Source organism: Bacillus sp. TH19 (assembly GCF_016651075.1).
GTDB classification, from domain to species: Bacteria; Bacillota; Bacilli; order Bacillales; family Bacillaceae_G; genus Bacillus_A; species Bacillus_A mycoides.
Map to the genome: position 1 here is coordinate 1,561,061 of NZ_JAEKEO010000007.1, position 57,671 is coordinate 1,618,731.

The following is a 57,671-nucleotide window of genomic DNA, read 5'->3' on the forward strand; positions in this document are numbered from 1 at the left end:
AATGATATGTGTCGTCAAGAACAAGACGCTAAAACACCTGAACACGAATCTGTACGGTATGGTATAGTACAGTAGCTCACGAATCTATACGGTCTGTTGTGAGAGTGGTGATGGCACACCGCAATCTTGCACGTCAGCGATACCAGAAATGGACTTCGCCTTAGGTAGCAAGAATCCCACTGATGTTAGTCAGCTTGCCCCATTAGGGTGGGAATGTCAAATTCTTTAGTATCGTATGAAAAAAAGAGAAAAAAGGTGAAAGAAAAGCCTATCAACTGATAGGCTTGTACTCTTTAATAACACGTAATGTTTGTAATGTCATATCTTCAGGACCTTGTACAGGTAACCCAGCTTCTAAATTTTTAAGAATATACTCTAAGTTATCTTGTGTAATAATTTCCCCCGGAGTAAAGATTGGAATCCCTGGCGGATAAACCATAACAAAATCAGCTATAATACGACCTGCTGCGTTTTCAAATGGAATGACTTCTGTTTCTGAATAAAAAGCATCTCTAGGAGAAAGTGCTAGCACAGGTATTTCTGGTATTTCTACTTGTACTTGAACACCTTTGTCTGCTCTATTTCTATATGTTGCTGCTAAATCTTGTAATGCTGTAATAAGTGTATCTGTTTCACTTTCTGTATCTCCAAATGTGATAAGACAAAGTATGTTATATAAATCAGAGAGTTCTACTTCAATGTTGTAATGTTCTCTAAGCCATACTTCAGCCTGATGGCCTGTAATACCTAAATCTTTTACAGATACAATTATCTTTGTAGGATCATAGTTAAAAGTAGCATCTGTTCCTAGCATTTCTTTTCCGGGACAATAAAGATGCTCAATAGCATTAATAGCATCACGAACATGCTCAGCTAATTGTATTGTTTGTTCTATGAGAGCTGTTCCTTCTGTAGCAAGACGTTTTCTAGCAACATCAAGGGATGCTAACAAAATGTAAGAAGTTGATGTAGTCGTAAGCATGCTAATAATGGATTGGACATGCTTTACGTTCACAAGACCTTCTTTTACATTAAGAATAGAGCTTTGGGTTAAAGACCCACCTAATTTGTGAACACTTGTTGCTGCCATATCTGCACCTGCTTGCATAGCTGATATTGGTAGTTCATCATGAAAATGGATATGAACACCGTGAGCCTCATCAACAAGTACAGGAATATCGTAAGAATGAGCTAATTCTACAATCTGCTCTAAATCTGCAGCAAACCCAAAATATGTTGGATTTATAACAAGTAAGCCTTTCGCATCTGAGTGCTCTTCAAGAGCCTTTTTGACAGATTGAATTGTGATCCCATGTGAAATACCGAGCTTCGGATCAATCTCAGGATGCATGAAAATTGGTTTTGCACCTGAGAAAATAATAGCTGACATTACTGATTTATGCACATTCCGTGGCACGAGGATTTTATCCCCAGGACCGCACACGCTCATCACCATTGTCATAATTGCACCACTTGTACCTTGAATAGAAAAGAACGTATGATCTGCACCGAAAGCAGCGGCTGCTAAATCCTGTGCTTCTTTAATCATACCTTTTGGATGATGTAAATCATCGAGCGGCGCAATATTAATTAAATCAATTGCTAATGCATTATGCCCAATAAATTCGCGAAATGTAGGATCCATGCCCTGTCCTTTTTTATGACCAGGAATATGGAATTGAACTGGATTTCGCTTACTGTGCTCAACTAAAGCGGTAAACAATGGTGTTTCGTATTGGGACAATCTATACACCCCTTCTTCTTCGTAATATTTATTAGAGTTTGTTTTATATGATTTCATCTCATTCTAAAAGGAAATTAAGATGACAAACTTTTAGAACTTGACTTGTTTTTCTGCCATTCGCAAAAGCCTTTTTTGGGATGGTAGTCTCACTTTATTTTCTATAAAACAAAAGCATTATATCACCAATAATTATAGATGTATAGAAAAATCGCATTTTCAAGGTGAGTATGTTTAATAGTTATATTTTAAATACTGCAAAGAGGAAGACAATTCCATTGAAATGGATAAATGGTGTATAATGCAGAGTGGCTATAGTGAAGAATAAAAGGTTGTCTTAAAGGTAGCATAATGGAAAAAGAAAGAATACTGAATGAGGTGCAAAAATGGAATATCAATATCCACTTGATTACAATTGGTCAAATGAAGAAATGGTAGCAGTTGTAAAGTTTTATGAAGCGATTGAAAAGGTATATGAAAAAGGAGTTTTGAGAGAAGATTTGATGGAATTATATCGTCGTTTTAAAGAGATTGTGCCATCGAAGGCAGCGGAGAAAAAAATTGATAAAGAATTTCAAGAAGTAAGTGGATATTCTATATATCGTACGATTCAAAGAGCAAAAGAAGTAGCGGAAAAAAAGATTGTAAAAATGTAAAAATATTTTGAAAATTAAAATGCAAAGTGCTATAATGTGATAACAACTAAAAACGGACAATATAAATTGTCCGTTTTCTACTATCGATTACAAAGTGCATATAAAGGAAGGAGTGGTTGCATCGTAGATTCAATCTTAGCAAGGAATTGTTCGTTGGTCATTGCTGAAAACTCCTCTGGTGATATATGAATACCGACTAATAACTCTGCTTTTTTCACAGTAGCTAAACGTTCAATCATCTTTTGTAAGTCTTCCGTTTCAAGCGTTTTATGTAGTTTTACACCTGGTTTAGTATGGTCAATGGACCAAACGAAGTCATTTGGAATATTTGTTTTTAAATCATTTAAATGTTCTAAGAAGGCGTGAGCCGTCTCCACTTTTTGTGGACACTCATAGATTAAACCAAAGTATATGAAGGCGTGAGTACCCCATAAACCAATTTGAAAGTGTGGTAACATTTTATATCCACGTTTATTTGTTGAAAAAGCAACCCAAGTATCGTTTGGTGGATTGACTTTGCGGCGTGCATGTTTTGCTACATGGTAGAAAAAGTTTTCATCAGTTTGTTGTGATAAATATTCTGCAAATTGTTCCCCTAAAGCTTCTAGCTTAGGATGAATATTCGTTTTAATTGCGCTCATTCGTTCTTCAAGACCATCAACAGTAAAGACTTCAAAATCAGTTGATGTGAATGTTTGTAGTGTCATGATTGTTCCTCCAACTCCTATTTTGTTTTAATTTTAGCATAGCTTGTACTATTCATAAAAAAAACATCACAAAAAAATTTAAATAAAAAAATATAATTTTGTTGCATAGATGATTTATCCAACATAGTATAGTATAAAACAAAAAATCAGAAAATTGAATCAATTCTAGTCCGAGGGCAGACGAATATTGGGAGGAGGCAAAAAAATGAGACAGGTGATTAATGCGTTAAAGAGAACAGATGCTGAAAAGAGAATTCCGGTGCTACGTTTGGAGCTAGATTATGAATTAGCAACTTTATATGATGCGATGATGGATAACGACAAACAGAAAAAAGAAGAGTGCGTACAAAAATTAGAAGTGTTAAGACTTGAAATGATCCGTTTAGAAGCGTAATAATAGTATATGTATAAATAATTAGTTGGTGCGAACCTTATAAAGGGTTCGTTTTTTCTGTGAACAGTATAGATCGGAGTGTTTAAACATGCAAGAAGTATGGAAAGACATCGATACACACGCGAAACAGTGGATTCGAGAAGCCGGAGAACAATTAATGGCGTCACTGAAAAAAACACTTATTATAGAAACAAAGTCAAATGCAGCTGATCTAGTAACAAATATGGACCGAGAAACGGAGCAGTTTTTAATTGGGAAAATTAAAGAAACATTCCCACATCATAATATTTTAGGAGAAGAAGGCTATGGAGATGAGATTACCTCTTCTAATGGGGTTGTTTGGTTAATTGATCCAATTGATGGCACGATGAACTTTGTTCATCAAAAAAGAAATTTCGCAATCTCAATCGGGATTTATGAGAACGGTATCGGAAAGATTGGTCTTATTTATGATCCAGTTCATGACGAACTATATCATGCGGTAAAGGGAGAAGGGGCTTTTTGCAATGATTTAGCTATTCCCATGTTGGAAAAAGGAACGGTAGAGCATGGAGTTATAGCTTTGAATGCGATATGGCTTACTGATAATCCATTGCTTAATATGGAAAAAATGATGATGCTCGTTAAGAAGGCAAGAGGTACGAGGTCATATGGTTGTGCAGCGTTAGAAATGGTATATGTTGCCACGGGAAGATTAGACGCATATGTAACACCGCGCTTATCGCCATGGGACTTTGGCGGGGGACAGATTATTGTAGAGGAAGTTGGCGGTAAAGTGACAACGTTCTTGGGAACGCCTCTTTCTATTGTAGAGAAAAGCAGTGTGTTAGTTGCAAAACCAGGAGTATACGAAGAATTATTACCATTTGTATCGCAATAATGAAAAAAAAGTAAGAGGCATAAAGAAGCTTCTTACTTTTTAATGTTATTGCGATTTACGCATTTTTCTTTTTGTTACAAAACCGTATCCAACTGTAACAAATGTGCCGATAATGCAAATAATAATGCCGATGGGACTATTTTCAGCAATCATAATTCCGATACCAATTAAGAAGATAACACCGATAATTGCTGTTAATAAAAAGCGATATTGAATGTGTTCCATTTCTTCACCCTCCAATCTTATTTTACTTTCACAAAAGTAAGAATACAACTATATTTTCATTCTTGATTTTATTTTGATTGCCATTGTATCCCCTTCGCTCTTATAATAGAGAAGGATTAAAAAGACATTAGGAGTTGGACATGTTGAAAAAACGACAAGATTTACGAAATATAGCAATTATTGCCCACGTTGACCATGGTAAAACAACACTTGTTGACCAGTTATTACGTCAAGCGGGGACGTTCCGTGCGAATGAACATATTGAAGAACGCGCAATGGACTCAAATGATCTAGAAAGAGAACGTGGTATTACAATTTTAGCGAAGAATACTGCGATTCACTATGAAGATAAAAGAATTAACATTTTAGATACACCTGGTCACGCTGACTTCGGTGGAGAAGTAGAACGTATCATGAAAATGGTTGATGGTGTTCTACTTGTAGTTGATGCATATGAAGGTTGTATGCCACAAACACGATTTGTTTTAAAGAAAGCTCTTGAGCAAAACTTAACTCCAATCGTTGTTGTAAACAAAATTGACCGTGACTTCGCTCGCCCTGATGAAGTAGTTGATGAAGTAGTTGACTTATTCATCGAACTTGGTGCAAACGAAGATCAATTAGAGTTCCCAGTTGTATTTGCATCAGCAATGAACGGAACAGCAAGCTTAGATTCAAATCCAGCAAATCAAGAAGAGAATATGAAATCATTGTTTGACACAATCATTGAACATATTCCAGCACCAATTGATAACAGCGAAGAGCCACTTCAATTCCAAGTAGCACTTCTTGATTACAATGACTATGTTGGTCGTATTGGGGTTGGACGCGTATTCCGCGGTACAATGAAAGTAGGACAACAAGTTGCATTAATGAAAGTTGACGGAAGTGTAAAACAATTCCGTGTAACTAAATTATTTGGTTACATTGGATTAAAACGTCAAGAAATTGAAGAAGCAAAAGCTGGAGATTTAGTAGCTGTTTCAGGTATGGAAGATATTAACGTAGGTGAAACGGTATGTCCGGTTGAGCATGAAGAGGCTTTACCATTATTACGTATTGATGAGCCAACATTACAAATGACATTCCTTGTAAATAACAGCCCATTTGCAGGTCGTGAAGGTAAATTCATTACTTCTCGTAAAATTGAAGAGCGTCTTCGTTCACAATTAGAGACAGATGTAAGTTTACGTGTAGATAATACAGATTCTCCTGATGCATGGATCGTATCTGGACGCGGAGAGTTACATTTATCTATCTTAATTGAAAACATGCGTCGTGAAGGTTATGAACTACAAGTATCTAAGCCTGAAGTAATTATTAAAGATGTCGATGGCGTAAGAAGTGAGCCTGTAGAGCGCGTACAAATCGATGTTCCTGAAGAATACACTGGTTCTATTATGGAATCAATGGGCGCACGTAAAGGTGAAATGTTAGATATGGTGAATAACGGAAACGGTCAAGTTCGCCTTACTTTCATGGTTCCAGCACGTGGGTTAATTGGTTACACAACAGAATTCCTAACATTAACTCGTGGTTATGGTATTTTAAACCATACATTTGATTGCTACCAACCAGTACATGCTGGACAAGTGGGTGGACGTCGTCAAGGTGTTCTAGTTTCACTTGAAGCAGGAAAAGCATCACAATACGGTATTATGCAAGTTGAAGACCGTGGTGTAATCTTCGTTGAACCAGGTACAGAAGTATATGCTGGTATGATCGTTGGAGAACATACACGTGAGAATGATTTAACAGTTAACGTTGTAAAAATGAAACAACAAACGAACATTCGTTCTGCAACGAAAGATCAAACTTCAACAATGAAAAAACCACGCTTAATGACTTTAGAAGAGTCATTAGAGTACTTAAACGATGATGAGTTCTGTGAAGTAACTCCAGAATCAATTCGTCTACGTAAAAAGATTCTTGATAAGAGTGAGCGCGAAAGAGCTGCTAAGAAAAAGAAATCTGTAGAAGCGTAAAAATAAAAAAACAACTACCTTTATAAAAGGTAGTTGTTTTTTTTATTTTGTTTATTTTTAGAATATTTATTCTTTTTTGTGGACAGTATTTTTTTTGCGAGTTACTCTTGTATTAAGTACATAAAGAAAATTTGTTTTTATGAGAAGGGAGGAAAGATAGTGTTAGAAAGAATGTCATTTTTCGCGAAATTGTGCAAAGTTGATGAAAATCCAGAACTAGGGATGTGGTTACTTTATGGAACAATTATTATATTGAGTGCACTTGTATATAATTTAGGATTTGCAAGGAAGCTATCAGTGCTAAAAAATATAGTAATATACATATCTTTAGCAATTGGATGCACGGTATTAACTTTCTTTGCAGTTTTTTTACCAGTTGGAGAGGGGCTCGTTGTAGCGGCGATTGTACTTGGAATTTATAGATTACGTTTACGTCAAGCGAAACAACAAAAGGCAGGGTGAAAAGGGGGAGTTTCATGCGCTCGGTACAAGATGCACTATATAATTGGTTAACAATTAAAACGGTTGCGGAAGCGCGTCCAGATGATAGCGCTGCACAAGAAACGTATGTATTATTTCGAAATATGATATATGAAGAGCATAAATTACGAAATGTAGAAGTGGAAAAGAACGAGGAAATGTATTTAATTACATATGAAATTGATGGAGAAATAAGGTGTGCAAGATTTCCAGTAGAAGCCATTGATTGTTTTTTGGATCAGATGAATCGTGAACCAGAAAAATACAAATAAGTCCTTATCTATATGATTAAGGACTTATTTACGGTTTACCAATCGTCTTCTACTTTTTTATCACGATATAATCGGAAATTACCACTTGCATGGCGTTCCATAGTACGCTCTGCAATGCGTTCCGTACATTCCATGCACATATATGTATGAATAGGGCGATTACGCAGTTTTTTTGCCATAGGATTTTCGTCATCTAACATATCTTTTTTATCACAAATCATACATCTGACTCTCATTTCGTCACCTCAATACGAATTCTATCAGTATAAGTATATCATGGAAGCATAATGTTTTTGAATAATAGCGGGAAAAAATAATATTTTCGCAATTCGAAAAATAGGTTATGATAAGGATATATAAATAATATTTGGAGGTGGAAATATGGCGAATGTAGTTGAGCCTACATTGACAGGTGATTTAGTACAATCTTTGCGTAAAGAGTGTATCGTTATGATAGCAACAACAGATTTCGAAAAACAAATTCCTAACGTAAGTGCTATTTCTTGGGTATATGCAGTGAGTGAAACTAGTATTCGATTTGCGGTAGATCAACGCTCACGTATTGTGGGGAATATACGGCATAGTGCAGGGGTTGTATTGACTATAATGGCGAATGAATCCGTATTTTCCATAAGTGGTGAAAGTAAAATTTTAACAGATAGAATGGAAGGGATTCCTCTAAAATTAACGGTAGTAGAAGTGAATGTACAAGAAGTTCGTGATGTTATGTTTTATGGTGCGAAACTTGCTACTGAACCAACATATGAAAAAACATATGATCTTCGAGCAGCTAAAAAGCTTGATAACCAAGTATTAGTAGGAATGAAAGAATTATAAAGAAGATGAATAGGAACATCGTTCATAAACTTTTACAAGTGAGTATTGTGATTTAATGTGAAAAATTATAATAAAAAGTAATATATTGAATAGAAATGAATAAAAAATAAAGAAAAGGTTTAATTTCTATGAGTTTCGATTCTACCTCGTTTTTACGGTACATATAATTATAACAATGGTTCGTCCATATTTTATGGATGAAACCCTTGTTCTACAAATTTAAAAGTGGAGTCAGGGGGTAACAGGTTGGATAAAATTTATGTGTTAGATACGAATGTACTTTTGCAGGATCCTTTATCTATTTTTTCATTTGCAACAAATGAAGTAGTGATTCCAGCAGTTGTATTAGAAGAGGTTGATTCGAAAAAACGTTATATGGATGAAGTAGGACGAAATGCTCGCTATGTATCTAAGTTAATCGACAAATTTCGCGAAATAGGAAAGCTGCATGAAAGTATTCCGTTAGAAAACGGCGGTACATTTCGTATTGAATTAAATCATCGCTCGTTTGTTCAACTGCAAGATATTTTTGTAGAAAAAACAAATGATAATCGAATTTTAGCGGTAGCGAAAAACCTCTCTTTAGAAGAACAAGAAAAAGAGGACGGGAAATCAGTTATTTTAGTAAGTAAAGATGTACTCGTAAGGGTAAAAGCTGATGCAATCGGACTGCGGGCCGAAGATTATTTAAGTGACCGAGTAATCGAAGTGGAAAATATATATTCAGGATTTTTAGAAGGGTATATATCAAAAGAACAGTTAGATTATTTTTATGAAAAAGGTGAACTGCCTTTATCTGAAATCGCAAATCATCCTTTTTATCCAAATCAGTTTGTTGTAATGAAAGATGCACTAGGGGGTTCTAGTTCTGCACTTGGGATTGTGGATCATTTAGGTAAGAAGGTAAAAAAACTTATTTTTCACAATGAACAAGTGTGGGGGATACGCCCACGAAACGTGCAGCAAATTATGGGATTAGAATTGCTACTTCGGGAAGATATTCCACTTGTAACGTTAACAGGGAAAGCCGGTACAGGAAAAACGTTACTCGCATTAGCTTCGGGACTAATGCAAACGGAAGATTTAGGATTATATAAAAAACTACTTGTCGCGAGACCAATTGTACCGGTAGGGAAAGATATAGGCTATTTACCAGGAGAGAAAGAGGAAAAATTAAGACCGTGGATGCAGCCGATTTTTGATAATCTAGAGTATTTATTCAATACGAAAAAGCCTGGGGAGCTAGATGCTATTTTAGCTGGAATGGGTTCGATTGAAGTAGAAGCGCTTACCTATATACGCGGGAGAAGTATTCCAGACCAATTCATTATAATTGACGAGGCACAAAATTTAACGAAGCATGAAGTAAAGACGATATTAACAAGGGTAGGCGAAAAAAGTAAGATTGTATTAATGGGGGATCCTCAGCAAATTGATCACCCGTATTTAGATGAATATAATAACGGTTTAACATATGTTGTAGAGAAGTTTAAAGAACAACGTATTAGTGGTCATGTAAAGTTTGTTAAAGGAGAGCGTTCTAATTTAGCACAACTAGCAGCGGATTTATTATAAAAAGGAGTGAGCTTAAGCTCACTCCTTTTTTTCCTTTTAATTATACAATTTAAATGATTGTAAATTTACGGATGTTACGAATCGGATTTTGTCTATTAGATCCATCATGGAAATATAGATGAACAGGCCCGTCTTCTCGTAATGGTTTACCTTCTTTTGAAAAACCGAGAATAGCTTTATGGGCTGTTTCTAACGGAAGTGTAATTGTATTGTCTGTGGTTGCAATTTCGACATGAGTAGCATCTTCTAAAATTTCAGCATTTTTTAGAAATGGATGAAGTGGTATGCCAAATGTCCCGTTAATAAGCTGTTCTTTTTTATATTTCTTTACACTTTGTTGTATTGGCGGGAAGGCAGCACCATCACGGATTTCGCGATCCCAATGCTCTGAAGTATGTTTTAAGTATGTTTCTAATTCGGATGAGTCTTCTCTAGTTTCATCAAAGTAAGTTGTCAAATCTATTTTTCGATCATCGAAAATCCATACAGTTGGATCGATAGTGATTGGAAAACGAACTTTTCCATTAATAAATAAAATTTCGCTCATTGTTGTTCCCCCATTTGTGTTATACTCCCACTTTTCAGTATAATAGTATTAGGCACTGTTGTCACAAAAAATGTTTCTATTGCAATTTATTAAAACTATCGCTAATATTAATAGATATGAGAGAGTAGGACGGAAACGGAGGGAATCAATTTGGCGTCTGAGACAGTATCAAATCATCAGGAAAAGGCACTAGCCCTTCTACAAGCGGATGCAGAGAAGATTTTAAGACTTATTAAGGTACAAATGGACAATCTTACAATGCCGCAATGTCCATTATATGAAGAAGTTTTAGACACACAAATGTTTGGACTATCCCGCGAGGTCGATTTTGCGGTTCGCCTTGGTCTTATTGGAGAAGAACAAGGGAAAGCAATGTTAGGAGAGCTCGAACGTGAGTTGTCTGCACTTCATGAAGCATTTACAAACAAACAACAATAACGGGTTCAAATAAGGGGGCTCAAACTGAAATAGTTTGGGCCTTTTATTTGTATAATAAAGAAGGAAGAACCTATATACATATGGAATACAACAATAATTAAATTGAAACAGAAAGAGGAAATGAAATGAAAAAAGTATGGAAATCGATGGATTATTCCTTATTACTTCCTCTTATTATCTTATGTGTGCTGGGAGTTATAATGGTATATAGTTCTAGTTCCATTGTTGCGATTTCGAAGCATGGGAAACCAGCGGATTTCTTTTTTAATAGGCAAGTATTAATTCTAGCTGTTGGAGCGATAATGTTAGCGATTATCATTGCTATTCCTTATAAACTTTGGAGGAAGCGAATAGTTTTAATAGCAATGGGAATAGGTAGTATTGGTTTATTAGCAGCAGCCTTGTTTTTCGGTAAGGAAATAAACGGTGCAAAAGGGTGGATATTAGGTATACAGCCCGCTGAATTTGTTAAAATATCGATTATTATTATATTAGCTCGTTTTTTTGCGAGAAGACAAGAGACAGATACTCCTGTTTTTAAAGGATCGGGACTTACGCTTGGTTTTGTTGGATTGGCAATGTTTTTAATTTTAAAGCAAAATGACTTAGGTACCGATTTATTAATTGCGGGAACGGTTGGAATTATGTTTCTTTGCTCGGGGGTACGGATTAATTTATGGATAAAACGAATCGTTTTAACTTCTATAGTGTGGATTCCGGCACTATATTTTCTCGGGAATTATGGATTAAGCAAGTATCAAAAGGCACGTTTTTCCGTTTTTCTTGATCCATTTAATGATCCTCAAAATGATGGGTTCCAATTAATAAATTCTTTTATTGGAATTGCTTCAGGAGGGCTAAATGGTCGAGGGTTAGGGAACAGTGTGCAAAAATATGGATACTTACCAGAACCGCAAACAGATTTTATTATGGCAATTATATCTGAAGAACTTGGATTTATAGGCGTAGCTGTCATTTTAATCTGTTTACTACTTATTATTATTCGGGCATTTAGGGTTGCACAAAAGTGCAGAGATCCGTTTGGAAGTTTAATAGCAATTGGAATTGCAAGTTTGTTTGGAGTTCAAACTTTTATAAATGTTGGTGGTATGTCTGGGTTAATACCGCTTACAGGGGTACCATTACCGTTTATAAGTTATGGTGGTAGTTCTTTATTGGCTAATTTACTTGCAATGGGTATACTGTTAAATATTGCTAGTTATGTAAAACGACAAGAGAAACAACAAAACAAATTGACTAACGAAATAGAACAAGGTGGACCGCATCTTGTTGTTGTAAAATAAAAAACACATTGAGCTCTAGAGTTCAATGTGTTTTTTATTTTGTTAGATTTTAAATGTGATACAATATTGATTGTTATAAAACGAAAAGTATATTACATTTAAGTGAATGTGATATACAATATTGTTGTTAGAAAAGGAAGAGGTATGCTATACTATTTTTGTGAAACAAATCAATCAGAAAACTTATCATTTGTTGAAAAATAAGGTATGATGGATAAAAATAAAGTGAAGCTTTCTAAGTATAATATAATGTAGAAAGTGAAGAACTTCACGCTCTTTAGAGTGTGTATGTATTTTATCTCTAGAGTGGTAGGAAAATAGAGGGGGAAAATCATGACAAAGCTGCAACGTATTCAAAAAGTATTGGTAGCTAACCGTGGAGAGATAGCAATTCGTGTGTTCCGAGCATGTTCAGAACTTGGATTAAACACAGTTGCGATCTATTCTAAAGAGGATAGCGGTTCTTATCATCGCTATAAAGCCGATGAGTCCTATTTAGTTGGGGAAGGGAAAAAGCCAATTGATGCTTATCTAGATATTGAAGGCATTATTGAGATTGCGAAAAGTAATCATGTAGATGCAATCCACCCTGGATATGGTTTCTTGTCAGAAAATATTCAATTTGCAAAACGTTGTGAAGAAGAAGGGATTATCTTTATCGGTCCAAAAAGTAAGCATTTAGACATGTTTGGAGATAAAGTTAAAGCAAGAACACAAGCGCAGCTAGCACAAATTCCAATTATTCCTGGTAGTGATGGTCCAGTAAATTCAATAGAAGAAGTTGAAGAATTTGCTGAAAAGTATGATTACCCGATTATTATTAAAGCATCCCTTGGTGGCGGCGGTCGCGGTATGCGTATTGTACGTGCTAGTGAAGAGTTAAGAGAATCGTATAATCGCGCGAAATCAGAAGCAAAAGCAGCCTTTGGTAATGATGAAGTGTACGTTGAAAAATTCGTTGAAAAACCTAAACATATAGAAGTACAAATTTTAGCAGATGAAGAAGGTAATGTTGTTCATTTGTATGAGCGTGATTGCTCTGTACAACGACGCCATCAAAAAGTAGTTGAAATTGCACCGAGCGTGTCGCTTTCAGATGATTTGCGTCAGCGTATTTGTGATGCTGCAGTAAAGTTAACGAAAAATGTAAATTATTTAAATGCTGGAACGGTAGAATTCCTTGTAAAAGGTGATGAGTTTTACTTCATTGAAGTAAACCCACGTGTTCAAGTTGAACATACGATTACAGAGATGATTACAGGAGTGGATATAGTTCAATCGCAAATTTTAATAGCTGATGGACATGCATTACATAGCAAAATGGTAGGTGTTCCTAAGCAAGAGGAAGTGGTTGTGCATGGATTTGCAATCCAATCTCGTGTAACGACAGAAGACCCACTTAATAACTTTATGCCTGATACAGGAAAGATTATGGCGTACCGATCAGGCGGTGGTTTTGGTGTTCGTCTTGATACAGGTAATAGTTTCCAAGGTGCAGTTATTACACCGTACTACGATTCTTTACTTGTAAAAGTTACTACTTGGGCACTTACTTTTGAACAAGCCGCTGCAAAAATGGAACGTAACTTAAAAGAATTCCGTATTCGTGGTATTAAAACAAATATTCCATTCCTAGAGAATGTAGTAAAACATAAAAACTTCTTATCAGGAGAATATGACACTTCATTTATTGACGCGTCACCTGAACTATTCTTGTTCCCGAAACGTAAAGACCGCGGAACAAAAATGTTAAATTATATTGGTACAGTAACAGTAAATGGCTTCCCTGGAGTAGGGAAAAAAGAGAAACCAATTTTCCCAGATGCTCGTATACCAAATGTGATACACTCAGAGCCAATGCAAAATGGAACGAAACAAATTTTGGATGAGCGTGGAGCGGATGGATTAGTAAAGTGGGTACAAGATCAAAAGCGTGTACTTTTAACGGATACAACATTCCGTGATGCACATCAGTCATTACTTGCAACTCGTGTTCGTACAAAAGATTTACATCACATTGCAGAGCCGACAGCGAGAATGTTACCAAACTTATTCTCAGCAGAAATGTGGGGCGGTGCAACGTTTGATGTTGCGTATCGTTTCTTGAAAGAAGATCCATGGGAACGATTACTAGATCTTCGTGAAAAAATGCCAAACGTTTTATTCCAAATGTTACTTCGCTCTTCAAACGCAGTAGGTTACAAAAACTATCCAGATAATTTAATTCAAAAATTTGTGGAATGTTCCGCGCAAGCTGGAATTGATGTGTTCCGTATTTTTGATAGCTTAAACTGGGTAGAAGGCATGAGAGTTGCAATTGATGCTGTACGAGATACTGGTAAGATTGCAGAAGCAACAATGTGTTACACAGGAGACATTCATGATCCGTTACGCAGTAAATATGATTTAAATTATTATAAAAATTTAGCAAAAGAGTTGGAAGCATCAGGAGCTCACATTTTAGGAATTAAAGATATGGCGGGCTTACTAAAGCCAAACGCAGCATATGATTTAGTTTCAGCATTAAAAGAGACGGTGTCGATTCCAATTCACCTGCACACACACGATACGAGCGGAAATGGTATTTTAACGTATACAAAGGCAATTGAAGCGGGTGTTGATATTGTCGATGTAGCGGTGAGTTCAATGGCTGGTCAAACGTCACAACCAAGTGCGAATACACTATACTATGCGTTAGGTGGAAACGAAAGACAGCCAGATGTTAATATAGACTCATTAGAAAAACTATCTCATTATTGGGAAGATGTACGAAAATATTATGCTCCATTTGAAAGTGGTATGAATGCTCCTCACACAGAGGTATATATGCATGAAATGCCGGGTGGACAGTATAGTAATCTTCAACAACAAGCAAAAGCGGTTGGCTTAGGAGATCGCTTTGATGAAGTTAAAGTGATGTATCGCCGTGTTAATGATATGTTTGGCGATATTGTAAAAGTAACACCATCATCTAAAGTTGTCGGTGATATGGCATTATTTATGGTTCAAAATCACCTAACAGAACAAGATATTTTAGAACGTGGACATGCTATGGACTTCCCAGGATCTGTTGTTGAAATGTTCTCTGGAGATTTAGGACAACCATATGGTGGTTTCCCGAAAGAATTACAAAAAATTATTTTAAAAGGGAAAGAGCCATTAACAGTAAGACCGGGTGAATTATTAGAACCAGTAGATTTCGATGCTTTAAAAGAAGAGTTATTCCACAAACTTGGACGCGAAGTAACAATTTTTGATGTAGTCGCATATGCATTGTATCCAAAAGTATTTATGGACTACGAAAAAGTTGCTGGGATTTATGGAAATGTATCTGTGCTTGATACACCGACATTCTTCTATGGTATGAGACTTGGTGAAGAAATTGATGTGGAAATCGAGCAAGGTAAAACATTGATGGTTAAACTAGTTTCCATTGGGGAGCCACAGCCAGATGGAAATCGTGTGCTTTACCTGGAGTTTAATGGACAACCGCGTGAAATCGTAGTGAAAGATGAAAACGTGAAATCAACTGTTGCACAGCGTGTGAAGGGGAATCGTGAAAATCCAAATCATATTAGCGCAACGATGCCGGGAACTGTTATTAAAGTAGTTGTAAAAGAAGGCGATGAAGTGAAAAAAGGTGATTCCATGGCAATTACAGAAGCTATGAAAATGGAAACGACAGTTCAAGCGCCGTTCAATGGGAAAGTGAAAAAAGTATATGTAAATGATGGGGATGCAATTCAAACGGGAGATTTACTCATTGAATTAGATCATTAAAATAAAGAAAAAGAGCTGTGCGAAAGCAGCTCTTTTTTGTGTGTAAATAATACCTTGCCGAATTGGCAAGGTATTATAGTTTTACTTTATTTTGTTTGCTTAGAAGTTGATTCAGTTTCTTTTGCATTGACTGTACTTCTTGTACCTATCATAACTAAATAGCATAGTACAGCAAACAGGCAAGAAATGAAGAGCGAATGTAATAATGCCATTGCTAAACTAGCATTTGTAAATACGACCAAAATCCCTACTATAGCTTGAAGTGTAACAAGGATAAATGAAATAATCCATCCCCAGTATACTACACGCTGCTGCTTGTAATGGCGAATAGCGATAATCATCGCATATAGTATCCAAGCGAAAATTAACATCGCTGCAACTCTATGTCCCATTTGAACCCACTCATGTAGTTGAGTTGGCATAGGTCTACTTTTGCTACATAAAGGGAAGTCTGGACAGGCTAAGGTAGCTCGTTCGTGACGTACTAAAGCTCCTGTGTAGACAACGATATAACTGTAAATTGTTACACCATAAATATGAAATTTCATTTTTTTGTCCATAATAAGTGAACGTGCATCAAATTTCTGATCAATTTCAAAAATAAGACACGTTAACAAGATGACAGAAGCAAATGAAATTAAGGAAATACCGAAATGAATAGCTAATACAGCAGGCATTTGACCCCAAACAACCGCCGCCGCCCCCATTAATGCTTGTGCAACTAAAAATACGAAGGATAAAATTGCTAACGTCTTTGTTTCGCGCACATGTTTATAATATTTCCAGGACAAGATACAAAGAAGAGTAACAAGGATTCCGGCTGATCCAGATGTTAAGCGGTGACTTAGCTCAATAATAGTCTCCATTGATAAATTAGATGGAACAAATTCACCGTTACAAAGAGGCCATGATTTGCCGCATCCTTGGCCTGAACCCGTTTTTGTAACTAAAGCGCCTCCTAGTAAAACTACTAATAAATCGAGACTTGTAATGACTGCTAACCATTTAATAAAGCGTTGCAATCTCTTTCACCATCTTTCTGCTATGAAGTTATTGCGAAATATTTTCATTCCATTATGTATAGAATAAAACGTGCTACAGTCCTATGATATATAAAAAATAATAAAATAGCAAAGAAATGGAGGGCGAGGACAACGTACGTATTATAAAGAAAAAAATGGGATTTAAAATACATATTTTAGGAGGAATTCAGGCTATTTTGAAAAGAAATGGGGAGAATACATGCTAAATATGACAAAATAGTTTATTATAGAAGATAACATCATGTTATGATAAGGATAAATTAGAATAAAGTTTTTTAATGTTCGACACAAAAAGTTCATGTTTTCTTCACAAAATGTTCGGGAAATGTGATTTAATATATTGGAGTATGGGCGTAGATTAGTAGTAGAATGGGTTAACAATATTTCTACTGTAATAATATTGCTATATAGAAGCGAAATATTTCACATGAAATATATGCTTAGAAAGATGATAGGTTTAAGAGGGGGTTAAAGTGATGAACCATGCAACAAGTGAGCTGCATGATGAGTCAGCTGTTTCAATTGTACCGGAAACAACTCGGTTACAAGATTTATCAGCGCTCGTTAAAATGGGGATTGTAAACTCAAATACACTTACTGTATTTACAGGATTTTGGTTGGCTTTACATTTTAATGGATTGAGTGTTATGGACAATCTAGATAAGTTATTTTTCACAATCGTTGGTTCGGCATTAATTATGGCAGGGGTATGTTGTTTAAATAACTACATTGACCGAGATATCGATCCATTAATGGAAAGAACAAAAAACCGTCCAACGGTAACAGGTAAATATAAACCTGGCTTTGCACTTGCATTTGGACTTGTAATTTTACTTCTTGGCTTTGTATTTTTATTACTTACTACACCGATGGCAGTGTTAATCTCATTTATTGGTGCCTTCACATATGTTGTTTTATATACGTTATGGACGAAGAGAAAATATACGTTAAATACTGTTGTAGGTAGTATATCAGGAGCAGTTCCACCTTTAATTGGATGGGCGGCAATTGATCCGTCTTTAAATCATCCAATTGCTTGGATGTTATTTTTAATTATGTTTATTTGGCAAATCCCACATTTCCTCGCATTAGCGATGAAGCGTGTTGATGAATATCGAAATGCAGGAATCCCAATGCTTCCTGTTGTACAGGGATTTGATATTACGAAACGTCAGATTATGATTTGGACAGTATGTTTATTACCACTACCATTTTATATGAGTGGACTTGGAATAACATTCATGGTAATTGCAACATTGCTTAACATCGGATGGATCGCATTAGGGCTTTATGGCTTCCGTCAGCAAGATGACATCAAGTGGTCCGTAAAAATGTTTGTTTATTCCCTGAATTACTTAACAATCTTATTTGTGTCAATGATTGTAGTTACATTCTTCTAAGACAACGACATGATTGGATTTCTTTACGTTGAGATTTACTTTACTTAACTATAAAGTACAATCTAATTCACAAAGAAAGTGGGGGTTGTTTGTATGAAGAAACAGTGGCGACTGCTTTCGTTCGTTTCACTGCTGGCTTTACTGTTAGGGGGATGCGGTAAAGCTTTTCAGTCTACTTTAATTCCGCAAGGGGAAGTAGCAAAAATGCAATATGATTTGCTCTTGCTAGCGAGTGCAATCATGGTAGGAGTAGTACTTGTAGTTACTATTATTTTCTTATATGTAATTGTGCGTTTCCGACAAAAAAAGGGTGAGGAAGATTATATTCCAGAGCAAGTTGAAGGAAATCACAAACTAGAAATTATATGGACAGTCATTCCGATTATTCTTTTGTTAATCTTGGCTGTTCCGACTGTTACATATACATTCAAGCTTGCTGATGTAAGTGCGATGGAGAAAAAGAATATTGATAAAGATACTATCGTTGTTGATGTAACAGCGAATCTTTATTGGTGGGAATTTTCTTATAAATCAGAAAAAATAGTAACTTCTCAAGATTTAGTTATCCCCACAGGTAAGAAAGTGTATTTGAATTTGAAGGGTGCCGATATTAAACATTCGTTTTGGGTTCCATCTTTAGCTGGGAAAATGGATACAAATACAGATAATGTAAACAAAATGTGGTTAAAGGCAGATAAATCGGGCACTTATAATGGTTTTTGTACAGAATTTTGTGGCCCATCACATTCTTTAATGCAGTTCAAAGTGAAAGCTCTGGATGAAAGCGAGTACAAAAAGTGGCTTGCTGACATGAAGAAGATTGATGGAAAAAAAGAAGTAGCTTCTACAAAGGCGCAAGAGGGTCAAGAAATATTTAATAAAAGCTGTATTGGTTGTCATGCAGTTGGATCAAATGATAGTAGACCACCTTCTGCTCGTATCGCACCGAACTTAGCAAACTTCGCAGATCGCGATATGGTTGCTGGTATTGCCGAAAATAATGAAGAGAACTTAAAAAAATGGCTCAAAGATCCTGAAAATATGAAGCCAGGTAATAAAATGACTGGTAAATATGGCAACTTAACGGATGATCAAATTAATGCATTAAATGCATATTTACAAACGTTAAAGATTGAAAAATAAAGAGGGATCATTTGCGAAGGGGAGGTTGAAAACGTGAGTTCTGTAGCAAAAAAACAGGGGATGGGTGCTGTCATATGGGATTATTTAACGACAGTAGACCATAAAAAGATTGCCATTCTCTATTTAATTGCAGGTGGATTGTTTTTTGTAATAGGTGGAATAGAAGCACTATTTATTCGCCTGCAGTTAGCGATTCCTAACAATGCTTTTCTTGTTGGGGATGCTTATAATCAAGTATTAACGATGCACGGTACAACAATGATTTTCCTCGCAGCTATGCCACTCGTGTTTGCATTTATGAACGCCGCTGTACCACTTCAAATTGGAGCACGTGATGTGGCGTTCCCGTTTTTGAATTCGCTCGGATTTTGGTTATTTTTCTTTGGTGGATTATTTTTAAATTTAAGTTGGTTTTTAGGAGGAGCGCCTGATGCAGGGTGGACATCGTATGCATCTTTAGCTTTAGCCTCTAAAGGACATGGTGTTGATTTTTATGTACTCGGCTTGCAAATATCAGGTATTGGTACATTAATTGGAGGTATTAACTTCCTTGTTACAATTATTAATATGCGCGCGCCAGGGATGACGTACATGCGCATGCCGATGTTTACATGGACAACATTTGTAACATCTTCACTTATTTTATTTGCATTTCCACCATTAACTGTAGGATTAGGACTTTTAATGTTAGATCGTTTATTTGGCACAAGTTTCTTTAATCCGGCACTAGGTGGGAACACGATTATATGGGAGCATTTATTCTGGATCTTCGGTCATCCGGAAGTATACATTCTTATACTCCCAGCTTTCGGAATATTCTCAGAAATCTTCGCCACATTTTCGAAAAAACGATTATTCGGTTATTCCTCTATGGTGTTCGCGACAGTATTAATAGGGTTTTTAGGATTTATGGTATGGGCGCATCATATGTTTACTGTTGGTCTTGGGCCTGTTGCAAATGCTATCTTCTCGGTTGCAACAATGGCGATTGCAGTTCCAACGGGTATTAAAATATTTAACTGGCTCTTTACAATGTGGGGTGGAAGTATTAGGTTTACAACACCAATGATGTGGGCGGTAGCTTTTATTCCATCCTTCGTTATGGGTGGAGTTACAGGTGTTATGCTTGCTTCTGCACCAGCTGATTATCAGTTTCATGATAATTATTTCGTAGTAGCACACTTTCATTATGTAATTGTTGGTGGTGTTGTATTTGGTTTACTTGCAGGTGCGCATTATTATTGGCCACTTATGTTTAATAAAGTATTAAATGAAACATTAGGTAAGATAACATTTTGGTTATTCTTTATCGGTTTCCATTTAACATTCTTTATTCAGCATTTCCTTGGATTGATTGGTATGCCACGTCGTTACTACACATATCTTGAGGGCCAAGGGTTGGAAATGGGGAATATGATTAGTTCTATCGGAGCTGTGTTTATGGCTCTTGGAACGATTGTTCTTTTATTCAATGTAATAAAAACAACGGTATCAAAAGAGAAGGCTGGCCGTGATCCATGGGATGGACGTACATTAGAATGGACAATGCCAGCACCTACACCGGAATACAATTTTAAACAATTGCCATTTGTTCGTGGGTTAGATCCGTTTTGGATTGAAAAACGTGAAGGTAATAAAGAGATGACAGCAGCGGAACCAGTTGGTGATATTCATATGCCAAATGCTTCATTTTCACCATTTATCATTTCTCTAGGCTTATTCATAGCAGCATTCGGTGCGATGTATATGCAGGGTGGCAAAGATAAATTTTGGTTATTAGTAGCGATTATCGGTTTAATCATTACGTTTGGTACAATGTTCCTTCGTTCAGTAATTGATGATCATGGATATCATATTCATAAGGAAGATTTAGATGATAAGGGGGGCAAGGCGTAATGCATGTAGATGAGAAATTAACGAATGAAACATTTCCAGCAGAGCCTGAAAAAGCAACCCTTGAGGGGAAAAATAAGTTTGTTGGTTTTTGGTTATTTCTTGGAGGCGAAACAGTGTTGTTCGCTTCCTTATTTGGCACATATTTAGCGTTAAAGAACTCTACAAATGGTGGACCAACATCTCAAGAGATGTTTCAAATGCCACTCGTTTTCATTATGACGATGCTTTTGTTAACAAGTAGTTTAACGAGTGTATACGCAATGTATCATATGAAAAATTTTAACTTTAAGAAAATGCAACTTTGGTTACTTGTAACAGTGTTGCTTGGCTTAGGATTTTTGGGGTTTGAAATATATGAGTTTTATCATTATACGCATGAATTTAAGCATACTATGAGAAGTAGTGCATTTGGTTCTGCATTTTATGCTCTTGTTGGTACACACGGGCTCCACGTGTTGTTTGGATTATGTTGGATTTTAACATTAATCTTTAGAAACGCGAAGAGAGGCTTAAATTTATACAACGCACCAAAGTTTTATGTTGCATCAATTTATTGGCACTTTATTGACGTAGTTTGGGTGTTTATTTTCACTGTAGTATATTTGATGGGAATGGTGGGATAAACAATGGCGGTTAAGCAAACGAATAATCCTAAGGTGGATCTTGTTTATCGGAAGAGAAAAAGTGCAGAGGAAATGAAGCACCAAGTTGTTACATTTTCACTAATGATTTTTTTAACATTAGTTGCATTTGCAGCGGTGGCATATCCGAAAACATTTAGCCCGATTTTTTCGGTTCCATTTATATTATTGTTAGCAGTCATTCAAGTTATATTTCAGTTATATTATTTCATGCATATGAGTCATAAAGGGCATGAAGCGGCGAGTTTCTTCTTGTACTCTGGATTGTTAATTGGTTTATTAACAATATTAGCCTTTATGACAATTGTGTGGATTTAAACAGTGATAGTAGGGGGCTCTGATATATCAAAGCCCTCTTTTTATATGAAATATAAGAATTTTGAAAAGGTAGGTGTGGAAATGGAAAACTTATGGGTATTTGGTTTTCAAGCTTTATGGAGTCCAATTTTTTTATTATTTATGATCTCGATTCTTATTAGTTATTTTTTAATTATTGGACCGTATAGAACGCGATTTGAAAATGCGACGAAGGTAAGTAAGAAGCAAATTTTTTATTTTACGACCGGGATTGTTCTTTTGTATGTTGTAAAGGGAGGACCTATTGATTTAATTGGTCATATCATATTTAGTGCACATATGTTTGAGATGGCAGTAATGTATATTGCGGTGCCTCCGTTATTACTGCTTGGTATACCTGTTTGGTTATATCGTTATATTACTTCTTTTAAGTTCGTTCAAATTGTGATAAAGTTTTTTGCTAAGCCGCTTATTGCGTTGTTTGTATTTAATGGCCTGTTTTCCTTTTATCATTTGCCAATTGTTTTTGATGCAGTAAAACAAAGTCAAATAGCGCATCCTATTTGCCTTGCTATATTGTTTTTTGCAGCAATGATGATGTGGTGGCCGATGTTAAATCCACTGCCAGAATATCAAACTTTAAGTGATATTAAGAAGCTTGGTTACATGTTTGCTAATGGTATTTTATTAACGCCAGCTTGTGCGTTAATAATTTTTGCGACTGCACCATTATTTGTAACATATACAGATTCGGCCGCTTGGATGAAGGCAATGGAACTCTGTGTACCGGCGGGTACTTTATCAGATTTAAATATAACTGGACCAGAATTTTTACATTGGATGCCGGTAGTACAAGACCAGCAAACAGGTGGTATTATTATGAAAATTGTCCAGGAAATAGTGTACGGTACGATTATCGGTTATGTGTTCTTTAAATGGGCACGTAGAGAGCGTGAAAAGGATAAAGAGCAGCTGCAAGAGTTACCTCCTTATTTGCAGACGAAATAAAAACTAGCGCATCGTGTTAATGCGCTAGTTTTTTTGTTATTCAATAATTTGAAATTCTTTTAACTCTTTTTCAATATTTTGTAGGAGTTGTTCGCTTTTTTGAAGTACATTCGTTGGAAAAATCTCATCATCGCCATATTCAACGCCATGAGGATAATAATGTTTTCCTAATAAGGGTGGCAATAGTTTTACTTGAGCGTGTCTGCCGCCGATGTCACCTTCAACAGCAAATCCTTGTACACGTAAATAATAAATATCCTTTAATATTTCAAATTTATAATCATATGTAACGCGTTCGTAATCCCATTGTCCGGCAAGTACAAAATGATTGTTTTCCATAATCTCAGTTAAAAGAGTTAGATCAACGACTGCATCAGTAAAGTTTGTATTTGTAAATTGCATAGAATACCTCCTTATTTTAATGTTAGTTCATTATTTTTATAATAGTACGAATAATAAGAAAGTGCAATTCGTATTGCGAGAAAAGGGATAATCCAGACTTTTTTCGTGAAAATATGATATAGTGAAAAGAGTACGGTACACACAAAAAAAGGAAATAAAAAGATTTGTGTATATCTCGATTTTATGCTTTGTTCAGGAGGTATATCGTTTGAAGAAATTATTGCGTATCGTAATGATTACATTTTTAATTTTAGCTGTTGATTTATACGGGAAGTTACTCGTGTCACAATATATATTAACCCCATCTCACTCTAAGCAAGAAAATAAAATTGTGAAAAAGAAGAAGCAAGTAAATGAAGAATCCACAGACACTGTTTTAAATATGCTTGGCGGGGACTCTGAGAATTTATTAGCGAAGTGGGGCGAACCATCTCGAATAGAGCCGTCTGCTTATGGATATGAATGGTGGGTGTATAATCAAGATTTAGCTCAGTATGTTCAATTTGGAGTTGCTGAACGTAAAGTTGTAACGGCGTATGTTGCTGGTGAGCAAGTTAAGGTGGCTCCCTATTATATAAATGAAAAGTATGAAGAGGTATATAAAAAGAATCCACTTTCACATGAGATTTCATTAAAAAGAGGAAAGAATAGTTATCAATTTGAGTTATCTGATACGGAAGTAATGGAACAACCGCTAGTACCTGTAGAAGATGGATGGGCACAATTATACTTTGATCACTTTACACATGAGCTTGTTGGTCTTCGTTATATGGATGATGAAACGTTATTACGACAAAGACCATATCAACTTGTTTATTCAGGTGAATTAATAGCGGAACAGCCGCTGACGCCAGAAAAAATGAAGCAAGTAGAAAATGGAAATATGCAACAAATTCTCGATTTAACAAATATTATTCGGAGTCGTCATCAATTACCGTTGTTAACATTGGATCAACAAACTGCAGATGTTGCATTTGGCCATAGTAAAGATATGAAGGATAATAATTATTTTTCGCACGATTCACCTACTTTTGGTACGTTAGGAGATCGCTTGCAACGTGGGCAAGTGGCTTTTCAACTTGCTGGTGAGAATATAGCGGCGCAACATAGTGATGGAATTGCGGCGGTACAGGGTTGGTTAAATAGTGAGGGGCATAGAAAGAATTTATTAAACGAACAATTTACTGGATTAGGTGTTGGGGTATATGATAAATTTTATACTCAAAACTTTATCCGAAAATAAAATGAAACTTTAATCAGTCGGGGCATCCTTCATTGATTATTAGTCTTCACCAATCGAGCTTTAATTGTCCACAAATAGGAAGATAAAAAGGTGCATGAATCGTCTAAAAATAGGCGAACCATGTGCCTTTTTTTTCTTACAATATAGTAGATATACATGAAGAGGTGAGGATTATGCCAACAACAAAAGGGCCGTTACATCCATCGGTTCAACAGTTTAAAGAGTTTGTAAACCATCACCCTAAAATGGTTCATGAGGTTAGAGGTGGTCAAAAAACATGGCAGCAATTTTATGAAGAATGGTACTTACTTGGTGAAGAAGATCAAATATGGACAGCATATAGACCTGATGGAGCACCTGCTTTTTCTTCGGTAAAAGAAAATAAAGAAGAAAAAGAAAATCGAACAGAAGAGGAAAAAACTGCTGATGTGATGGGGCAAATGCTTTCTTTCTTTAAAAAGCTAGACGTAGAACAAATGCAACATCATTTAGCAAATGTAACGAGTGCGATTGGTAGCGTGCAACAAGTTATTCAACAATTTCAAGGAAACCGTGCGCAGCAAGAACAAAGTACTTCTGAAAATAATCCTTTTTTCTTTCAAAAGGATTAGGGGGAAAGAGAATGAGAGCAGAGCTTATGGAGTTTATAAAAGCTGATGAGGATTTAGCTCGCTATATTCGGGAACAGCCATACTGGTACCGGAAATTGACGCGTAACCCAGAAGAAAAAGAAGCTTTTGAGTTAGCTGCCATGCAGCATTTCAAAAAAACGATACCAGATAAAGTGGAAAAATTTCAAAATCAATTGGCCGTTGCTTCAATTATGATTGATATGTTCCAGTATATGAAGCAGCAAAATACGACGTAATTGGAAGGGAAAACTATGTCCGTTATGCAAAACTTTTGTTACAATAGAATCGGATTATTTAAAAAAGGAGTTGCAGCATGACGGAAATTTGTTTAGTACGACATGGACAAACTGATTGGAACTTTCAAGAGATTATTCAAGGGCGCGAAGATATTCCACTCAATGAAGTTGGGAAGAAGCAAGCGAGTCAAAGTGCAGCTGCCTTGCAAGCGGAATCGTGGGATATAATTATAAGTAGCCCGTTAATTAGAGCGCAAGAAACAGCTAAGGAAATTGCTGGGGCTATTGGATTACCATCTATTTTATTAGATGAGCGATTTATGGAACGTAATTTTGGGGAAGCTTCTGGGAAACCAGTTGCGGCCGTTAGAGAGTTAATTACAGAAGGTAATGTAGAAGGAATGGAACAGGATGAAGAAATCGTAGAGCGCTGTTTTACGGCTTTACAACAGGTTGCAGCAGCACATGGAGATAAACGTATTATCATTGTTGCGCATTCACATGCAATAAAAGCTATTTTACACGCAATTGCACCAAATGAAATTACATTTAAAACGCCGTTAAAAAACGCATGTATTAGCTACGTGAAAGAGAATAGCGGGAAATGGGATGTTCTTAAATATAATATTGCGGAGCATATTAGTGTATAAGAGTGCAAGGAGATTGTATGAAAAGTAATTAGAATCATATCTTTCTTTTAGGTGAGACACTTCAATTAGTAGTTCTGTTCCAAATGTGTTATGATGAATACTCGGAGGTGTCTCTCATGATTGTAGCGACGCTGGAAAGCGTATTGATTTTAGATAAGGCAGAGCAGCTTGCAAAAGCGATCATCTGTTCAGATATAGCAGAAGATTACCGTAAGTATTATAAGGATTTACAAGAAGATATAGAAGTCCAGACGCTAATTCAGCAATTTACAGCGATGAAAGAGCGATACGAAGAAGTGCAACGTTTTGGTAAATATCATCCTGATTATACTTTCGTTTCGACGAAAATGAGGGAATTAAAGCGTTCTGTAGATATGCATGATAAGGTTGCAACTTTTAAAAGAGCAGAAACAGCTTTACAGAAGTTATTAGATGAAGTTAGTGTAGCAATTGGTTCTGAGGTATCTTCTTCCGTTAAAGTTCCAACAGGAAATCCGTTTTTTGATGCGGGTGGCTGTGGCGGTGGTTGTGGTACCGGAGGCGGTTGTGGTTGTAAAAAAACGGGGTAATTTACCCCGTTTTTTAGAATATAGAAGAAAACGTATACAGAGTTTGTTCTTTAATGTCATAAATTTATGATTGGTTTTCATAAAATATAAGAATATAAGTTTTTAAAAGGAGAAGATGGAGAAGATTATGTTCGGGCAACGACAAAGTATGATTGTTTATTTACATTCATTGAAACATGCCAAGATTTTAAGGAAATATGGTAACATTCATTACATATCAAAACGTTTGAAATATGCCGTTGTATATTGTGATATGGAACAAATTGAGCATATGATGCAAAAATTGAATAAACTTCCTTTTGTAAAAAAAGTAGAACAGTCGTATCGCCCATTTTTAAAAACGGAATTCGAAAATTCGCGTCCTGATCGGGCAAAAGAATACGATTATAGCTAAGTAAAAAAATCCCCTGCTAAATTTAGCAGGGGATTTTTTTACTTGAAATAACGTGTTATTTCATTGGAGGAATGAAATTGTTCATTCGTAAAATACCGATTAGATGATTAAAAAATAGTTCTTTTTCAGGGAAAGTTGTTGATGGTTTTACAGTAAAGGGAGTAACTTTTTTCCCTATTTGTTCCGCCATTTCTTCAAATAAAACGACACGTTTACTTTTTTTATTTTCAAGTACAGGAATGCCTTCACGACATATGTATAATGGTTGGAAATCACCAGTAGTTGTCGGTTTGAGTATTACAACAAGTGAACACACTTTTTTTTCGTTTTTTACAGTTTCGAATTGTAACATATGTGTTACACGTTCTTGGTTTGTTTTGGCAATTTCAAGTAATTCATATAAGTCAGAGTAGCCTTCTCCGAGTTCTATAAAGCGTTGAATCATATTTTTTCCTCCTCTTTCTTTTACTGTACCACCTCACTTTTTAAATGAAAAGTAGACAAATAAAAAAACCCTGCAAAGCAGGGCCCTTCTAATACTAGTATGTACTACTAGTAAGAAGGCAAAGGGAGAGGAGAAACCGGAGGAAGAACTTATGGGGAAACGTAAGTCTTCTCCGCGGTTGGCAACAACATCGAAAATGATGTTGTTATATTTATTTATGTCCAATCTAAAATGAAGATATACATAATGAAATTAAAATTTATGTTAGGCTTTTTATTTTTCTTTTTTTTATTTTATGATAGGATAAAAAAGGTAAAGTGGAACTGATGTACATAGAGGGTTGTTGCTTGCAAATAGTGAAATGGATATGAAAGAAATAACGAGCGATTATTTTAACTGAGGTTTTCAATTAGTTAAATAACAGATTAATGAAAAAATGTATGAAATAGTATGGATCGGTAGCGGTTACCGAATTGAAATGAATTTGCTGTAATCGCTCTATAGATTGAAATAAAGGTAGTGACAACAGATGAGAGTAGTTTCAGGAAAATGTAAAGGGCACCCACTTAAAGCGGTACCTGGTAATACAACGCGTCCAACGACAGATAAAGTGAAAGAATCTATTTTTAATATGATAGGTCCTTATTATGATGGTGGTATCGCTCTTGATTTATTTGGTGGTAGCGGTGGTCTTGGAATTGAGGCCATAAGTAGAGGGATTGATAAAGCGATTTTTGTTGACCGAGATAGTAAAGCGATAAAAGTCATTCATCAAAATTTAGAAAGCTGTAGACTACAAGAACAAGCTGAAGTGTACCGAAATGATGCAGAGCGTGCGGTAAAGGCGCTTATAAAGCGTGAAATATCATTCGATCTTATACTAATAGACCCTCCATATAAAGCTCAAAAAATTGTGTCTTTAGTTAGTGTAATGGATCAACATGGATTGTTAAATAAAGATGGCATCATTATGGCAGAGCATGGGGATGACGTGGTTTTACCTGATTCTATAGGAGAACTTGTAAAAGTACGGGCAGAAAACTACGGGATTACAGCAATTTCGATTTATAAGTATGAAGGTGAGGGGACAGAATGACAAGTATAGCTATTTCTTCAGGGAGTTTTGATCCAATTACCCTTGGACATTTGGATATTATTAAAAGGGGAGCAAAAGTATTTGATGAAGTATATGTAGTTGTTTTAAACAATTCATCAAAAAAACCATTCTTTTCGGTAGAAGAACGCCTAGAGTTAATTCGAGAGGCGACAAAGGATATTCCGAATGTAAAAGTTGATTCACATAGTGGATTATTGGTGGAATATGCAAAAATGCGTAATGCAAATGCAATATTACGTGGTTTACGAGCAGTTTCTGATTTTGAATATGAGATGCAAATTACTTCAATGAATCGAAAACTAGACGAAAGTATCGAAACTTTCTTCATTATGACAAATAATCAATATTCATTTTTAAGTTCAAGTATTGTGAAAGAAGTTGCGAGATATGGTGGAAGTGTAGTAGACCTTGTTCCTCCGATTGTAGAGCGTGCTTTAAAAGAAAAGTTTAAAACCCCGTTAAAGTGAACGGGGTTTTTCTTTATAAATGCGTAAAAACAATAAGATGACATATAAATATAAACAAAATAAGGTGAAGATTGGTCCGTAGTGTATAAATGATGTCCAAATATCAGTTAGTGTATAAGAATGATTCAATAAAAATACGGGAAGATCTTCTTGCGTAGGCGAGAAAGAATGAACTTTTTCATAAAATGGTCCCCAAAATATAAAAGTGAAAATAGGAGCGAGAATACTTTGGATAATTCGAGCTAAAAAATATGGTTTAAAGCGGATATCTGTCTCCGCTAATATGCTTGCTACTTGTGCCTGAATAGAAAGACCGCTAAATGCTAAAATGAAGCTTGTTACCATCGCTTGTTGAAGAAGTGTTGATTCATTAATTTGACTAATCATTTGGCTTCCGAGCGTCATTTCAAAAATACCGGATAATATCGGAATACTAAATTGGGATGTAAGTTGGAAGAATGATAAAATATGTTGCATAATAAAAGAAAGCGCTTCTGTAATTTTGAAAACAGTAATCATTTTATTTAAAACAGAGAATAAAATAATAAACCCACCAATCATGAGCAATGTTTGAATAGAAGAAACGATAGCGTCACCGAGTAGTTTTCCGATTGGTCTTTTTTCTTGCATACGTGTTTGGTGGAGGATGGAAAAAGGGTTTTGAAAGGCACGCTTTTGATTCGTATGTTTGTCTTTTATGTAAGTATCGTTATTACCATAAAAGCGCATAAGTAATCCGACGATAAGGTTACTTATATAATGTGCTGCTGCTAATACGAGTCCTAATTTCGGATTATTGAAAAAACCAATAGAAACCGCTCCGAAAATAAAAAGTGGATTAGAAGAATTTGTGAAAGATACGAGTCGTTCCGCTTCAATTTGTGTTAGTTGATTGCTCTTGCGTAGTCTAGCGCTTAATTTGGCGCCAGCGGGGAATCCTGAAGCCATTCCCATTGCCCAAACAAATCCGCCTACCCCTGGAACACGAAACAGTGGACGCATTAGTGGTTCTAATATAACACCGATAAATTTTACAATACCAATACTGATTAGAAGTTCCGCAATGATGAAAAACGGTAGTAGTGAAGGGAATACAACTTCCCACCATATATTTAACCCGCGAATTGAAGCTTGCAAAGCATCTTGGGGGTGAAGTACAAGAGAAAAGGTTAAAAACAACATTGATATGGTAAGAAAAGCAGTTTTCCATTTTTCGTACATGTAAGAAAATCCCCCTTTGTCCCAAAAACGTTCATTTCAGTATACGTGGATATGTGGTGAATTTAGACCATAAGTATGAAAAAGGAATGAAAAAAATTAAAGGGTGAGAAAAATGAAGGAACCAAAAATCGGTTTAGCGCTTGGATCCGGAGGTGCAAAAGGTTTTGCTCACATAGGGGTAATAAAAGTGTTAAGGGAAGCTGGCATCCCTATTCACATGATAGCAGGTAGTAGTATAGGAGCGTTAATTGGTACATTTTATGCAGCGAGTTGTGACGTTGAAAGACTGTATAGATTGGCCGCTGTTTTTAAAAGGAAATATTATTTGGATTTTACAGTTCCTAAAATGGGATTTATTGCTGGAAAACGTATTAAAGATATGATTAAAATGTTTACATATAATAAAAATTTAGAAGAGTTAGATATCCCGACAGCTGTTGTGGCTACTGACATTTTGAAGGGGGAGAAAGTTGTTTTTACAAGTGGTCCGATTGCGGAGGCGGTTCGAGCTAGTATATCTGTACCAGGGGTGTTTGTTCCAGAAAAAATAGATGGCCGCTTATTAGTGGATGGAGGGGTAATTGACCGTATTCCCGTATCGGTTGTAAAAGATTTAGGTGCTGATATTGTTATTGCTGTTGATGTATCTCCAATTAAGGTGAATGGAGAGGTTACATCGATTTATGATGTAATTATGCAAAGTATTGAAATTATGCAACATGAACTTGTGATGAATCGGCAAATAGCATCAGATTTAATGATGCGGCCAGCAGTGGAACAATTTAGTTCGCGTGCTTTTACACATATTGAAGACATTATTAGGGTCGGAGAAGTGGAAGCGGAACAACATATTTCAAACATTTATTTACTAATTGAGCAGTGGAAGGAGAAACATAATGTTTAAGCGTTTTCGGTTTATATATGCAATTTTAATAGGGGTTATATTGGCGATGCTACTTGTTTATGTGCGCTTGCCGTATTATGTGACAAAACCAGGTATGGCCGCGAAATTAGCGCCGTACGTGCAAGTTGACGGTGGAACTAAAGAGTCTGGTGATTTCATGCTTGTCACTGTCTCAATGGGACCTGCTAATGTGGTGAACTTAATAGCCGCGCAATTTAATAAATATACACACGTTTCGAAGGCGGAAGAAATATTGCAAAAAGGCGAGAGTGATGAAGAATATCAATTTCGCCAAAATTATGCAATGAAAGATTCGCAAAATGCAGCAATCTATAATGCTTATAAACGTGCAAATCGCTCTGTTTCTTTTGAAAATAAAGGTGTACTAGTTGCTGGTGTAGCAAAGGGTATGCCGTCAGAGGGAAAGCTTAAGCTTGGAGATGTTATTATAGCTGTCGATGGAAAAATATTCGACAAGACGGAACAGTTTATTGAGTATATGACAGGGAAAAAAGAAGGGGACACAGTAAATATTGAATACAAGCGGGGCGGAAAACAGTTTAAAGAAAATTTAAATGTAAAGACGATCCCTAATGGGAATGGACGCGTCGGTATAGGGGTCTCTATCGTTACGGAAAGAGAGTTAGTAGTAGACCCGAAAGTGAAAATCGATTCCCATGAAATCGGCGGTCCATCAGCGGGGTTAATGTTTACACTAGAAATTTATAATCAGCTCGTTGAAGAAGATTTAACAAACGGACATGAAATAGCTGGAACAGGTACAATCAATGATAAAGGAGAAATTGGTCCAATTGGTGGTATTCAGCAAAAAGTAGTAGCTGCTAGTGATGCGGGAGCTGAAGTGTTTTTTGCGCCAAATGAAAAAGGTGTAGAGAAATCGAATTATAAAGATGCTCTTGAAGCTGCGAAAGATATTAAAACGAAGATGAAAATTGTACCGGTGGACACACTGGATGATGCATTAACTTATTTGGAAAAAATGGGTAAAACAAAGTAAACCTCTCTGAAGAAGAGAGGTTTTTCTTATAGGAATTTTTTCGTTATTTCATCATAACGAATTGGATGATGCGTTGCGTCTTGTTTTAGCAGTTGTGTCCGCAAAGGTTCTTGCATTATGGAGAAATATACAGCATTTGATTTTCGTTCTATGTCTAAAGTTGGATGTTCGAATGTTTTTGTATGAGTAAGGATTGGGAGTTCTATTTTTTTCTTATTTCTAGAAAGATAAGTTTGTCCTTTTTGTGACATTCCGAGAAGACGGATATACGGCGCATGTTGCTCTATATTTGCTTTGTGTATTTCTTCCTTCGTTGTATTTGTTAAAATATGTGTACAAGCTCTTTGCAATCTAGTCCATGTATAACGTTTTGTTTTTAATGCTTCCATGAATGAATAGAAAGATGAACTGTTTTGTATTTTTGATAAAATACGATGCTCTAAACCTTCTTCCATTTCATATATATGTTGTAAGTCCTCTGAAGACATCGTCATAAGTTTGTATTTAAAAAATGAAAAGTATTTTTCCCAGTTATGTAACGTCCCGTAGTTTTGCTTGTAGTTTTCTAAAAGAGAAGCAGTCATTTTCGGGATAAAAGGCTCAATAGTTGTAGAGGAACTGTTTTCATTAAATAGCTGTTTGCGAATACTTGTTGCACTTGCAATATGTTGATCGTGAAATGTTTCATCATGATAATGAGAGGCGAATCTTTTTATAGTTTGTGCTTGCATCGAACTGTTTTGTAAGAGAATTGCTTTAATGTACTGTAAGCCTAAAATGTTATTTGGTTGTGACATATCTACGTTTTTTTCGGGTGGTAAGATGTGTAGAAAGGCTTCAGATGTAGCTTTCGCATAACTATTACCTGCATTCATAAATTGCTTCACAAGACGATTAAAAGTCTCTTCTTCATTTTTTTGTATAGCGATGGTATTGTAGAAATTTTCAGCTTGTCCATCTTCACTACCGAAACAAATTTCAGAAACACCAAGGGCGTTTAAAATCGAAATTGCGCCATTTGCGAAAGTTTCGGCCTTTTGTGTTGCGAATGCATATGGAAGCTCTACAACGAGGTCTACGCCGTTTGTTAAGGCCATTTTGGTACGATACCATTTGGAGATGAGTGCGGGCTCACCACGCTGCAAAAAAGGACCACTCATAACGGCGATAATAATATCAGACTGTGTTAACTTTTTTGTTTGTTGCACATGATAAGCATGACCGTTATGAAAAGGGTTATATTCAACAACAATACCACTGGATTTTATGGTAATCTCTCCTTTCGATGTAGCATCTTTTTGGAAAACGTGATAGTCTATATATTATTTCCTATGATGACTTCATTATAGTGTAAAGAAAAAACATTGACAAATATAAAATGGCTAGCTATAATTTTGTTTGTTGCCTTGAGGTGATATGATATGAAATGGTCCATCCATCAATTGAATAAATTGAGAAATAAAGGATTGACATTAAATGAAATGGTAGATGTAAGTGAGCTAAAAGAGGTCGAGAAAGATATTCGTGAAATTAATCCTGCTCATGTAACAGGAAGAGTTGATTTTGGCTCCGGTAAGTTTACGTTTCATCTACATATAACTGGAAGCATGGTTTTACCATGTTCTCGCTCTTTAGTAGATGTGACATTACCATTTGACATTAAAACAACTGAGGTGTTCCAAACTTCGGAAGAAGAATTTGAAACAGAAGCTGAAATTCATTGTTTAGAAGGAGAAGTACTTGACTTACTGCCCGTAATCAAGGAAAATATACTTTTGGAGATTCCAATGCAAATTTTCAGTGATGATGTTTCTGGTGGAGCACCGATGCAAGGTCAAGACTGGCAAGTGATTTCGGAAGAAAACAAAGAAAAGACTGTTGATCCACGATTAGCAGGACTTGCAAAGTTTTTTGACAAATAATCGGAAGACTGGTTTAGGCCTTCATATGAAAATAACTATTTCTTTTAAGGAGGTGGGAAGAATGGCTGTACCTTTTAGAAGAACTTCTAAAACAGTAAAAAGAAAGCGTCGTACGCATTTCAAATTATCAGTACCTGGTATGGTAGAGTGCCCAAGCTGTGGTGAAGCGAAATTAGCTCACCGTGTATGTAAAGCATGCGGTACTTACAAAGGTAAAGAAGTAATCAGCAAGTAATTGCGGGAAAATAAACGTAGAAGATATCTTCTACGTTTATTTTTTTTGTCTTATTCTTTATTTGTTGTATTCTATCTTTTCTAGTAACTGCATATGCTTAATAAAAAATGCATAGGGAGGACTAGAGAGATGGCGACAACAAGACAAGATGCTTGGACTGATGATGAAGATTTGCTTCTGGCAGAAGTAGTACTCCGGCATATTCAAGAAGGTGGAACGCAACTTTCTGCCTTTAAAGAAGTGGGGAGACATTTGTCTCGCACACCAGCAGCATGTGGATTTAGGTGGAATTCTTATGTTAGAAAGCAATACAAAGAACGTATTGAAGAAGCAAAGCAACTTCGTAAAGTAGAAAATTATGAAGTGAAAGAGACAAAGGTATTAGAGCCTACATCAATTACATTGAATGATGTTATTGAATTTTTGCGAAATTATAAAGATGAAAGCTCTTTAATGGTGTTGCAACAACAAATTGAATCGTTGCAAACAGAGAAAGAACATCTTCTGGAGCGATTATCAGTATATGAGGAAGAATATAGAACATTACTTGATTATATCGATCAAAAAAGAAGTGTAATGGTAGCGGAAAGAAATGGCGCTCGCTCGAATGGAGAATTAGAAAAATTAAAGAAATAAAAACAGCTGCGTAACAGCTGTTTTTTTTGTTTCTTATGCAGATTCTTCGTTTGTAATCGCATTCGAATTTGTTTCTGGATGCCAAATATAAAAATCACCATCAGTTACTGATACTGGCTGGAAACTTAATTTATCCCAAAAACCAGATGACTGGATACGTGCTATCGTTTTAATTGGGAATTGTAGTTGTTTCGCATAATTAACAAGCATTTGTCCGAATCCTTGTTTTTGAAAAGTCGGCAATACTTCAAGTTTATAAAGTTCTAGGTAAGTACCTGTAATTTCAAATGGTTCTCCGCCGTTCCTTTTCATATATAGACTCATACGTGCGATTAGCGATCCACCATAATAAATACCGTAAAATGGAGACTCACTATCATTTTCAATAATGTTTGCTTGTAATTCTTCCAACATGGATAGTTCTTGAGCTCCGCACCCTTTAAATTTTTTAAATTCATCTAATGTTTTATAATTGATGAGCAAGCGTTCAACTTTTGGGAATCCCATTACATCACGTCCTTTTCTTATCTTGTTGAATGCAGAAAAGTTAAAATATTTATAATAATATTATAACTCATTTTTAAATTTTTATGAAGAAGATAGAATATTTCTTTCATTATTTTTTTGAGGATTTGCTAAACTAAGAATGGAACTATGTATATAGGTAGTATATACGTAGTGAAAGAAGAGGTTGCATTTGTTAAAAGGTAATTGAATCCTCAACTATGTAATTGTAATTTAATAAGATATAAAGGGGGAAAGGCAAGGGAACTTATATCACTTGTTAATATGAGTTCTTTGTGTGAAGATGAAAATTGGAATTGTTGGACCGGGAGCTATTGGTCTCCTATATACATTTTATTTACAAAAAAGTAATCAAGATGTTACGTTGTTTACAAAAAACGATAAGCAAGCAGAAGAATTAAACTTAACGGGTGTAACTTGTATTAGGAATGGAGAACGTGAAACGGTATTTCCATCTATTTTACCGATAGAAAGTATGCTGGATAAACAGTTAGATTATATATTTATTGCTGTAAAGCAATATCATGTAACTGATATATTACCTTTTGTGCAGGGAGAATCGTCATTAATCTTTTTGCAAAATGGAATGTCACATCTTCACGTTATGCAAAAAATAGGAAATGAACGTATAGCAGTCGGGATTGTGGAGCATGGTGCAAAAAAAGAGGATGGACATACAGTTCGTCATACTGGAATAGGTATTACAAAGTTTGGTGTAGTGCGTGGTCAATCTAGTTGTTTTAAAAAGGTATTTAATTGTTTTCCTTTTGATTATTTTCCGATTCAGATAGAAGATGATTGGAAGAGGATTATGCGTAATAAATTAGTAGTCAATGTATGTATTAATCCGTTGACGGCATTATTGCGGGTTGAGAACGGGGAGTTAATTTCAAACCCACTTTTTTATCAAATGATGGAGCAAGTATTTCAGGAAGTTGCATTTCTTGTTAAAGAAGAAGATAAGGAAATGCTATGGAAAATGGTATGCCAAGTATGTGAAAAAACATCCCATAATACTTCATCTATGTTAGCGGACGTAAGAGCGAATAGACAAACGGAAGTTAATGCGATTGTTGGATATGTATTAGAAGAAGCTAAGGAACAACAACAATCTGTTCCGACACTTCAATTTTTGTTCAATGCAATAAAAGGAATGGAATTATAAGTGTTTTTCTTTGCTTTTACGTGAAACATTGAATACAATGTGGGTTGGTGAGAGAACAGGATACGAAAGGAAGAATTATATGGAGATAAAAGAAATCTCTGTTCCACTACAAGGTGTTGTAGCGGACTATATGAACGGTAAAAAAGAGATACAGTCATGTTTTGATTATCTGTTAACAGAGGATGCTTTTAAACAGCGTTTACATGATTTACGTGAGAGAGAGTTTTTCCGTCAAGATTTAGTAACGCATTTATTAGAATATAATACACAATTGCAAGCGGGAGAATTTACAATTCAAAATATAAAAGCGCTTGAAGATGAAAATACATATGTAGTTATAGCTGGACAACAAGCTGGGTTATTAACTGGTCCGCTTTATACAGTTCATAAGATCATTTCAATTTTACAGCTTGCAAAAGAAAAAGAAGAGAGCTTAGGGGTTCGGGTTGTTCCTGTCTTTTGGATTGCTGGTGAAGACCATGATATGGATGAAATTAATCATACATTTGTAACGAAAAATAAAAAAATAAAAAAGACCATTTTTCATGATCGTTATCCGAAAAAGGCGAGTGCTTCTGAGTCTGAGTTTTCTATTGAAGACTGTAGAAAATGGGTCGAAGAGATTTTTAAAACATATCCGGAAACGAATTTTACAAAGGATGTATTACAATTTGTTGATGATGCTTTAGGTAAATCGCATACATATGTAGATTTCTTTGCGCACCTTATTACGAAAATGTTCGCAAATTCTGGTTTAATTCTTGTAGATTCACATCATCCTGCATTAAGAAAATTAGAAGTGCCGTTTTTACAACAAATTATAAGTAAATATAAAGAAATTCAAGTAGGGCTTCGTAATCAACAGGAAGTACTTAAGGAATTAGGATTTAAACCGATTATTGAAACGAAGACAAATGCAGTGCATATATTTATGGAAATTGATAATGAGCGAGTATTGCTTGAAGAGAATCAAGGGAAGTTTATTGGAAAAGATGGAGTGCATTCATTTTCGTATGAAGAATTGATGGAAGAGATGGAAAGAAGTCCAGAACGTTTTAGTAATAATGTTGTAACGCGCCCTCTTATGCAAGAATATGTGTTTCCTACGTTAGCGTTTATTGGCGGTCCAGGGGAGTTAGCTTATTGGAGTGAATTGCAACAAGTGTTTCATACGGCAGGTTTCCAAATGCCACCTGTTGTTCCGCGGCTTACAATTACTTATATGGAGCGAGATATAGCGACAGATTTATATGATTTAGATTTGCAAGAAATTGATCCATTTCTAAATAATATAGATAATCTGCGTGACAATTGGCTTTCTAATCAAATAGAGGAACCGATAGACGAGCGATTTATAGAAGCGAAAAAAGAAATAATGGATATTCATACATCATTACAACAATTCGTGAAAAAAATAGATCCAGGGTTAAATGAGTTTGCGGGGAAAAATGAACTGAAAATTAATGAGCAAATTGAACTGTTAGAAAAAATGTTGAAAAGAAATGTTGAGAAGAAACATGAGGTTCAACTGAATAAATTCCGCCGTTTACAATTCGCGCTTCGTCCATTAGGAGCACCGCAAGAACGTGTGTGGAATGTGTGTTACTATTTAAATCAGTTCGGCCTTGATTTTGTTGACCGGGTAATGGAACAATCTTTTTCGTGGGATGGAAAACATCATGTAATAAAACTATAGAATCTTGCTCTTTTGAGCAGGATTTTATTTTTATTCTGTTGAATTAACTGTGAAGTGAAATATTTCTGAATTATCCATCTTATGTTAATGTAATGAATCGCTATGTATCAGGTATATATATATGACAAAATAGCACAAAATGTAAACGGATTAATATCTTTTTCGACAGGTTTTTGTTTAAATTCCCGCAAAAAATGATAAAATTTAGTATATAATAAAATAAAATAGCGATTTGTATAGCGTACTACCTTGTTGGAAGTTAAATGAGTCGTTCTTTAGTAGCATTTCATCCTCTAGTAGTAAATTGTGTTTGTAGAGTGAGAAATGTATTTAACATAATTAATTGGAAAAAGAGTAGGTGCAGCAATGTTCAAACACGTAACAGTACTTTTGAAAGAAACAGTAGATGGCTTAGATATAAAACCGAGTGGTACATATGTAGATTGTACACTGGGTGGAGGAGGACATAGTTCTTATTTATTATCTCAGCTAACAGATGGTGGAAAGTTAATAGCATTTGATCAAGATGAAATAGCGATTCAAAATGCGAAGGAAAAATTTTCTTCTTATGGTGAACAATTTGTAACAGTGAAGAGCAACTTCCGTTATTTATCTGAAAAACTACATGAATTAGGTATCACAGAAGTAGACGGAATTTTATTCGATTTAGGTGTTTCATCCCCACAATTAGATACACCAGAGCGTGGCTTTAGTTATCATCATGATGCACCGTTAGATATGCGGATGGATCAAGATGCCCCATTAACAGCATATGATGTTGTGAACAGCTGGTCATATGAACAACTCGTAAGAATTTTCTTCCAATACGGAGAAGAAAAATTTTCAAAGCAAATAACAAGGAAAATTGAAGCTTATCGCGAGAATAAGGCTATTGAAACGACAGGAGAATTAGTGGAATTAATTAAAGAAGGTATTCCAGCTCCGGCACGTAGAACAGGTGGACATCCTGCGAAGCGAGTATTTCAAGCGATTCGTATTGCTGTAAATGATGAATTAAAAGTATTTGAAGAAGCGTTGGAATCTGCAATTGATATGGTCAAGCCTGGTGGAAGAGTTAGTGTTATAACATTCCATTCTTTAGAAGATCGTATTTGTAAAACGACGTTTAAGCGAAATAGCACAACGCCGCAATTACCACAGGGACTACCGATTATTCCGGATGAATTTAAGCCGAAATTAAAGCTTATTACAAGGAAACCGATTTTACCTTCTGACATTGAATTAGAAGAAAATAATCGAGCGCGTTCTGCGAAGTTGAGAATCGCTGAAAAACGATAAAAAGGAGAGAGAGGTATGACTAATTTAGCTGTAAAGTATAAACAACAGGCGCAAGAAGAGGTACAAATTCAAGCGCCGCCACAGCAGATGGTTAAGCCAAAAGTTAAAACGAAAATTACAAGAATTGAAAAGTTATTGTACGTAACGTTTATTGGGTTTTTATTATATGCTTGTGTAGCTTTTATTGGGAATAAAGCGGGTCTATATCAAGTTAATGTAGAAGCAGCGACGATAGAAGAACAAATTGTGAAAAAACAAAAGGAAAATCAAGAATTGCAGGCTGAAGTAGAGAAGTTAAGTCGTTATGAACGTATCGCTGAAGTTGCAAAAAAACACGGGCTAGAAATTAATGCGAATAATGTGAAAGGCCTAAAGTAAGGCAAATAGGTGTGAAGAAAAGATGAAGAGAAATATGACCAAATTTCATACCAATAAGGGAGCAGGTTATTTTATGATATTTTTCCTCCTGCTCTTTTTGCTGTTATTAGCCCGATTTTTTTACATACAAGCAACAGGAACAGTGGACAATCATGATTTGAAGAAACTTGCTGAGCAGAAACATAGTAAAAAGGGAGTTCTCGAAGCGAATCGAGGAACAATTTATGATCAAAATGGTCATGTGCTAGCACAAGACGCAAATTCCTATAGAATGGTAGCGGAATTAAAAGGTGCTAAGCCTGTTGAGGATAAAGAGGATACTGCAAAGAAAATCGCAGGAGTACTCGGAAAAGATGAAGATAAAATTTTAGCTACTTTAAATAAAGAAGGCAAAAGTCAAGTGGAATTTGGAACATTGGGTAAAGACTTGACGAAAGAAAAGAAAGAACAAATAGAAGCATTGAAATTGCCGGGAATATCTTTTATTACCGAAAATGCGAGAGTTTATCCAAACGGTGATTTTGCATCTTACGTCATAGGTCATGCGAAACCTGATGAAAATGGAATCTCAGTCGGTCAATTTGGCTTAGAAAAGAGTTTGGATAAATATTTAGGTGCTTCTAATGGTGAGGTAGCTTATACAGGTGACCGTAAAGGAGTATCTCTTGACGGTGGGAAAGTGAATGTAAAGGCACCTAAAAATGGAGATAATGTGTATTTAACGCTTGACCAACGTATTCAAAGTTATTTAGAAGACGCAATGAAAGAAGCGAGTAAACATTATGAACCAGAAAATTTAATAGGGATTGTTGCGGATCCGAAGACAGGAAAAATATTAGCGATGTCTAGTAAACCTAGTTATGACCCTAATGATCGTCAAATTAAATATTTCTTCAACGACGCCATTGCAAATGCGTTTGAACCGGGATCAACAATGAAGATTTTCACATTAGCGGCGGCCATTAATGAAGGTGTATACAATGGGCAAGACTTTTATCAGTCTGGTACATATCAAGTTGGTAATCGCAAAATAAAAGATCATAACGGCGGCGCCGGATGGGGTTCTATTACTTTTGATGAAGGGGTAGAGCGATCTTCAAACGTAGCGTTCGCAATTTTAGGGGATCAAAAACTTGGTCCAGAGCGTTTTCGAAAATATATTCACGGTTTTGGATTAGATGAAAAAACAAACATTGATTTATCTGGTGAAGGGTCAAATACAATTTTATTTGATCAACAAATACAACAAGTAACAACGGCATTTGGACAAGGTTCTACAGTTACACCAATTCAACTTGTACAAGCTGCAACAGCAATTGCAAATGATGGTAAAATGATGAAACCTTATACAATTGATAAAATTGTGGATCCAATAACAGGTAAAGTACAGCTAGAGCATAAACCAGAAGAAGTAGGAAAACCTGTTACCAAAGAGACAGCCGCACAAGTAAGGCAATTACTAGAACGTGTTGTTACATCACCGAAAGGAACAGGAACTGCATATAAAGTTGATGGATATTCAGTCGGGGGGAAAACAGGTACAGCACAAATTCCTGACGGGAAAGGTGGCTATATGACGGGAAGAGAGAATTATATATTCTCATTCTTAGGTATGGCACCGATGGACGATCCGCAACTTGTTGTGTATGTGGCCGTTAAACAACCAAAATTAAAAGATGATGAAAACGGGGCTAAACCTTTAGCTGATATCTTTAAATATGTAACGAAAAATAGCTTAGAGTACTTAAAGATTAAGCCGAATGAAGTAAAAGACCCGAAAAAATATGTGAAAGAACAACAAACTGTCGTTCCAGATGTAACCGGAAAAACGATGGAAGAAGCGAAAAAAACAATTGATAAAGCAAAACTTCGTCCAATCGTATTAGGTGAAGGTAAAGTGCAGCAGCAAGTGCCAAAAGCAACTGAACAAACATTAAAGGGTGATCGAGTCTTCTTAGTAGGAGATAAGCCTACAATGCCAAATATACAGGGATGGGCACTGCGTGATGTTATGAATTTAGCAAAAACATTAAAGCTTAACTTAAAACCTTCTGGTACAGGATATGTAACGGAACAAAGTGTGGCGGAAGGGACATTGTTGCAACCTGGTACAGAATTAGGTGTAACACTCGTACCACCACTTGAACCGCAACAAGAAGCAGAAAAGCCATAATGGTAATAGGGAAGAAGTTCTAATTAAATAAGTACAAGCATATATTGGAACAAGCTAGGCGTAAGGGAGGCTTGTTCCAATATGCGTGTATCAAATGTAACAGTTAGAAAACGACTTATTTTTATACTTATATCGGGTATACTCATTTTCACCATTATCGATATTCGTCTTGGATATGTGCAATTTTTTCTTGGAAATATGTTAACGGATCGTGCGAAGGATTCATGGAGTCGTAATATTACTTTTGAACCAGAGCGAGGGAAAATTTTAGATCGAAATGGTGTGGAGCTTGCTACGAATAAAAGTGCACCGACCGTCTTTGTTGTGCCGAGGCAAATTGAAAAACCAGCAGAGACTGCAGAGAAGTTAGCTGCAGTATTAGGTGTGGAAAAAGATGATGTTTATAAGCGGATTACAAAAAAAGAATCGATTGTAAGGCTTGATAAAGGCGGAAGGAAAATATCGCATGACAAAGCGAAAGAAGTACGCGGATTAAGTTTAAAGGGTGTGTACATCGCAGAGGATTCTATCCGGTACTATCCATTCGGTAATTTTTTATCACACGTATTAGGATTTGCGGGCAGTGATAATCAAGGGCTTATGGGACTAGAGAAATATTATGATAAAGAGCTAAATGGTGATAAAGGTCATGTGCGATTTTTTGCAGACGCGAAAGGACAGAGAATGCCTAACGTTGGAGATGATTTCAAAAAACCAGAAGCCGGCTTGAATTTAGGATTAACAATTGATTCACGCATTACGAGGATTATGGAAAGAGAAATGAATATTGCGGAATCAACGTATAATCCTGACGGTATGATAGCAATTGCAATGAATCCGAAAAATGGTGAAATTTTAGGTATGTCAAGTCGACCAAGTTTTGATCCAGCAGATTTCCAAAGTGTTTCTCCGGAAGTATATAACAGAAACTTACCTGTATGGAGTACGTATGAGCCGGGGTCAACATTTAAGATTATTACATTAGCTGCAGCCTTGAATGAAAATTTAGTAGACTTAGAGAAAGATACATTTTATGATGATGGGGCAGCTGAAGTTGGTGGAGCTAGATTGCGGTGTTGGAAAGCTGGAGGCCATGGTAGCCAAACGTTTTTAGAGGTAGTTCAAAACTCTTGTAACCCAGGATTTATTGAACTCGGTGATCGGCTTGGTAAAGATCGATTGTTTAAATACATTCGCAATTTCGGGTTTGGACAGAAGACCGGAATTGATTTACAAGGTGAAGGTAGCGGGATTTTATTTAATTTAGATAAAGTTGGTCCAGTCGAGCAAGCGACGACTTCATTTGGGCAAGGTGTTTCTGTTACACCGATTCAACAAGTAGCAGCTGTAGCAGCCGCTGTAAATGGTGGAACTTTGTATCAGCCATATATAGCGAAGGAATTTATTGATCCGAAGAATAATCAAGTTGTCAGCAAAAAGACACCTGTTGCGAAAAGGGAAGTTATTTCCAAGGAAACTTCAGAGAAAGTTCGTTACGCATTAGAGAATGTTGTAGCGAAAGGTTCGGGTAAAGGGGCTTATATTGATGGATATCGTGTAGGTGGAAAAACTGGAACTGCTCAAAAGGTGAAAGATGGAAAATATTTAGATAATAACTATATTGTATCATTTATCGGTTTTGCTCCAGCTGACGATCCGCAAATTGTTGTTTATGTAGCAGTGGATAATCCAAAAGGAGTCACTCAATTTGGTGGAGTTGTAGCAGCACCTATTGTTGGGAATATTCTTCGTGACGCACTTCCTGTAATGGGAGTGGAACCGAGAAAAGAGCAAGTTGAGAAAGAATATAAATGGGGCGATACACCAACTGTGGAAGTTCCGAATTTAATTGGTATGAAAAAGAAAGATTTACAAACGCAACTTGTAGACTTGAAGCTTGATATAAGTGGTGATGGTGGGAAAGTAATTAAACAATCACCAGAAGCAGGAGCTAAAGTAAAAGAGGGTTCAAAAGTTAGAATTTACTTCGGGAATTAAAGGTAACTGATTGTGTTTTATGGTACAATTGGTGGAAGTGAGTTCTTTATAGAAAAATTGCTTTACTTGAGACGATAAGTGTCTCATTAATAAATAAATCTATTGATTAGACTATAGTAGCACTTACCTCCTATTTTTATATAACTAGGAGGTAACGTGTTACTTGCTAAAATAAGAGATAAATAAACAATGTAGAGAGGGTTTAGTGAAATGAAGTTGCATACACTTGTATCATGTTTGCATGATTTTCCAGTTGTTCCAACAGAAAATCCAGAAATAACATCTATTGAAGCGGATTCACGTAAAGTGAAAGAGGGAAGCTTATTTATATGTATGAAAGGATATACGGTTGATAGCCATGACTTTGCTAAGCAAGCAGCCGCACAAGGAGCGGCTGCTATTGTTGCGGAAAGACCAATTGATGTTGACGTTCCAGTTGTACTTGTGAAAAATACTTTTCGTTCGCTAGCGGTTTTAGCTGATTATTTTTATGGCCAACCAACACACAAGTTACATTTAATCGGTATTACAGGTACAAATGGAAAGACAACAACATCGCATATTATGGATGAAATTATGCGCGCACATGGTCATAAAACAGGGCTAATTGGAACGATTAATATGAAAATCGGTGATGAAACATTTGAGGTGAAAAATACAACACCAGATGCACTAACACTTCAACAGACATTTTCAAAAATGGTTGAACAAGGTGTGGATAGCACAGTAATGGAAGTTTCGTCTCATGCTTTAGATCTTGGCCGTGTACACGGGTGCGATTATGATGTTGCAGTATTTACGAATTTAACACAAGATCATTTAGACTATCATAAAACGATGGAAGAATATAAACATGCGAAAGGGTTGCTTTTCGCACAGCTTGGCAATAGTTATCATCATAATCGTGAAAAATACGCTATATTAAACAGTGATGATCCAGTAGCAGAAGAGTATATGAGAAGTACAGCAGCTACTGTTGTAACATACGGTATAGATGTTGCAAGCGACATTATGGCACGAGATATCGTAATGACGAGTGGCGGTACAACATTTACACTTGTAACACCGTATGAAACTGTAAATGTTACGATGAAATTAATTGGTAAGTTTAATGTATACAACGTGTTAGCTGCTACAGCAGCAGGTCTTGTTTCAGGAGTGAGCTTACAAACAATTATTGATGTAATTAAAGAGCTTGCTGGCGTTCCTGGACGTTTTGAAGTTGTAGATGGTGGACAAAATTACACAGTTATTGTTGACTATGCGCATACACCTGATAGCTTAGAGAACGTACTAAAAACAGCAAAACAGTTTGCAAAAGGCGATGTATATTGTATCGTTGGTTGCGGTGGTGATAGAGATAGAACGAAAAGACCAATAATGGCAAGTGTCGCAACCGAATATGCAACTCATGCAATTTATACATCAGATAATCCAAGAAGTGAAGATCCGAAGGCTATTTTAGATGATATGGTAAATGATGTGAATGGGAATAATTATGAAGTAATTGTCGATCGAAAAGAAGCGATACGTTCCGCTATCTCGAAAGTAAAAGCAGAAGATATTATTATTATTGCTGGTAAAGGGCATGAAACGTATCAAATTATTGGTAAAGAAGTTCATCATTTTGACGATCGTGAAGTTGCTAAAGAAGCAATCACGGAGCGTTTAAACAACGAAGTGTAACAGCATGAGAGGAGGACTACATGTGCTTGAACAAGGTTTATTAGTAACGGCTGGGGTAGCATTTTTAATTTCTGTTGCCCTTTCGCCATTATTTATTCCATTTTTAAGAAAGTTAAAGTTCGGACAGAGTATTCGTGACGAAGGACCGAAGTCACATCAAAAGAAATCAGGGACACCAACGATGGGTGGTATTGTCATATATGTATCTATGATGGTGACTACGCTTATTATGGCGATTAAATTTAACAATTTAGGTGCAGAAGTATCATTGTTATTATTAGTTACATTTGGGTACGGATTAATCGGATTTTTAGATGACTACATAAAAGTAGTAAAGAAAAGAAATCTTGGTTTAACATCAAAACAAAAATTGATTGGTCAGCTTGTAATTGCTATTGCGTTCTTTTTAATTGGAAAAGGGCAAGCATTTCACACGTATATCATGATTCCAGGAACTGATGTTAAATTTGAATTAGGCTGGGCGTATTTTGTTCTCGTATTATTTATGCTTATTGGTGGATCAAATGCGGTTAATTTAACAGATGGTTTAGATGGTTTATTATCAGGAACAGCTGCTATTGCATTCGGAGCATTTAGTATTATTGCTGTAGCTCAAGAACAATTTGGGGTAGCGATTTTCTGTATGGCAGTCGTAGGAGCTGTACTTGGCTTTTTAGTATTCAATGCGAACCCAGCGAAAGTATTTATGGGGGATACTGGTTCTCTAGCTTTAGGTGGTGCTATCGCAGCTGTAGCGATTTTGTTAAAACAAGAATTGTTACTCGTTATTATTGGCGGTGTATTCGTAGCGGAAACTTTATCTGTTATTATCCAAGTTATTTCGTTCAAAACAACAGGAAAGCGTGTCTTTAAAATGAGTCCATTACATCATCATTATGAATTATGTGGTTGGTCAGAGTGGCGCGTTGTTGTAACGTTTTGGTCTGTAGGATTTTTATTAGCTGTGCTAGGAATTTATATCGGGGTGTGGATGTAATTGAAAACTGTAACTGAATATCAAAATAAAAATGTTCTTGTATTAGGTATTGCTAAAAGTGGTTATGCAGCAGCTACTTTATTAAAAAAGTTAGGGGCAAACGTCATTGTAAATGATGGGAAACCATTAGCGGGTAATGTGCTTGCAGCTGAGTTACAAGCGGAAGGAATGGATGTTGTGTGTGGTGGGCATCCATTAGAATTACTGGAGAGAAACATTTCACTTGTCGTAAAAAATCCAGGAATTCCATATTCTAATCCACTCTTAGTGGCGGCGAAAGAAAAACAAATTCCAATTGTAACTGAGGTTGAATTAGCATATTCCATTTCAGCAGCACCGTTTGTTGGGATTACGGGATCTAACGGTAAAACAACAACGACAATGTTAACGTTTGAAATGTTAAAAGAAGGACAAAAGCACCCAGTTATTGCGGGGAATATAGGTACTGTAGCTTGTGAAGTTGCACAATTGGCGAAAGAAAATGAAGTTGTCGTTACGGAACTTTCATCGTTTCAATTGATGGGAGTGGAATCGTTCCAACCAAAAATTGCAGCCTTTTTAAATTTATTTGAAGCGCATTTAGATTATCACGGGACGAAGAAAGAGTATGGTTTGGCGAAAGCGAATATTTTCAAAAACCAAACTGAAGCAGATTATAGTATAATTAACGCAGATGATGCAGATGTCATGGCGTTATCGGCATATAGTAAAGGACAGAAAGTATTATTTTCGACGACGAAAGAAATTGAAGATGGTGCGTATATAAAAGATAACGCTCTTTATTTTAAAGGCGAAAAAGTAGTTAAAGTAAGTGATATTGTTTTACCTGGTAAGCACAATTTAGAAAATATTTTAGCAGCAATGAGTATTGCTAAATTACTAGGTGTTTCTAATGAAGCAATTACTGCTGTGTTAAAAAGTTTTACAGGTGTAAAACATCGCTTAGAATATGTAACAACGATTAATAATCGTAAATTTTATAATGATTCAAAAGCGACGAATATGCTAGCGACAGAAAAAGCATTATCTGCATTTACACAACCGATTGTATTATTGGCTGGTGGACTTGATCGTGGTAATGAATTTGATGATTTAATTCCATATTTTAAACATGTCAAAGCGATTGTGACATTTGGACAAACTGCACCAAAATTAGTAAGAGCGGCAGAAAAAGCAGGATTAGATGTAATTGAAAGTGTCGATACTTTAGATGATGCAGTAGTGAAAGCTTATGCTCATTCTACCGATGGTGATGTAATTCTTCTTTCACCAGCATGTGCAAGCTGGGATCAATTTAAAACATTTGAAGAAAGAGGAGACATTTTTATACAAGCTGTGCATAAACTTATATAAAGTAAATCAAAACATCAGTAGGCTAACACCTACTGATGTTTTGTTACATAGGGCAAAGGTTCTGCCCAAAGAGGTGGTGTTCATGGGTAATGAAGAAAACGCCTGATTTTATTCTCATCATCGTTACACTTGCGTTGTTAACAATCGGAATGATTATGGTTTATAGTGCGAGTGCGGTTTGGGCCTCTTATAAAATGGGGGATTCATTCTTTTTTGCAAAAAGACAATTGTTATTTGCAAGTCTTGGGGTAGTAGCTATGTTTTTTCTGATGAAAATTGATTATTGGGTATGGCGTACGTATTCAAAAGTAATTTTACTAGTTTGTTTCGTTCTTCTTATTCTCGTTCTTATTCCTGGAGTAGGTCTCGTTCGTGGAGGGGCGCGAAGTTGGATTGGAATCGGGGCATTTTCTATCCAACCGTCAGAGTTTATGAAATTCGCGATGATTATTTTCTTAGCAAAATTTTTAGCGGAACGACAAAAATTAATTACATCTTTTAAACGAGGTTTACTACCGGCTCTTAGTTTTGTATTTCTTGCTTTTGGGATAATTATGTTACAGCCAGATCTTGGTACGGGAACGGTAATGATTGGGACATGTATTATTATGATATTTATTTCGGGAGCAAGGGTCTTTCACTTTGCAATGTTTGGTTTGCTTGGTGCAGCGGGATTTGTAGGGTTAATTGCATCAGCGCCATATCGAATGAAACGCATCACATCATATTTAGATCCGTGGTCGGATCCGCTCGGAAGTGGATTTCAAATTATCCAATCGTTACTCGCAATTGGACCTGGTGGTTTATTTGGGCTTGGACTTGGACAAAGTAGACAAAAATTTCTTTATTTACCTGAACCACAAACAGACTTTATATTTGCAATCTTATCCGAGGAATTAGGTTTTATTGGTGGTTCATTTGTGTTATTATTATTTAGTCTATTATTATGGCGTGGGATTCGTATAGCATTAGGAGCGCCAGATTTATATGGTACGTTTTTAGCAGTAGGTATTGTGGCGATGATTGCGATTCAAGTAATGATTAATGTTGGTGTTGTAACAGGACTGATGCCTGTTACCGGTATTACTTTGCCATTTTTAAGTTATGGTGGATCAAGTTTGACCTTAATGTTAATGGCAGTAGGTGTATTATTGAATATAAGTCGCCATTCTCGCTATTAAACCCTGTTTAAAAGACAGGGTTTTTCGTGTGTGTGTGAAAATACAATATGTATATAGAAATAAATACGATTGAATAAGAACAGGGAAGTGGAGGAATCAGTAGTGCGAGTATTAGTAAGTGGTGGGGGTACTGGAGGACATATTTATCCAGCTCTTGCTTTAATTAGAGAAATAAAAAAACTAAATCCGGAAGCAAGATTTTTATACATTGGTACAGAGAATGGATTAGAGAGTACCATCGTACCGAAAGCGGGTATTCCGTTCCAATCTATTGTTATAAGTGGATTTAAACGAAAAATATCTCTTGATAATGTAAAAACCGTGATGCGTTTCCTAAAAGGTGTTCAAGATAGTAAACGATATATTCGTCGTTTTAACCCTGATATTGTGATTGGTACGGGTGGATACGTATGTGGGCCAGTTGTATATGCTGCGGCTAAATTAGGTATTCCGACTATTGTCCATGAACAAAATAGTGTACCTGGTGTAACGAATAAATTTTTAAGTCGTTATGTCGATAAAGTTGCAGTTTGTTTTGAAGCAGCTGCAGAACATTTTCCACAGTCAAAAGTGGTTATGACAGGTAATCCACGTGCATCAGAAGTAATGGACCAAAATGGAATGAAAGGAAAACGTTCGGTAGGACTATCCCTTTCTAAAAAATCCGTGCTTATTTTTGGTGGGAGCCGCGGGGCTAGACCGATTAACGATGCTTTTGTAGAAGCGATTGAACAATTTGGGAATAAAAGTTACGAAGTATTATATGTAACAGGCGAAGTACATTATGATAAAGTTATGGAAGCCGTGAAACAAAAAGGGAATCCGAATAATGTTATTATTAAACCTTTTATTCATAATATGCCAGAGGTACTGACGGGTGTAGATCTTGTTGTTTCAAGGGCAGGGGCTACAACGCTTGCAGAATTAACAGCGTTAGGAAAGCCGAGTGTATTAATTCCAAGTCCGTACGTAACAAATAACCATCAAGAAAAAAATGCACGATCAGTTGTTGATAAAGGAGCAGCTAAAATGCTACTTGAAAAAGATTTAACATCTGAAACGCTTATTCGTGACATTGATGAGATTTTATTGGATACACAAACATTACAAAATATGAAACTGGCTACTAAGCAACTTGGTATTCCAGATGCAGCAAATAAGCTATATGAAGTAATGAACAAGCTTATTAAAAAATAACATTAGGTGAACGCCCCGCATATTACTGTAATAAGGAGACTTGATATGGGGGAGATTGTCTATGGAACAATTAGTAAAAGAGCTTTTAGAAGCAAATGTTGGTCGCGTGTTAGTTAATGAACCGTTAGCGCGTTACACGACTATGAAAATAGGCGGACCAGCTGATATTTTAATTGTACCAAAGCATGTTGCTGGTATTGAGAAGACTCTAGAGTTAGTAAAGAAGTACAAGACAAGGTGGACTGCAATTGGTCGTGGTTCAAATCTTCTCGTATCTGATCAAGGTATAGAAGGTGTGGTTATTCGTTTAGGAGAAGGATTAGACCATTTAGAAGTCGAAAAACATAGAGTAAGAGTCGGTGCTGGATATCCCCTTATTAAATTGTCAACTTTACTTAGTCGACAGGGATTAGCGGGCCTGGAATTTGCAAGTGGTATTCCAGGAAGTGTTGGCGGTGCAGTGTATATGAATGCAGGCGCTCATAAGTCCGACATATCGAGTGTATTAACGAAAGCTCGTATTTTGTTTGACAATGGAACAATTAATTGGTTGACGAATACCGAAATGGGCTTTTCTTATCGCACATCTGTATTGCAAATGAAACGCCCTGGTATTGTTTTGGAAGCTGAATTCCAATTGGAGGTAGGCGAACGCGAGGGAATTGTAAGAAGCATGCAAAAGAATAAAGAGTATCGCCGTGAAACGCAGCCTTGGAATTACCCTTGTGCAGGAAGTATATTTCGAAATCCAGTCCCCTATTTTGCAGGAGATTTAATAGAAAAATCAGGGCTTCGTGGTTATACAATAGGTGGAGCTCAAATTTCTGAAATGCATGGGAATTTTATTGTTAATACTGGTGTGGCCTCAGCGCAAGATGTATTAGACTTAATCGCATTGGTAAAGCGTACAATTAAAGATAAATTTGGTGTTGATATGCATACAGAAGTAGAAATAATTGGAAGATAACGGTTGTTCGTTCCGCTCATTATCATTTATGTTATAATAAGAAGATAAGAACGGCATGAGGAACATGCCGTTCTTTATGTTACATAGGGGGATCGTACATGAAAAATAGTAAAGTGATTAAACTACAAGATCGTGTACCAAAATTAAAGAATCAAAATAAAAAAAATAAGAAACCTGTTAATCATCGGTTAATTTTATACATATCGATTTTATTTTTATTAGTACTCTTTTTAATTTATTTTCGGTCTCCGCTTAGTAATATAAAAAAGATAAGTGTCTTTGGAAATCATTATATGACAGATGAACAAGTTATGAAGGAATCAGGTGTGACATATGATACGAGTTATTTCCGAGTAACAGCACATAAAGCAGAAGAAAACTTAACGAAACGAAAAGAAATTAAAGAGGTAAATGTAAAAAAACGTTTCCCAAACAAAATTGATGTTCATATCGAAGAATATTTAACAATTGGCTATATAAACAAAGATGGGAAATTACAACCGTTATTAGAAAATGGGAAAACACTCGATGTACTTCCGAACGGAAAGCTTCCAGTTGCAGCACCAATTTTTGAACCATTTAAAGAGGAAAAAATGAAGGAATTAATTGCAGAACTAGAAAAATTAACGCCAACTATTTTAAGGTCTATTTCTGAAATTCGTTATACACCAACGAACGCAAATGAAGATCATCTTACTTTATATATGAATGAAGGATATGAAGTGAGCACCACTATTCAAAATTTCGCAAAGCGAATGGAAGCTTATCCACTTATTTTAAAAACAATTGAACCTGGTAAGAAGGTTTTAATTGACTTAGAAGTGGGTGCATATACGAAGGAACTAGGTGCTGAAGAAAAGAAAGAATAGAATGATAGTTTTTACTGCGTTATTACGTATGAAATGAAACAAACGTTCTTTTATATGGATGCTAATTTGCAAGAATGCTTAATTTGATGAAAAAAATGTAAATTTTCTTAGATTCATACTAGGATTGGTACAAGTTTCACTTTTCTACAAGTACATCTTAGTGTAGACTTATACTTGGCGGTAATCTTTACACTTGAAATATAATTATTTCAAGATAGAGCAGTTATTCACAGGTTACTGCGATATTCTTAAATGAATGTTAAATAAAAATAAGAAAAATATAGGGTTAAAAAAGGGAAACGTACAAAGACGTTGAATATTTTTCTTATAAATAGTAAAGTTGCGATTGTTGTTCCATATATTGAGTTGTATGGTATAAATAAAGAAGGAGGTGCCAAAGAATGAACAGCAATGAAATATATGTTAGTCTTGACATCGGTACATCCAATGTTAAAGTCATCATTGGTGAAATGGTTAATGATAGCTTAAACATTATTGGTGTTGGAAACGTAAAATCAAATGGTTTGAAAAAGGGATCGATAGTTGATATAGATGAAACTGTTCGATCAATTAAAAAAGCAATTGAACAAGCTGAGCGCATGGTGGGTATCCACATTGAGCAAGTTGTAGTAGGTGTCAATGCAAACCAGGTACAGTTGCTCCCGTGTCACGGAGTAGTCGCTGTTTCAAATGAAGATCGTGAAATCGGGAATGAAGATGTCTTACGCGTTCTAGATGCAGCGCAAGTTGTGTCAATTGCTCCTGAACGTGAATTTATTGATGTGGTACCTCGACAGTTCATTGTAGACGGTCTTGACGAGATTAACGATCCACGCGGGATGATCGGTGTAAGATTAGAAATGGAAGGTACACTTATTACAGGCTCGAGAACTTTACTACATAACCTACTTCGTTGTGTAGAAAAAGCAGGTCTTGAAATTGTTGATATTTGTCTGCAACCTTTAGCGGCAGCGACAGTTGCGTTATCTTCGGATGAAAGAAATAGAGGGGTAGCCCTTGTTGATATGGGCGGAGGATCTACAACCTTATCTATTTTTAAAGATGGAGAGTTGCAAGCAACGAGCGTATTGCCATTAGGTGGAGATCATATAACGAAGGATATAGCGATTGGGCTGAAAACTTCAACAGAAAATGCAGATCAAATTAAGCTGAAATATGGACATGCTTTTTATGATACAGCATCTGAAGAAGAGATGTTTACGGTTCCTATTATGGGAAGCGATCAAACAGAACAATATTCTCAGTTGGAATTATCGGATATAATAGAGGCTCGTGTAGAGGAAATTTTAATGTTTGTTCAAGATGAAGTGCATAAGTTAGGAGTAAAGCAAGCTGCTTCTGGATATGTACTAACTGGTGGGATAGCTTCTATGCCAGGTGTTCTTGATCTTGCATACGATATTTTACATGAAAATGTTCGTATAGCAACTCCTGATTATATTGGTGTTCGTGAGCCTCAATATACAAGTGGAGTTGGATTAATTAAACATTCTTATCAAAAAGCTAAATTACGTGGGAAAAATGTGCAGGAAAAGCAAGAACATTTTGAACCAGTACCAGCACCAATGCCGGTACAACAGCAACCTGCGAAACAAAAAACTCGTAATCAAAACAATACTAATCAAAATGATGACCGCATGATGTCAAAAGTAAAACGTGCATTCCGTTATTTATGGGATTAAAATTGGACACGAAAAATGAGGTTCTAGGGGGATTTCGACATGTTAGAGTTTGATACTACTCAAGATCAATTAGCGAATATAAAAGTTATCGGTGTCGGCGGTGGCGGAAACAACGCTGTAAACCGTATGATTGAACACGGTGTACAAGGTGTAGACTTTATCGCTGTGAATACTGATGCACAAGCATTAAATCTATCAAAAGCTGAAACGAAAATGCAAATTGGTGGAAAATTAACGCGTGGACTTGGTGCAGGCGCAAACCCTGAAGTAGGGAAAAAAGCTGCAGAAGAAAGTAAAGAACAGATTCAAGAAGCGCTTCGTGGCGCGGATATGGTCTTCGTAACTGCTGGTATGGGCGGCGGAACTGGAACTGGTGCAGCTCCAGTTGTTGCTCAAGTTGCAAAAGAACTAGGCGCGTTAACAGTTGGTGTTGTAACACGTCCATTTACATTTGAAGGGCGTAAACGTGCAACTCAAGCTGCATCTGGTATTGCGTCATTTAAAGAAAATGTAGATACACTTATCGTAATTCCAAATGATCGCTTATTAGAGATTGTTGATAAAAATACGCCAATGTTAGAAGCGTTCCGTGAAGCAGATAACGTATTACGTCAAGGTGTTCAAGGTATTTCTGATTTAATTGCTACACCAGGTCTAATTAACTTAGACTTTGCAGACGTAAAAACAATTATGTCTAATAGAGGTTCTGCTTTAATGGGTATCGGTTCTGGTAATGGTGAAAATCGTGCTGCTGAAGCTGCGAAAAAAGCGATTTCTAGTCCATTACTAGAAACATCTATTGATGGAGCTCAAGGTGTTATTATGAACATTACGGGCGGCGCAAACTTAAGTTTATATGAAGTACAAGAAGCAGCAGACATTGTAGCTTCAGCTTCGGATCCAGAAGTAAATATGATCTTCGGTTCTGTTATTAATGAAGGATTAAAAGATGATATCGTTGTCACTGTAATTGCAACTGGTTTTGATGATAGTGCTTCGACACAACCACCAAAACCAATTATCCGTCCGACTGCGAATCACACACAACAGCAACAACAACCAGTAGCTCAACCTTCAAAACAACGTGAAGTTAAGCGTGAAATGAAACGTGAAGAGCCGGTTGTGCATGATCGTCATACAGATTCAGATGACATCGATATTCCAGCATTCTTACGTAACCGTCGTAGACGATAAAAGAAAAGGAGCTTTCATGCTCCTTTTTTTTGTTGTCTAAATGGAAAAGATCTGCTAAGCAGATCTTTTTTTATTATTTTGCATATGGAGAGCCCAGTCCTATTTTTAAGCCATAAGCTGTGATAAATTGAAACTTTAATTAATCGGGGGTGTTCATCCGAAAATGATTGTTAGCCCGACTCCCACTTAACTTCTGTACTTTTTTATAGTTGAATTTTGAGGCAGGGTCTTACTGCCCGCAAATAGCAAGATAAACTTTGTATATATATAATTCAATTATTATGTATACAAGTAAGAAATTTATATTATTCTATGAAAAATACATTTTTATTTTTTACCGACAGATTATGTCTAGAAATCACAAAATAACAAAAAAACCCCTCCACCAATTGACACACTTTCCTATTGGATATGCATTATACTAGTCTCAACTTAAAAAAAGAGGTGAATTGTTTGGTTGTTTACGCCGACATTGTCTGGTTGTTAAACGCCTGCATTGATTTTCTTTTACTTTTATTAACAGCCACCGTGTTAAAAAAGAGAATCAAAAGATGGAGGCTTGTGTTAGGGGCATTTATAGGTTCAACTATTGTTATTTTCGCCTTTACGCCTTTTGCTTCTATGATGACACATCCAATTATGAAACTATTGTACTCGTTACTTATTGTGTATACAGCATTTGGGTTTTCGACATTTAGAAATTATACACAAACTGTTTTTACTTTCTATTTTGTAACCTTTATGGTTGGTGGAGGATTAATTGGAACGCATTACTTTTTGCAAACGAACGAAATGGTAAATGGATTAGTTCAATCTAAATCAGTTTCTTACGGTGATCCAATTAGTTGGGTATTTGTTATTTTTGGTTTTCCAGTAATTTATTATTTTTCTAAAAAGCGTATAGAAAGCGTAGAGGTCACAAAGATACACTATGATCAAATCGTGAAAGTGGAAATTCAATTAGCTGGAGAGGAACTAGAATTAGCAGGTCTAATTGATAGTGGGAACCAACTTTATGACCCGTTAACGAAAACACCCGTTATGATTATGCATATTTCATCATTAGAACATTGTTTGCCAGCTTGGTTAACAGAACAAATTTATTCCAAAACAGAAATTCCTCAAATACCAGAAAATGATTCTGGATGGGCGACGAAACTACGTTTAATTCCTTTCCGAGCAGTAGGAGTAGAGAATCAATTTTTATGGGCAATTAAGCCAGATTGTGTGCGAGTTTATCATGAAGGTAGTTCGGTTGTTGTAAACAAAGTACTGATTGGATTAAATACACAACAATTATCTACTAATGGAGAGTATCAATGCATTGTACATCCGAAAATGTTGATTTCGCAAAAGATGGTAATTGCTTAATTATGAGAGGCGGGATAATATGGTGAAATTTAAATTTTATTTGGTATACCTTTGGTATAAAGTATTGCTGAAATTAGGAATTAAGACCGATGAAATTTATTATATTGGTGGAAGTGAAGCGTTGCCACCGCCGTTAACGAAAGAAGAAGAGGCAGTTCTTTTGAATAAATTACCAAATGGAGATCAAGCTGCGAGGTCGATGCTTATTGAACGTAACCTAAGGCTTGTTGTATATATAGCAAGAAAATTTGAAAATACAGGGATCAATATTGAGGATTTGATTAGTATAGGAACAATTGGTCTTATTAAGGCAGTGAATACATTTAATCCAGAAAAGAAAATTAAATTAGCAACATATGCATCTCGTTGTATAGAAAATGAAATTTTAATGCATTTGCGTCGAAATAATAAAAATCGTTCGGAAGTTTCTTTTGATGAACCGCTTAACATTGATTGGGACGGAAATGAACTGTTACTATCAGATGTTTTAGGTACAGATGATGACATTATTACAAAAGATTTAGAAGCTACTGTAGATCGTCATCTTTTAATGAAAGCATTGCATCAATTAAATGACCG

General features: G+C 36.0%; 58 protein-coding genes (1 of these 58 cut by a window edge). 47 read left to right on the forward strand and 11 right to left on the reverse strand.

Annotation, left to right across the window (positions count from 1 at the left end; genetic code table 11):
* Window positions 1–271: 271 nt before the first annotated feature.
* Window positions 272–1,744 (reverse strand): arginine decarboxylase, encoded by a 1,473-nt coding sequence (gene speA, locus JFU54_RS11990; protein WP_002128878.1) that lies wholly within the window; start codon window positions 1,742–1,744, stop codon window positions 272–274.
* A gap of 383 nt (window positions 1,745–2,127) precedes the next feature.
* On the opposite strand from speA, the gene JFU54_RS11995 reads away from it, so the two are divergent.
* Window positions 2,128–2,397, forward strand: a complete 270-nt coding sequence (locus tag JFU54_RS11995; RefSeq protein ID WP_002014862.1) for a UPF0223 family protein — start codon at window positions 2,128–2,130, stop codon at window positions 2,395–2,397.
* A gap of 80 nt (window positions 2,398–2,477) precedes the next feature.
* Here the strand turns inward: JFU54_RS11995 and JFU54_RS12000 are convergent, their stop codons facing one another.
* The gene (locus JFU54_RS12000) at window positions 2,478–3,104 is read right to left on the reverse strand and encodes a YktB family protein (RefSeq protein ID WP_002014864.1); all 627 of its coding nucleotides are present in this window, start codon (window positions 3,102–3,104) and stop codon (window positions 2,478–2,480) included.
* A gap of 205 nt (window positions 3,105–3,309) precedes the next feature.
* Between JFU54_RS12000 and JFU54_RS12005 the strand changes: the two genes are divergently transcribed.
* Both JFU54_RS12005 and JFU54_RS12010 read left to right on the forward strand, forming a co-directional pair.
* Complete coding sequence (locus JFU54_RS12005; protein WP_002121995.1) at window positions 3,310–3,498, forward strand: hypothetical protein; 189 nt, start codon at window positions 3,310–3,312, stop codon at window positions 3,496–3,498.
* A gap of 88 nt (window positions 3,499–3,586) precedes the next feature.
* Window positions 3,587–4,378, forward strand: a complete 792-nt coding sequence (locus JFU54_RS12010; RefSeq protein ID WP_002014866.1) for an inositol monophosphatase family protein — start codon at window positions 3,587–3,589, stop codon at window positions 4,376–4,378.
* A 45-nt stretch (window positions 4,379–4,423) separates the two neighbouring features.
* On the opposite strand, the gene JFU54_RS12015 is transcribed toward JFU54_RS12010, so the two are convergent.
* Window positions 4,424–4,603, reverse strand: a complete 180-nt coding sequence (locus JFU54_RS12015; protein ID WP_000400127.1) for a DUF5325 family protein — start codon at window positions 4,601–4,603, stop codon at window positions 4,424–4,426.
* A gap of 140 nt (window positions 4,604–4,743) precedes the next feature.
* Here JFU54_RS12015 and typA point away from each other — a divergent pair, with 140 nt between their 5' ends.
* The 3 genes from typA (at window position 4,744) to JFU54_RS12030 (ending at window position 7,340) form a co-directional block, all read left to right on the forward strand.
* Complete coding sequence (gene typA / locus JFU54_RS12020; protein ID WP_002014867.1) at window positions 4,744–6,588, forward strand: translational GTPase TypA; 1,845 nt, start codon at window positions 4,744–4,746, stop codon at window positions 6,586–6,588.
* A gap of 159 nt (window positions 6,589–6,747) precedes the next feature.
* Window positions 6,748–7,050, forward strand: a complete 303-nt coding sequence (locus tag JFU54_RS12025) for a YlaH-like family protein (RefSeq protein WP_000893662.1) — start codon at window positions 6,748–6,750, stop codon at window positions 7,048–7,050.
* A gap of 14 nt (window positions 7,051–7,064) precedes the next feature.
* Window positions 7,065–7,340: a hypothetical protein gene (locus JFU54_RS12030; RefSeq protein ID WP_002033723.1), complete on the forward strand. Its 276-nt coding sequence runs from the start codon at window positions 7,065–7,067 to the stop codon at window positions 7,338–7,340.
* A 35-nt stretch (window positions 7,341–7,375) separates the two neighbouring features.
* On the opposite strand, the gene JFU54_RS12035 is transcribed toward JFU54_RS12030, so the two are convergent.
* Entirely contained in the window at window positions 7,376–7,576 is a 201-nt protein-coding gene (locus JFU54_RS12035) for a YlaI family protein (RefSeq protein WP_002094429.1), read from the reverse strand.
* A gap of 145 nt (window positions 7,577–7,721) precedes the next feature.
* Between JFU54_RS12035 and JFU54_RS12040 the strand changes: the two genes are divergently transcribed.
* Together JFU54_RS12040 and JFU54_RS12045 are read left to right on the forward strand one after the other, a co-directional pair.
* Window positions 7,722–8,177 carry a PNPOx family protein gene (locus tag JFU54_RS12040; RefSeq protein WP_002033724.1) on the forward strand — a complete coding sequence of 152 codons (456 nt, stop codon included), beginning with the start codon at window positions 7,722–7,724 and terminating at the stop codon, window positions 8,175–8,177.
* 246 nt (window positions 8,178–8,423) lie between these two features.
* On the forward strand, window positions 8,424–9,752 hold the full coding sequence (locus tag JFU54_RS12045) for a PhoH family protein (protein ID WP_201064505.1): 1,329 nt from the start codon (window positions 8,424–8,426) through the stop codon (window positions 9,750–9,752).
* A gap of 49 nt (window positions 9,753–9,801) precedes the next feature.
* On the opposite strand, the gene JFU54_RS12050 is transcribed toward JFU54_RS12045, so the two are convergent.
* The gene (locus tag JFU54_RS12050; protein ID WP_016100695.1) at window positions 9,802–10,299 is read right to left on the reverse strand and encodes a molybdopterin-binding protein; all 498 of its coding nucleotides are present in this window, start codon (window positions 10,297–10,299) and stop codon (window positions 9,802–9,804) included.
* A 150-nt stretch (window positions 10,300–10,449) separates the two neighbouring features.
* On the opposite strand from JFU54_RS12050, the gene JFU54_RS12055 reads away from it, so the two are divergent.
* From JFU54_RS12055 to pyc, 3 genes are all read left to right on the forward strand, one after another.
* Entirely contained in the window at window positions 10,450–10,737 is a 288-nt protein-coding gene (locus JFU54_RS12055) for an Fpa/YlaN family protein (protein ID WP_002088314.1), read from the forward strand.
* Between the two features lie 125 nt (window positions 10,738–10,862).
* On the forward strand, window positions 10,863–12,041 hold the full coding sequence (locus tag JFU54_RS12060; RefSeq protein WP_016100696.1) for an FtsW/RodA/SpoVE family cell cycle protein: 1,179 nt from the start codon (window positions 10,863–10,865) through the stop codon (window positions 12,039–12,041).
* 333 nt (window positions 12,042–12,374) lie between these two features.
* A complete protein-coding gene (pyc, locus tag JFU54_RS12065) occupies window positions 12,375–15,821 on the forward strand; it encodes a pyruvate carboxylase (protein ID WP_063219150.1) in 3,447 nt (1,148 codons plus the stop codon).
* Window positions 15,822–15,907: 86 nt separating this feature from the next.
* Here pyc and ctaA read toward each other — a convergent pair whose 3' ends face one another.
* Window positions 15,908–16,843 carry a heme A synthase gene (ctaA, locus tag JFU54_RS12070; protein ID WP_002088309.1) on the reverse strand — a complete coding sequence of 312 codons (936 nt, stop codon included), beginning with the start codon at window positions 16,841–16,843 and terminating at the stop codon, window positions 15,908–15,910.
* A 497-nt stretch (window positions 16,844–17,340) separates the two neighbouring features.
* Between ctaA and cyoE the strand changes: the two genes are divergently transcribed.
* The 6 genes from cyoE to ctaG all read left to right on the forward strand — a co-directional run bounded on the left by cyoE (window position 17,341) and on the right by ctaG (window position 23,249).
* Window positions 17,341–18,264, forward strand: a complete 924-nt coding sequence (gene cyoE / locus JFU54_RS12075; protein WP_002142959.1) for a heme o synthase — start codon at window positions 17,341–17,343, stop codon at window positions 18,262–18,264.
* Between the two features lie 93 nt (window positions 18,265–18,357).
* Window positions 18,358–19,407, forward strand: a complete 1,050-nt coding sequence (coxB, locus tag JFU54_RS12080; protein ID WP_002088304.1) for a cytochrome c oxidase subunit II — start codon at window positions 18,358–18,360, stop codon at window positions 19,405–19,407.
* Window positions 19,408–19,467: 60 nt separating this feature from the next.
* Window positions 19,468–21,303, forward strand: a complete 1,836-nt coding sequence (gene ctaD, locus JFU54_RS12085; RefSeq protein ID WP_002014777.1) for a cytochrome c oxidase subunit I — start codon at window positions 19,468–19,470, stop codon at window positions 21,301–21,303.
* Window positions 21,303–21,926: a cytochrome c oxidase subunit III gene (gene ctaE, locus JFU54_RS12090; protein ID WP_000557861.1), complete on the forward strand. Its 624-nt coding sequence runs from the start codon at window positions 21,303–21,305 to the stop codon at window positions 21,924–21,926. Before ctaD ends, ctaE begins: the two co-directional genes overlap by 1 nt.
* Window positions 21,927–21,929: 3 nt before the next feature.
* On the forward strand, window positions 21,930–22,262 hold the full coding sequence (ctaF, locus tag JFU54_RS12095; protein WP_002014776.1) for a cytochrome c oxidase subunit IVB: 333 nt from the start codon (window positions 21,930–21,932) through the stop codon (window positions 22,260–22,262).
* Between the two features lie 81 nt (window positions 22,263–22,343).
* Window positions 22,344–23,249, forward strand: coding sequence for a cytochrome c oxidase assembly factor CtaG (gene ctaG / locus JFU54_RS12100; protein WP_201064507.1), 906 nt, complete (start codon window positions 22,344–22,346; stop codon window positions 23,247–23,249).
* Between the two features lie 36 nt (window positions 23,250–23,285).
* Here the strand turns inward: ctaG and JFU54_RS12105 are convergent, their stop codons facing one another.
* Window positions 23,286–23,651, reverse strand: coding sequence for a YugN family protein (locus JFU54_RS12105; protein WP_002014773.1), 366 nt, complete (start codon window positions 23,649–23,651; stop codon window positions 23,286–23,288).
* A 208-nt stretch (window positions 23,652–23,859) separates the two neighbouring features.
* On the opposite strand from JFU54_RS12105, the gene JFU54_RS12110 reads away from it, so the two are divergent.
* From JFU54_RS12110 to JFU54_RS12135, 6 genes are all read left to right on the forward strand, one after another.
* The gene (locus tag JFU54_RS12110; protein WP_002142956.1) at window positions 23,860–24,894 is read left to right on the forward strand and encodes a CAP domain-containing protein; all 1,035 of its coding nucleotides are present in this window, start codon (window positions 23,860–23,862) and stop codon (window positions 24,892–24,894) included.
* 173 nt (window positions 24,895–25,067) lie between these two features.
* A complete protein-coding gene (ylbD, locus tag JFU54_RS12115) occupies window positions 25,068–25,505 on the forward strand; it encodes a YlbD family protein (RefSeq protein WP_002014771.1) in 438 nt (145 codons plus the stop codon).
* Window positions 25,506–25,516: 11 nt separating this feature from the next.
* Entirely contained in the window at window positions 25,517–25,762 is a 246-nt protein-coding gene (locus JFU54_RS12120; protein WP_002014770.1) for a YlbE-like family protein, read from the forward strand.
* A gap of 77 nt (window positions 25,763–25,839) precedes the next feature.
* The gene (locus JFU54_RS12125) at window positions 25,840–26,412 is read left to right on the forward strand and encodes a histidine phosphatase family protein (protein ID WP_002014767.1); all 573 of its coding nucleotides are present in this window, start codon (window positions 25,840–25,842) and stop codon (window positions 26,410–26,412) included.
* A gap of 116 nt (window positions 26,413–26,528) precedes the next feature.
* Window positions 26,529–26,981: a YlbF/YmcA family competence regulator gene (locus tag JFU54_RS12130; RefSeq protein ID WP_002014765.1), complete on the forward strand. Its 453-nt coding sequence runs from the start codon at window positions 26,529–26,531 to the stop codon at window positions 26,979–26,981.
* Window positions 26,982–27,108: 127 nt separating this feature from the next.
* A complete protein-coding gene (locus JFU54_RS12135) occupies window positions 27,109–27,375 on the forward strand; it encodes a YlbG family protein (protein WP_002088292.1) in 267 nt (88 codons plus the stop codon).
* A 55-nt stretch (window positions 27,376–27,430) separates the two neighbouring features.
* Here the strand turns inward: JFU54_RS12135 and JFU54_RS12140 are convergent, their stop codons facing one another.
* Entirely contained in the window at window positions 27,431–27,820 is a 390-nt protein-coding gene (locus JFU54_RS12140) for a DUF7147 family protein (RefSeq protein WP_002014762.1), read from the reverse strand.
* Between the two features lie 529 nt (window positions 27,821–28,349).
* On the opposite strand from JFU54_RS12140, the gene rsmD reads away from it, so the two are divergent.
* Window positions 28,350–28,916 carry a 16S rRNA (guanine(966)-N(2))-methyltransferase RsmD gene (rsmD, locus tag JFU54_RS12145; protein ID WP_001266992.1) on the forward strand — a complete coding sequence of 189 codons (567 nt, stop codon included), beginning with the start codon at window positions 28,350–28,352 and terminating at the stop codon, window positions 28,914–28,916.
* Window positions 28,913–29,404, forward strand: a complete 492-nt coding sequence (gene coaD / locus JFU54_RS12150) for a pantetheine-phosphate adenylyltransferase (RefSeq protein ID WP_002142952.1) — start codon at window positions 28,913–28,915, stop codon at window positions 29,402–29,404. The genes rsmD and coaD overlap by 4 nt, the downstream gene beginning before the upstream one ends.
* Here coaD and ylbJ read toward each other — a convergent pair.
* Complete coding sequence (gene ylbJ / locus JFU54_RS12155) at window positions 29,396–30,625, reverse strand: sporulation integral membrane protein YlbJ (RefSeq protein ID WP_088040062.1); 1,230 nt, start codon at window positions 30,623–30,625, stop codon at window positions 29,396–29,398. The two genes, coaD and ylbJ, sit on opposite strands and share 9 nt — an antisense overlap.
* Before the next feature lie 112 nt (window positions 30,626–30,737).
* Between ylbJ and JFU54_RS12160 the strand changes: the two genes are divergently transcribed.
* On the forward strand, window positions 30,738–31,529 hold the full coding sequence (locus tag JFU54_RS12160; protein WP_002138096.1) for a patatin-like phospholipase family protein: 792 nt from the start codon (window positions 30,738–30,740) through the stop codon (window positions 31,527–31,529).
* Window positions 31,522–32,547: a SepM family pheromone-processing serine protease gene (locus JFU54_RS12165; protein WP_002088283.1), complete on the forward strand. Its 1,026-nt coding sequence runs from the start codon at window positions 31,522–31,524 to the stop codon at window positions 32,545–32,547. The genes JFU54_RS12160 and JFU54_RS12165 overlap by 8 nt, the downstream gene beginning before the upstream one ends.
* Before the next feature lie 26 nt (window positions 32,548–32,573).
* Here JFU54_RS12165 and JFU54_RS12170 read toward each other — a convergent pair whose 3' ends face one another.
* Window positions 32,574–33,815 carry a nucleotidyltransferase gene (locus JFU54_RS12170; RefSeq protein WP_164081469.1) on the reverse strand — a complete coding sequence of 414 codons (1,242 nt, stop codon included), beginning with the start codon at window positions 33,813–33,815 and terminating at the stop codon, window positions 32,574–32,576.
* Between the two features lie 153 nt (window positions 33,816–33,968).
* Here JFU54_RS12170 and JFU54_RS12175 point away from each other — a divergent pair, with 153 nt between their 5' ends.
* From JFU54_RS12175 to JFU54_RS12185, 3 genes are all read left to right on the forward strand, one after another.
* Window positions 33,969–34,469, forward strand: a complete 501-nt coding sequence (locus tag JFU54_RS12175) for a YceD family protein (protein WP_002014753.1) — start codon at window positions 33,969–33,971, stop codon at window positions 34,467–34,469.
* A gap of 61 nt (window positions 34,470–34,530) precedes the next feature.
* A complete protein-coding gene (gene rpmF, locus JFU54_RS12180; protein WP_001984764.1) occupies window positions 34,531–34,704 on the forward strand; it encodes a 50S ribosomal protein L32 in 174 nt (57 codons plus the stop codon).
* Between the two features lie 129 nt (window positions 34,705–34,833).
* Complete coding sequence (locus JFU54_RS12185; protein ID WP_061674434.1) at window positions 34,834–35,340, forward strand: RsfA family transcriptional regulator; 507 nt, start codon at window positions 34,834–34,836, stop codon at window positions 35,338–35,340.
* Between the two features lie 33 nt (window positions 35,341–35,373).
* On the opposite strand, the gene JFU54_RS12190 is transcribed toward JFU54_RS12185, so the two are convergent.
* Window positions 35,374–35,847 (reverse strand): N-acetyltransferase, encoded by a 474-nt coding sequence (locus JFU54_RS12190; RefSeq protein WP_002014751.1) that lies wholly within the window; start codon window positions 35,845–35,847, stop codon window positions 35,374–35,376.
* Window positions 35,848–36,142: 295 nt separating this feature from the next.
* Here JFU54_RS12190 and panE point away from each other — a divergent pair, with 295 nt between their 5' ends.
* From panE to sigE, 17 genes are all read left to right on the forward strand, one after another.
* Window positions 36,143–37,030, forward strand: coding sequence for a 2-dehydropantoate 2-reductase (panE, locus tag JFU54_RS12195; RefSeq protein WP_201064509.1), 888 nt, complete (start codon window positions 36,143–36,145; stop codon window positions 37,028–37,030).
* A gap of 79 nt (window positions 37,031–37,109) precedes the next feature.
* Window positions 37,110–38,726: a bacillithiol biosynthesis cysteine-adding enzyme BshC gene (bshC, locus tag JFU54_RS12200; RefSeq protein ID WP_002128861.1), complete on the forward strand. Its 1,617-nt coding sequence runs from the start codon at window positions 37,110–37,112 to the stop codon at window positions 38,724–38,726.
* Window positions 38,727–39,092: 366 nt separating this feature from the next.
* Window positions 39,093–40,025 (forward strand): 16S rRNA (cytosine(1402)-N(4))-methyltransferase RsmH, encoded by a 933-nt coding sequence (gene rsmH, locus JFU54_RS12205; protein WP_002014746.1) that lies wholly within the window; start codon window positions 39,093–39,095, stop codon window positions 40,023–40,025.
* A 15-nt stretch (window positions 40,026–40,040) separates the two neighbouring features.
* Window positions 40,041–40,403, forward strand: coding sequence for a cell division protein FtsL (ftsL, locus tag JFU54_RS12210; RefSeq protein ID WP_002014745.1), 363 nt, complete (start codon window positions 40,041–40,043; stop codon window positions 40,401–40,403).
* A 22-nt stretch (window positions 40,404–40,425) separates the two neighbouring features.
* Window positions 40,426–42,576: a penicillin-binding protein gene (locus JFU54_RS12215; RefSeq protein WP_085960814.1), complete on the forward strand. Its 2,151-nt coding sequence runs from the start codon at window positions 40,426–40,428 to the stop codon at window positions 42,574–42,576.
* An 81-nt stretch (window positions 42,577–42,657) separates the two neighbouring features.
* Window positions 42,658–44,574, forward strand: a complete 1,917-nt coding sequence (locus tag JFU54_RS12220; protein WP_002014741.1) for a stage V sporulation protein D — start codon at window positions 42,658–42,660, stop codon at window positions 44,572–44,574.
* Window positions 44,575–44,784: 210 nt separating this feature from the next.
* Window positions 44,785–46,260 (forward strand): UDP-N-acetylmuramoyl-L-alanyl-D-glutamate--2,6-diaminopimelate ligase, encoded by a 1,476-nt coding sequence (murE, locus tag JFU54_RS12225; RefSeq protein ID WP_002014740.1) that lies wholly within the window; start codon window positions 44,785–44,787, stop codon window positions 46,258–46,260.
* A 22-nt stretch (window positions 46,261–46,282) separates the two neighbouring features.
* Complete coding sequence (gene mraY, locus JFU54_RS12230) at window positions 46,283–47,257, forward strand: phospho-N-acetylmuramoyl-pentapeptide-transferase (RefSeq protein WP_002014738.1); 975 nt, start codon at window positions 46,283–46,285, stop codon at window positions 47,255–47,257.
* Complete coding sequence (gene murD, locus JFU54_RS12235; protein WP_002142942.1) at window positions 47,258–48,610, forward strand: UDP-N-acetylmuramoyl-L-alanine--D-glutamate ligase; 1,353 nt, start codon at window positions 47,258–47,260, stop codon at window positions 48,608–48,610.
* 89 nt (window positions 48,611–48,699) lie between these two features.
* A complete protein-coding gene (gene spoVE, locus JFU54_RS12240; RefSeq protein ID WP_002014736.1) occupies window positions 48,700–49,791 on the forward strand; it encodes a stage V sporulation protein E in 1,092 nt (363 codons plus the stop codon).
* Window positions 49,792–49,893: 102 nt separating this feature from the next.
* Window positions 49,894–50,988 carry an undecaprenyldiphospho-muramoylpentapeptide beta-N-acetylglucosaminyltransferase gene (murG, locus tag JFU54_RS12245; protein WP_002088269.1) on the forward strand — a complete coding sequence of 365 codons (1,095 nt, stop codon included), beginning with the start codon at window positions 49,894–49,896 and terminating at the stop codon, window positions 50,986–50,988.
* A 61-nt stretch (window positions 50,989–51,049) separates the two neighbouring features.
* Entirely contained in the window at window positions 51,050–51,955 is a 906-nt protein-coding gene (murB, locus tag JFU54_RS12250; protein WP_078184358.1) for a UDP-N-acetylmuramate dehydrogenase, read from the forward strand.
* A 98-nt stretch (window positions 51,956–52,053) separates the two neighbouring features.
* Entirely contained in the window at window positions 52,054–52,824 is a 771-nt protein-coding gene (gene divIB / locus JFU54_RS12255; RefSeq protein WP_002014733.1) for a cell division protein DivIB, read from the forward strand.
* A 401-nt stretch (window positions 52,825–53,225) separates the two neighbouring features.
* A complete protein-coding gene (gene ftsA / locus JFU54_RS12260) occupies window positions 53,226–54,527 on the forward strand; it encodes a cell division protein FtsA (RefSeq protein WP_002014731.1) in 1,302 nt (433 codons plus the stop codon).
* 39 nt (window positions 54,528–54,566) lie between these two features.
* On the forward strand, window positions 54,567–55,721 hold the full coding sequence (gene ftsZ, locus JFU54_RS12265; protein ID WP_002014730.1) for a cell division protein FtsZ: 1,155 nt from the start codon (window positions 54,567–54,569) through the stop codon (window positions 55,719–55,721).
* Between the two features lie 453 nt (window positions 55,722–56,174).
* On the forward strand, window positions 56,175–57,092 hold the full coding sequence (spoIIGA, locus tag JFU54_RS12270; RefSeq protein WP_002165147.1) for a sigma-E processing peptidase SpoIIGA: 918 nt from the start codon (window positions 56,175–56,177) through the stop codon (window positions 57,090–57,092).
* Window positions 57,093–57,111: 19 nt separating this feature from the next.
* Window positions 57,112–57,671, forward strand: the 5' portion of a protein-coding gene (gene sigE / locus JFU54_RS12275; RefSeq protein WP_002128857.1) for an RNA polymerase sporulation sigma factor SigE. It continues 160 nt past the right edge of the window; the window shows 560 of its 720 coding nt (coding positions 1–560); its start codon is at window positions 57,112–57,114; its stop codon lies off the right edge, out of view.

Coding starts and splice junctions, on each gene's coding strand:
- JFU54_RS11995 (WP_002014862.1), top strand. CDS start 2,128: ATGGAATATCAATATCCACTTGATTACAATTGGTCAAATGAAGAAATG.
- JFU54_RS12000 (WP_002014864.1), bottom strand. CDS start 3,104: ATGACACTACAAACATTCACATCAACTGATTTTGAAGTCTTTACTGTT.
- JFU54_RS12005 (WP_002121995.1), top strand. CDS start 3,310: ATGAGACAGGTGATTAATGCGTTAAAGAGAACAGATGCTGAAAAGAGA.
- JFU54_RS12010 (WP_002014866.1), top strand. CDS start 3,587: ATGCAAGAAGTATGGAAAGACATCGATACACACGCGAAACAGTGGATT.
- JFU54_RS12015 (WP_000400127.1), bottom strand. CDS start 4,603: ATGGAACACATTCAATATCGCTTTTTATTAACAGCAATTATCGGTGTT.
- typA (WP_002014867.1), top strand. CDS start 4,744: ATGTTGAAAAAACGACAAGATTTACGAAATATAGCAATTATTGCCCAC.
- JFU54_RS12030 (WP_002033723.1), top strand. CDS start 7,065: ATGCGCTCGGTACAAGATGCACTATATAATTGGTTAACAATTAAAACG.
- JFU54_RS12035 (WP_002094429.1), bottom strand. CDS start 7,576: ATGAGAGTCAGATGTATGATTTGTGATAAAAAAGATATGTTAGATGAC.
- JFU54_RS12040 (WP_002033724.1), top strand. CDS start 7,722: ATGGCGAATGTAGTTGAGCCTACATTGACAGGTGATTTAGTACAATCT.
- JFU54_RS12050 (WP_016100695.1), bottom strand. CDS start 10,299: ATGAGCGAAATTTTATTTATTAATGGAAAAGTTCGTTTTCCAATCACT.
- JFU54_RS12060 (WP_016100696.1), top strand. CDS start 10,863: ATGAAAAAAGTATGGAAATCGATGGATTATTCCTTATTACTTCCTCTT.
- pyc (WP_063219150.1), top strand. CDS start 12,375: ATGACAAAGCTGCAACGTATTCAAAAAGTATTGGTAGCTAACCGTGGA.
- cyoE (WP_002142959.1), top strand. CDS start 17,341: ATGAACCATGCAACAAGTGAGCTGCATGATGAGTCAGCTGTTTCAATT.
- coxB (WP_002088304.1), top strand. CDS start 18,358: ATGAAGAAACAGTGGCGACTGCTTTCGTTCGTTTCACTGCTGGCTTTA.
- ctaD (WP_002014777.1), top strand. CDS start 19,468: ATGGGTGCTGTCATATGGGATTATTTAACGACAGTAGACCATAAAAAG.
- ctaE (WP_000557861.1), top strand. CDS start 21,303: ATGCATGTAGATGAGAAATTAACGAATGAAACATTTCCAGCAGAGCCT.
- ctaF (WP_002014776.1), top strand. CDS start 21,930: ATGGCGGTTAAGCAAACGAATAATCCTAAGGTGGATCTTGTTTATCGG.
- ctaG (WP_201064507.1), top strand. CDS start 22,344: ATGGAAAACTTATGGGTATTTGGTTTTCAAGCTTTATGGAGTCCAATT.
- JFU54_RS12105 (WP_002014773.1), bottom strand. CDS start 23,651: ATGCAATTTACAAATACAAACTTTACTGATGCAGTCGTTGATCTAACT.
- ylbD (WP_002014771.1), top strand. CDS start 25,068: ATGCCAACAACAAAAGGGCCGTTACATCCATCGGTTCAACAGTTTAAA.
- JFU54_RS12120 (WP_002014770.1), top strand. CDS start 25,517: ATGAGAGCAGAGCTTATGGAGTTTATAAAAGCTGATGAGGATTTAGCT.
- JFU54_RS12125 (WP_002014767.1), top strand. CDS start 25,840: ATGACGGAAATTTGTTTAGTACGACATGGACAAACTGATTGGAACTTT.
- JFU54_RS12130 (WP_002014765.1), top strand. CDS start 26,529: ATGATTGTAGCGACGCTGGAAAGCGTATTGATTTTAGATAAGGCAGAG.
- JFU54_RS12135 (WP_002088292.1), top strand. CDS start 27,109: ATGTTCGGGCAACGACAAAGTATGATTGTTTATTTACATTCATTGAAA.
- JFU54_RS12140 (WP_002014762.1), bottom strand. CDS start 27,820: ATGATTCAACGCTTTATAGAACTCGGAGAAGGCTACTCTGACTTATAT.
- rsmD (WP_001266992.1), top strand. CDS start 28,350: ATGAGAGTAGTTTCAGGAAAATGTAAAGGGCACCCACTTAAAGCGGTA.
- coaD (WP_002142952.1), top strand. CDS start 28,913: ATGACAAGTATAGCTATTTCTTCAGGGAGTTTTGATCCAATTACCCTT.
- ylbJ (WP_088040062.1), bottom strand. CDS start 30,625: ATGTACGAAAAATGGAAAACTGCTTTTCTTACCATATCAATGTTGTTT.
- JFU54_RS12160 (WP_002138096.1), top strand. CDS start 30,738: ATGAAGGAACCAAAAATCGGTTTAGCGCTTGGATCCGGAGGTGCAAAA.
- JFU54_RS12165 (WP_002088283.1), top strand. CDS start 31,522: ATGTTTAAGCGTTTTCGGTTTATATATGCAATTTTAATAGGGGTTATA.
- JFU54_RS12175 (WP_002014753.1), top strand. CDS start 33,969: ATGAAATGGTCCATCCATCAATTGAATAAATTGAGAAATAAAGGATTG.
- rpmF (WP_001984764.1), top strand. CDS start 34,531: ATGGCTGTACCTTTTAGAAGAACTTCTAAAACAGTAAAAAGAAAGCGT.
- JFU54_RS12185 (WP_061674434.1), top strand. CDS start 34,834: ATGGCGACAACAAGACAAGATGCTTGGACTGATGATGAAGATTTGCTT.
- JFU54_RS12190 (WP_002014751.1), bottom strand. CDS start 35,847: ATGGGATTCCCAAAAGTTGAACGCTTGCTCATCAATTATAAAACATTA.
- bshC (WP_002128861.1), top strand. CDS start 37,110: ATGGAGATAAAAGAAATCTCTGTTCCACTACAAGGTGTTGTAGCGGAC.
- rsmH (WP_002014746.1), top strand. CDS start 39,093: ATGTTCAAACACGTAACAGTACTTTTGAAAGAAACAGTAGATGGCTTA.
- ftsL (WP_002014745.1), top strand. CDS start 40,041: ATGACTAATTTAGCTGTAAAGTATAAACAACAGGCGCAAGAAGAGGTA.
- JFU54_RS12215 (WP_085960814.1), top strand. CDS start 40,426: ATGAAGAGAAATATGACCAAATTTCATACCAATAAGGGAGCAGGTTAT.
- JFU54_RS12220 (WP_002014741.1), top strand. CDS start 42,658: ATGCGTGTATCAAATGTAACAGTTAGAAAACGACTTATTTTTATACTT.
- murE (WP_002014740.1), top strand. CDS start 44,785: ATGAAGTTGCATACACTTGTATCATGTTTGCATGATTTTCCAGTTGTT.
- spoVE (WP_002014736.1), top strand. CDS start 48,700: ATGAAGAAAACGCCTGATTTTATTCTCATCATCGTTACACTTGCGTTG.
- murB (WP_078184358.1), top strand. CDS start 51,050: ATGGAACAATTAGTAAAAGAGCTTTTAGAAGCAAATGTTGGTCGCGTG.
- divIB (WP_002014733.1), top strand. CDS start 52,054: ATGAAAAATAGTAAAGTGATTAAACTACAAGATCGTGTACCAAAATTA.
- ftsA (WP_002014731.1), top strand. CDS start 53,226: ATGAACAGCAATGAAATATATGTTAGTCTTGACATCGGTACATCCAAT.
- ftsZ (WP_002014730.1), top strand. CDS start 54,567: ATGTTAGAGTTTGATACTACTCAAGATCAATTAGCGAATATAAAAGTT.